This window comes from Micromonospora chokoriensis (assembly GCF_000718555.1).
Taxonomy (GTDB): Bacteria; Actinomycetota; Actinomycetes; order Mycobacteriales; family Micromonosporaceae; genus Micromonospora; species Micromonospora chokoriensis_B.
Window position 1 is genome coordinate 230,687 of record NZ_JOAN01000002.1, and the last position, 57,671, is coordinate 288,357.

At 68.8% G+C, this 57,671-nt stretch carries 33 protein-coding genes (2 of these 33 running past the window's edge); 19 read left to right on the forward strand and 14 right to left on the reverse strand.

Going from position 1 to position 57,671, the window contains the following annotated elements; all coding sequences use genetic code 11:
• Positions 1-1,340 carry the 5' portion of an alanine racemase gene (locus IF46_RS0104540; protein ID WP_030486995.1) on the reverse strand. It extends 109 nt beyond the left edge of the window, so the window shows 1,340 of its 1,449 coding nt (coding positions 1-1,340); the start codon lies at positions 1,338-1,340; its stop codon lies off the left edge, out of view.
• 496 nt (positions 1,341-1,836) lie between these two features.
• On the opposite strand from IF46_RS0104540, the gene fxsT reads away from it, so the two are divergent.
• Positions 1,837-4,179, forward strand: a complete 2,343-nt coding sequence (gene fxsT, locus IF46_RS0104545; protein ID WP_051723636.1) for an FxSxx-COOH system tetratricopeptide repeat protein — start codon at positions 1,837-1,839, stop codon at positions 4,177-4,179.
• Positions 4,180-4,222: 43 nt separating this feature from the next.
• On the opposite strand, the gene IF46_RS0104550 is transcribed toward fxsT, so the two are convergent.
• The gene (locus IF46_RS0104550; RefSeq protein WP_157562574.1) at positions 4,223-4,690 is read right to left on the reverse strand and encodes a hypothetical protein; all 468 of its coding nucleotides are present in this window, start codon (positions 4,688-4,690) and stop codon (positions 4,223-4,225) included.
• A 582-nt stretch (positions 4,691-5,272) separates the two neighbouring features.
• Here IF46_RS0104550 and IF46_RS0104555 point away from each other — a divergent pair.
• From IF46_RS0104555 to IF46_RS0104585, 7 genes are all read left to right on the forward strand, one after another.
• Positions 5,273-5,995, forward strand: a complete 723-nt coding sequence (locus tag IF46_RS0104555) for a DUF6338 family protein (protein ID WP_030486998.1) — start codon at positions 5,273-5,275, stop codon at positions 5,993-5,995.
• A complete protein-coding gene (locus IF46_RS0104560; RefSeq protein ID WP_030486999.1) occupies positions 5,992-6,996 on the forward strand; it encodes a Clp protease N-terminal domain-containing protein in 1,005 nt (334 codons plus the stop codon). The genes IF46_RS0104555 and IF46_RS0104560 overlap by 4 nt, the downstream gene beginning before the upstream one ends.
• Complete coding sequence (locus tag IF46_RS0104565; RefSeq protein WP_030487000.1) at positions 6,986-9,994, forward strand: hypothetical protein; 3,009 nt, start codon at positions 6,986-6,988, stop codon at positions 9,992-9,994. The genes IF46_RS0104560 and IF46_RS0104565 overlap by 11 nt, the downstream gene beginning before the upstream one ends.
• Entirely contained in the window at positions 9,991-12,549 is a 2,559-nt protein-coding gene (locus IF46_RS0104570) for a Clp protease N-terminal domain-containing protein (RefSeq protein ID WP_157562576.1), read from the forward strand. Before IF46_RS0104565 ends, IF46_RS0104570 begins: the two co-directional genes overlap by 4 nt.
• Positions 12,546-15,197, forward strand: a complete 2,652-nt coding sequence (locus IF46_RS0104575) for a hypothetical protein (RefSeq protein ID WP_157562578.1) — start codon at positions 12,546-12,548, stop codon at positions 15,195-15,197. The genes IF46_RS0104570 and IF46_RS0104575 overlap by 4 nt, the downstream gene beginning before the upstream one ends.
• 247 nt (positions 15,198-15,444) lie before the next feature.
• Positions 15,445-18,771: a GH92 family glycosyl hydrolase gene (locus IF46_RS0104580; RefSeq protein WP_030487003.1), complete on the forward strand. Its 3,327-nt coding sequence runs from the start codon at positions 15,445-15,447 to the stop codon at positions 18,769-18,771.
• A 133-nt stretch (positions 18,772-18,904) separates the two neighbouring features.
• Positions 18,905-20,074: a glycoside hydrolase family 3 N-terminal domain-containing protein gene (locus tag IF46_RS0104585; RefSeq protein WP_232233931.1), complete on the forward strand. Its 1,170-nt coding sequence runs from the start codon at positions 18,905-18,907 to the stop codon at positions 20,072-20,074.
• A 28-nt stretch (positions 20,075-20,102) separates the two neighbouring features.
• On the opposite strand, the gene IF46_RS0104590 is transcribed toward IF46_RS0104585, so the two are convergent.
• Entirely contained in the window at positions 20,103-20,543 is a 441-nt protein-coding gene (locus IF46_RS0104590; RefSeq protein ID WP_030487005.1) for a hypothetical protein, read from the reverse strand.
• Positions 20,544-20,699: 156 nt separating this feature from the next.
• On the opposite strand from IF46_RS0104590, the gene IF46_RS0104595 reads away from it, so the two are divergent.
• From IF46_RS0104595 to IF46_RS0104625, 7 genes are all read left to right on the forward strand, one after another.
• Positions 20,700-21,365 (forward strand): MOSC domain-containing protein, encoded by a 666-nt coding sequence (locus IF46_RS0104595; RefSeq protein ID WP_030487006.1) that lies wholly within the window; start codon positions 20,700-20,702, stop codon positions 21,363-21,365.
• 113 nt (positions 21,366-21,478) lie between these two features.
• Complete coding sequence (locus IF46_RS0104600) at positions 21,479-22,564, forward strand: hypothetical protein (protein WP_030487007.1); 1,086 nt, start codon at positions 21,479-21,481, stop codon at positions 22,562-22,564.
• A gap of 272 nt (positions 22,565-22,836) precedes the next feature.
• Positions 22,837-26,751: a Pls/PosA family non-ribosomal peptide synthetase gene (locus IF46_RS0104605; RefSeq protein ID WP_030487008.1), complete on the forward strand. Its 3,915-nt coding sequence runs from the start codon at positions 22,837-22,839 to the stop codon at positions 26,749-26,751.
• Positions 26,748-28,088 (forward strand): M1 family metallopeptidase, encoded by a 1,341-nt coding sequence (locus tag IF46_RS0104610; RefSeq protein ID WP_030487009.1) that lies wholly within the window; start codon positions 26,748-26,750, stop codon positions 28,086-28,088. Before IF46_RS0104605 ends, IF46_RS0104610 begins: the two co-directional genes overlap by 4 nt.
• A gap of 120 nt (positions 28,089-28,208) precedes the next feature.
• Positions 28,209-28,919 (forward strand): siderophore-interacting protein, encoded by a 711-nt coding sequence (locus IF46_RS0104615; RefSeq protein ID WP_030487010.1) that lies wholly within the window; start codon positions 28,209-28,211, stop codon positions 28,917-28,919.
• Between the two features lie 16 nt (positions 28,920-28,935).
• On the forward strand, positions 28,936-29,352 hold the full coding sequence (locus IF46_RS0104620; protein WP_030487011.1) for an NUDIX domain-containing protein: 417 nt from the start codon (positions 28,936-28,938) through the stop codon (positions 29,350-29,352).
• Between the two features lie 280 nt (positions 29,353-29,632).
• Positions 29,633-30,175 carry a hypothetical protein gene (locus IF46_RS0104625; RefSeq protein WP_030487012.1) on the forward strand — a complete coding sequence of 181 codons (543 nt, stop codon included), beginning with the start codon at positions 29,633-29,635 and terminating at the stop codon, positions 30,173-30,175.
• 137 nt (positions 30,176-30,312) lie between these two features.
• Here the strand turns inward: IF46_RS0104625 and IF46_RS0104630 are convergent, their stop codons facing one another.
• Complete coding sequence (locus tag IF46_RS0104630) at positions 30,313-30,726, reverse strand: Imm10 family immunity protein (RefSeq protein WP_030487013.1); 414 nt, start codon at positions 30,724-30,726, stop codon at positions 30,313-30,315.
• Positions 30,727-30,735: 9 nt separating this feature from the next.
• The gene (locus IF46_RS0104635) at positions 30,736-41,226 is read right to left on the reverse strand and encodes a LamG-like jellyroll fold domain-containing protein (RefSeq protein ID WP_198041351.1); all 10,491 of its coding nucleotides are present in this window, start codon (positions 41,224-41,226) and stop codon (positions 30,736-30,738) included.
• 534 nt (positions 41,227-41,760) lie between these two features.
• Between IF46_RS0104635 and IF46_RS34215 the strand changes: the two genes are divergently transcribed.
• From IF46_RS34215 to IF46_RS0104655, 4 genes are all read left to right on the forward strand, one after another.
• Positions 41,761-42,258, forward strand: a complete 498-nt coding sequence (locus IF46_RS34215) for a hypothetical protein (RefSeq protein ID WP_157562580.1) — start codon at positions 41,761-41,763, stop codon at positions 42,256-42,258.
• Positions 42,259-42,636: 378 nt separating this feature from the next.
• Positions 42,637-42,783 carry a hypothetical protein gene (locus tag IF46_RS34220; protein ID WP_157562582.1) on the forward strand — a complete coding sequence of 49 codons (147 nt, stop codon included), beginning with the start codon at positions 42,637-42,639 and terminating at the stop codon, positions 42,781-42,783.
• Between the two features lie 90 nt (positions 42,784-42,873).
• Positions 42,874-43,938 (forward strand): hypothetical protein, encoded by a 1,065-nt coding sequence (locus IF46_RS33065; protein ID WP_157562584.1) that lies wholly within the window; start codon positions 42,874-42,876, stop codon positions 43,936-43,938.
• A 135-nt stretch (positions 43,939-44,073) separates the two neighbouring features.
• On the forward strand, positions 44,074-44,262 hold the full coding sequence (locus IF46_RS0104655) for a thiazolylpeptide-type bacteriocin (protein WP_030487016.1): 189 nt from the start codon (positions 44,074-44,076) through the stop codon (positions 44,260-44,262).
• A gap of 233 nt (positions 44,263-44,495) precedes the next feature.
• Here IF46_RS0104655 and IF46_RS0104660 read toward each other — a convergent pair whose 3' ends face one another.
• The 9 genes in view from IF46_RS0104660 to IF46_RS0104700 are tightly spaced (at most 36 nt apart) and all read right to left on the reverse strand, a layout consistent with a single transcriptional unit that may run on beyond the window.
• Entirely contained in the window at positions 44,496-46,469 is a 1,974-nt protein-coding gene (locus IF46_RS0104660; RefSeq protein ID WP_030487017.1) for a TOMM precursor leader peptide-binding protein, read from the reverse strand.
• Positions 46,466-47,221, reverse strand: coding sequence for an ABC transporter permease (locus IF46_RS0104665; protein ID WP_030487018.1), 756 nt, complete (start codon positions 47,219-47,221; stop codon positions 46,466-46,468). Before IF46_RS0104665 ends, IF46_RS0104660 begins: the two co-directional genes overlap by 4 nt.
• Entirely contained in the window at positions 47,218-48,186 is a 969-nt protein-coding gene (locus IF46_RS0104670; RefSeq protein ID WP_030487019.1) for an ABC transporter ATP-binding protein, read from the reverse strand. Before IF46_RS0104670 ends, IF46_RS0104665 begins: the two co-directional genes overlap by 4 nt.
• On the reverse strand, positions 48,183-49,415 hold the full coding sequence (locus IF46_RS0104675) for a hypothetical protein (protein WP_051723641.1): 1,233 nt from the start codon (positions 49,413-49,415) through the stop codon (positions 48,183-48,185). Before IF46_RS0104675 ends, IF46_RS0104670 begins: the two co-directional genes overlap by 4 nt.
• On the reverse strand, positions 49,412-50,470 hold the full coding sequence (locus tag IF46_RS0104680; protein WP_030487021.1) for a lantibiotic dehydratase C-terminal domain-containing protein: 1,059 nt from the start codon (positions 50,468-50,470) through the stop codon (positions 49,412-49,414). Before IF46_RS0104680 ends, IF46_RS0104675 begins: the two co-directional genes overlap by 4 nt.
• On the reverse strand, positions 50,467-53,247 hold the full coding sequence (locus IF46_RS0104685) for a lantibiotic dehydratase (RefSeq protein ID WP_030487022.1): 2,781 nt from the start codon (positions 53,245-53,247) through the stop codon (positions 50,467-50,469). The genes IF46_RS0104680 and IF46_RS0104685 overlap by 4 nt, the downstream gene beginning before the upstream one ends.
• Positions 53,248-53,272: 25 nt before the next feature.
• A complete protein-coding gene (locus tag IF46_RS0104690; protein ID WP_030487023.1) occupies positions 53,273-54,853 on the reverse strand; it encodes a SagB family peptide dehydrogenase in 1,581 nt (526 codons plus the stop codon).
• A 36-nt stretch (positions 54,854-54,889) separates the two neighbouring features.
• On the reverse strand, positions 54,890-56,806 hold the full coding sequence (locus IF46_RS0104695; RefSeq protein WP_084597753.1) for a TOMM precursor leader peptide-binding protein: 1,917 nt from the start codon (positions 56,804-56,806) through the stop codon (positions 54,890-54,892).
• Positions 56,796-57,671: the 3' portion of a TOMM precursor leader peptide-binding protein gene (locus tag IF46_RS0104700; protein WP_030487025.1), read on the reverse strand. Its footprint extends 1,305 nt past the window's final position; only the last 876 of its 2,181 coding nucleotides appear in the window; its start codon lies beyond the right edge, outside the window; its stop codon occupies positions 56,796-56,798. The genes IF46_RS0104695 and IF46_RS0104700 overlap by 11 nt, the downstream gene beginning before the upstream one ends.

The window sequence follows — 57,671 nt, forward strand, 5'->3', positions numbered from 1 at the left end:
AGCGCCTGCGTGGCGCTGAAGTCCATCAGGTAGCCGGCGGTGTTGACGAAGGCCAGCAGGTCACCGATGCGGGGCAGGGACGGCAGGAAGACCTTGCGTCGGGTGATGAGATCCGCTTCGAGACACAGATTGCCGAACAGGTACGCCCCTGCGGGCCCCGGACCGGCCGGAGTCGTCCGGTGCACGACGACCGGGTCCATCAGGACTCCGTGCTCCTCAAGACTGACATCACGGGCGTTGCAGTCCAGGCGCACGATCGTGTCGCCGTTGGCGTCCTCGCGTACCTCGAGAACGCTGGCCAGGACCAGGCCGCACTGGTCGAGCAGGGCCCGACCCGGCTCGACGTGCAGGTCGTACATGTTGTCCAACAGCAGTGTCCCGAGTGGACGACGCTGCTCGGGCGCAGTTGTTCGCAACAGCCGATCGAGGTACGCGGGTCCGGAGATGGGCCGGTGAGCGGGGTACAGGTTCAACGAGCCCCGAACGTGACCGTTCTCGGCGCGTAACCCGTAACCGTGCCCGTTCCAGGTCAGTGGCGCCCGCCTACCGAGCACCGCCTCAGTCAGCGCGGAGGTGTACTGCTCCCACTGCGCGCCGTCAGCGAGGTAGTCGACACCGAATCCACCGCCGATGTCCACCGACCAAGGACGCAGCCCACGCCGGCGGCACTCGTCCAGGACGCCGAGGCAGCCCTCCAACGCCACAACTTTCTCCGGCAGCCCGATCGTGTCGAGGTGAAACGCCACCCCGACCAGGTCCAGGGCGTCGGCATGTTTCTCGATCACGTCGAGAACCTCACTCGCCGCAGCGACCGACACCCCGAAGCGGCTGCGCCGGCTGTTGAGCTGCACGCCCGCTGAGGTGAAACCCGACAGACGGGCCATCACCCGTACGCGCGGCAATGACCGATCCCTGACCAGAGCGGCCAGCGCCGCCAACTCAGCGACCGAATCGGCGCTGACGATGACTCCGGTGCGGGCCGCGAGCCAGAGGAACTCCTGGTTCTTCGGCCCGGTCGCCACGATCCGCTGCGGCACGAAGCCGGCACCGAGCGCGTGCTGCAGCTCGGCGAGCGACGCCACGTCGATGCCCGCGTCGGTGGCGGCGAGTTCGCGTACCAGGGCATTGGATCGGTTGGCCTTGTGCGCGTAATAGATCTGGCCGGACAGGCGATGGGCGGAAAAGACCGAGCGGAATGCGACGACGTTGCCTGTCAACTGCTGCGGAAGAACCACTCCGAGTGGCGAACCCAACGCGTCGGATAATTGCGCCAGCAGGACGGTTTCGGCGAGTGCCGACCGCAGTTCCGGACCGATTCGCGGAGACAGGTGAAGGGGCAATGCGACTCCTCACGTGAGTCGTGGTGCCACGGACGCCGCCACTCCCACCTCACCGAAAAACTCTTCGTGACGGCGGCCTGTCTCAACGTAACCGATGTTCCGACGCCCGCCAAGGGGTGGCAGATGAGCGACTGAACGCGCCACCGCCACATATACGAGTGCGCATATGTGACGGTGGCCGTCAATGCAAACGCCGACTATCCACCACACCCCGGAGCCAATGCCCACCTCCGCCCGACCGGGAGCCACCCCTTCGCCGAAAGAAACGGCTGGCGATCCTCATCAGCGCCGCCGCGGCAGCAGTCAGCGGTAAGGACCGCCCTGCAGTAGCTGTGGTCGCACCGAGCCGGTCCCTGGCCAGGTAGCGGGTCGCGCTGGCGCAGCATCCGTCCTCAGTAGTTCGAATCCTGAGCAGGACGGAGGGTGGAGTCGGTGGTCACGGTGTGGTGAGGTGAAGCCGCATGGGCGGCGAAGTCGACACCCGTGGGGAGAGCGGATGACCCAGGCGCATCGTTGGACGGCGGCCAGCCTCCTCAGTGTGCTTGCCGTAGCTCTGGTCTGGCTGGGCTGCCAGTTGGGCTTCGGGCTCGACGTGGAGACGTCGGCGACCGTGGCCGCGTTGGCGGCCGCGCTGGTCGCCGCCCCGCTCACCCAGTGGGCAAAGCAGGGGGCGGTCAAGCGTGCCCTTCCGACACCACCTGTCGACAGTGTCCGTCGGCGGCTGGAGCCGGGCGACATTCCCCGGGCCGACGGGATGGCACGGGTGTGGAACATCCCCAACCGCATCGCCGGCTTCACCGGCCGGGAACACTTGCTGACCGCGCTGCATGATCACCTTCATGCGGGTAGCCCGGTGGCGGTACTCGCCCTGCACGGCCTCGGTGGGGTCGGCAAGACCTCCCTCGCGGTGGAGTACGCCCACCGGTTCGCCGGCGACTACGCCCTGGCGTGGTGGATCAACGCCGAGCAGAGCGGCCTCATCGGCGAGCAACTCACCGCCCTCGGCCTCTCCACCGGTTGGGTCACCGCCGCACCAGACACCGCCACCACCGCCCGACAGGTCCTGCACCACCTCCGCGACAGCGACCACTGGCTGATCATCTTCGACAATGTCGAGGCGCCCGAGGACGTCGTACCGTGGCTGCCGCAAGGCTCTGGTCACACGATCATCACAAGCCGCAACCCCGGGTGGCGGCAGGTGGCCACACTTCTGGACGTGGATGTGTTCGAGCGGACAGAGTCCGTGGCGCTGCTGCGCCGACTGGCCCCCGAGCTGACCGAGGCGGCGGCCGATCGCGTCGCCGACGCTGTCGGTGACCTCCCGCTGGCAGTGGCTCAGGCAGCCGGGGTGATCGGCGAGACGGCGATGACCGCCGACGAGTACCTGCGAGAACTCGTCCAGCAGGTCGCGCAGGTCATGGCCGAGGGCAAGCCCCCGTCCTACCCGATGACACTTGCCGCAACGGTGCAGATCTCGCTGGACCGGCTGACCGCCAAGGATCCGGCCGCGGCACAGTTGCTGCGACTCTGCGCATTGCTCGCACCGGAACCCGTACCCATGGAGATCTTCACCGCCGCCCCCGTCGGTGTCCTCTCCGAGCCGCTGGCCTCCGTCGCGGCCTCCACCATGGCGATCCGTCGGTCGCTCGGCCTCCTGGTCCGGTATGGACTGGCCAAGGTCGGGCCGGTCGGGCCACAGCTGCACCGCCTGACCCTGGCCATCGTCCGGGACCTCACCAACGATGAGACGGGGGCCGTCGCCCGAAGCCAGATCGGAGCCCTCCTCGTCGCTGCGGCACCCGGCCCCAGTCACGCGCCAACCTCCTGGCCCTACTGGGCACATTTCCTACCGCATCTCCTTGCCGTCGATCCGGGCGCCAGCACGAACCCGGACCTCCGCGATGTCGCCATCCAGGCAACTTGGTACCTGCGCGGGCGCGGCGACCTGAAGACCGGCCATGATCTCGCCGAACACCTCTACCAGCAGTGGCGCAGCCGACTCGGGCCTGACGACCCGGCGACGCTACGGGCCGCGCACAGCTTGGTGGACGCTCGTTCACAGCTCGGCCACCTTCAGGCGGCCCACGAGATCGCCGAGGAGACGCTGCGCCGTCGTCGGCGGGTGCTGGGCGACGACCATCCGGACACGCTCAACTCAGCCTGCACCCTCGGGCTGTGTCTGTACCGGCTTGGGGTGTCCGCACCAGAGACCTCCCCACCGTTCGAGCAGGCGCGGGCACTGCTGGAGGACACGCTGTCGCGGTTGCGGGTGATGTTCGGCGAGGACCGAGGGTTGACCTTGGGCGCCGCCCACAACCTCGCGCTGACCCTGGGGGCGCTGGGCCGTCACGAGGAGGCGCTAGCCCTGCACCGGGACACGGTCGCCCGCCGCCGTCGTGTGCTGGGCGAGGACCATCCACACACGCTGCTCTCGGCCGGCGACCTCGCCGAGGAGCTCGCGGCGTCGGGGCATCCCGCAGAGGCGCTGGAGTTGCATCGGGACACCCTCGCCCGTCAGCGACGGACGCTCGGAGATGACCACCCGTACACAATGCTGTCGGCCACTCAAACGGCGGCCGTCCTGTACCGCCTGGGGCACACGGCGCAGGCGCTCGTCCTCGGCCAGGAAACGCTTGACCGCAGGGTACGAGTGCTCGGCCCGCACCACGTCGACACCAGGCGCTCCGCGCGGTCGGTCAGTGCACACCTGCGTGCGCTGGGACGGGCTCGCCAGGCGCGAGAGATTGACGCCCGCTTCCTCTCGGTCGGGGACGGAGAGTCAGGAGCCGGCTTGGGAGGATCGTCGTTCCGGGATACGGCGGAGAGCACCCCTGCCTGACAAGACGAGATGACGTGCCGTCGCCGACGACCCCCCACTCACCTCAGGTCGCCGCTGCGAGCCAATCATTGACATTCTTCTCGACGTCGCCGATGGGTATCACCGCCGTATCGATCACGAACTCGATCTTGCCGCCCGAGACGCCATTCCGGACACCGACCACGGCTGTCGCCAGATCGCCGGTGCCGTCGAGCACCCCGCGAACTCCACGCCGGATCGAGAAGCTGATGACGTCTGCCTTGGGGACGGACCGCACGCTTCCCAGGCCGGAGGTCCTCCCGATCGCCGCCATCAGGCCCGAGATCAGCCCGAGCTTCTTGCTGGACTTCGGCTGAACCACGAGAACGCGGTCCGGTGCGAAAACCAACACGTCGCGCGTGTCGCTGTCAAAAACCTCTCGCAGGCGGATCGGCGCCAGACTCGCACATCCTGCCAGAGTTCCGATTTTCTTGTTCCAGTCTTCGGTGCCGATCAACTGCTCGACAACAAACCAGGTTCGGCCTTTATTCACTGGTTTCCTCTCGGCTTATGATTGGCAGGCAGGCGCAAATCCGGTCGAAGACGCTGCCCGCAGTGACGCTATCTCCGCATCGATTGTCGCGGTTGCAAGAAAGATCGACATAGGACTTTCGGACAGCATCGGGAACACGACTGGACGCCCCGGGCCAGGCAAGTTCGCGGACAAGCCGACTCTCGGGCAGATCACGGCACTCGGCTTCGAGGAATGCCATCCACATGACGAACCGATGAGCGACACCGCGCCGAACCCCTCGCCAGCCAGACGTGAGCATTGCTCAGGAGTCACCCTCTCCAGCGGCCTTTCCTGGAGCGCGGAGGCGGTTCGGAGGGCTTGCTGCGCGGCGGCAGGGGCGGTGGGGCCGCGGAAGAGGTGGGCGGCCGCTGGGACGAAACCGGAGTCTGACCCAGCGAGCCGCCCAGGTCGTCGTCCTCGTCCAGAAGATCGTCGGCGGGTGTCGGAGTGTCGCTGCTGATTCGCTGATCGTCGGACATTTGCCGCCTTCGAGAGCTATGGACAGCACGGTCATTCGACCCTACTGTACGTCACATTGTGAGTCGCTGATGTGGAGTGCGGATGCCCACAACGATCGTCGGCCTGTTTCTCACCATCGTCTTCGCGCTTCCCGGTTACGTGTACCACAAACTCATGCTCCGTCGGCGGCCCGAGAGAGTGGACACCGCTGTCCAGGAATTACTCTCCATCGTGTTTGCCAGCGTCGCCATCGACCTTGTCGCCTTTGCCACCCTGGGCCTGGTGACCGTCGTGGATTCACTACGCACCCCGAACCTTTCCATGATCCTGCTCGACCCGGCGCAGTACAGCGCCGCGCATCTCGCCCTCGTCACCTGGTGGCTGCTTGCCTTCCTCGGACTGGCCATCGCTATCGCCATCTTGTTCGGGCTGGAACCATGGGAGAAGCGCCTGCCGGCCCGATGGTTGAGCCAGCGCCGCGATCGTGCGCGCCGCGTCCGCGAGCAGCAGTCAGCGTGGTGGCTGCTGTTCCACGAGCATCCTGAGTCGACGATCCACGTCGGCTGCGCACTTGACGACGGCACCTATGTGGCGGGCCGGTTACACAGTTACAGCAAGGCTCCGGTGGAGAGCGGGGATCGTGAGCTCACCCTGAGTGGTGAGATCCTGTACCGGGCGGCGGAGGATCCGGACGCCGTGGTCCTCCCGTCGGTCAACGCCGTGTCGGTGAGCGCTCGCCGCATCGTCCTACTCACGGTCACCTACGTGGTGCCCGATCCGGCAGTGCCGCCTACTACCGGACCGCCCGCAGGAGCGTCATCGTGACCGCAACGGTGCCGGAGTCGTGGGGCGCCTACCAGGTGAACCATGTGGTGTCGGGCGCACTCGCCGTCGCGCGCAGCCGCGCGGCTTGTCGCGGAGAGCTCGCACCCCGGCTCTCCGACGTCGCAATCGCGGTCCTGTCGGCGCCGGGCAGCCTGGCGAGTGCGGCACTGGCAGCCGTCGGCATCCTGCCGCGCGGCCTACTCGACGCGTGGTCCTCGCCTGATGAAGCACAGTTCGGCCCGGAGGCCCGCAACGAGCGGATGAAGACCCTCCTTGCCCGCGCCGACGGGGAGCGCCGACGCGCCGGAGACGACGTCATCGGTTCGGTACACCTCACCGCAGCGCTCGCGGGCTTGGACGACGTCGAACTGGCACCGCTGCGCCGCGCAAGGATCGATCTTGACACTTTGCGTACGGGGGTCGCGCGCGCCAGCCGGAACATGACGTCAGAGGACCGTGCGTTCGCGCCGTCACCGGTGCAGCAGGTGTTTCTCGCACCGGAGACACCCGAGATCACCGAGTTGCAGACCAGAACGAATCGCAGCCGGTCGGCCGTGGTCAAACGGCTCCTGGACACCCGGATGCCGGCGGGCTCCAACGCCACATCGTCTCCGTACGGCATGGTCCGGTCCAGGCGCTGGGCCCGGTTCCATTTGGCCCACCAAGCGTTGGTGATCGCCACTCTGCTCGTCGCGCTGCGTTACGGCATGGATTGGTGGCTATACCTGGTTCTGGCACCCGTGTTCGGCACGCCGACAAATCTGCGGACGACGATATGGTTGGCGTTTACCGCAGTCGCGCTGGTCCTGTGCCCCACGCCGGTGGCGATCGCTCTCGTCCTGACGGTCGCCGCCGGAGCTGTCAGCTCGTGGTACGAGCTCTGCATGAAGCGGGTCGACCTCGGCAAGCCCGAGACCACCCTGCGTGACATCCGCCGCGCGACCAGGAGTGCCGGGGAGAGCATGCTTCGGCGCAGGCTGGGGGTTGACGATGGGGACTGACCGGCGGGCAGCTCTTCCCGACGCCGAGACGGAGGCAGCGGATTGGCTGCGGCAGTACGCCGCCCGGGGACGCGAGCTCGACGACTTGTCCACGTACGTCGATGTCGTGATCGCCGCACGCTCGTCGGGGCTCCTGCACGCGGTGGAAACCCTGTTGCAGGCGCTGAGCGCCCGTCGCACGATCCGGGCAGCGCGAACCGGCCGGCGTGTTCTCGGCTGGTTCCAGTCCGACTGGGTGCGGCCTCTGCTCGGCACCCTCGCAGCGCCAGCGCTGTACCGGATCGGCACCGCGCTGGGCGTATTGGCGGGCCTGGTTCTGCTCCTACGGCCGATCGATGACCGTGCTGCGGTCCAGTTGGCGATTCTTGCGGTGGCGCTCCTCTTCGTCGGCCGGCGCGACCGGCCATCGGTCGTCCTCGTCGTTCTGACGGTGGCCGGTGCGGTTTCTGTCGACCCCGGCGGGTGGTGGTATTGCCTACTGGCCGTCTCGCTCCAGTGGCTTCTGTTCCTCTACCGCGACGTGGCACGGATGCTCAGACAGCCATGGTGGGCTCGGGGGCCGATCCTCGGCATGGTCCCGCTGCCGATTCGGATCCGCTTGCTGGTCACCGGACGCTCCACCCGGCTGGCCAACGCCGTCGACCTCGCCACCTCTGCCCGGGCCGGTGTGGCAGAGCCGTTCGTGGCGCGCTGCGACGATCTGCCGGCAGCCGTTGAGCCGATGGTGGAGATCTGCCGATCCCTGCTCGCACTCGACAAGGGCGACATCGAGGACGCTCTCGCCCTCGCCGCGCGGGCGACCGCTCGGGAGCGCCCGATGCCGGACACGGTCCGCGGGTGGTGTCTCGCCCAGCTCGCGAGTCTGCTGGCCGTCACCGGCAACCCGGAGGCCGGGCGGTGGCGGCGGGAGGCGATCGAGTTGCTGACGCCGCGATCGTGTCGCCGGTACTCCCGTGAGCTGCTGCTTGCCGAGGCGCAGCAGTACGTCGTGGCGGCGCCGTTCGAGGAGGCCATCCGCCTGATACACCACTACCGCCTGATGGCCGTCCGACGTCGCCAGTTCGATCTGCTGCATCTCACCGAGATGTGGCTGGTCCGGCTGATGATTACGCACGGCTTGCTGGAGGAAGCCGCCGTCAGCTTGGAACAGCTGGTCGGTGGCGAGGACGGGCGAACCGCGATGTTCAGCAGTCGAGACGAGACCGCGAACGACCTGTTGCTGCGGGCCAGTGTGCAACTCCAACGCCAGGACCGTGCCCGGCTCGACCCGCGCCGAGACGTGGTCACCGCGCTGGCGATGCTCGACGCCGGCACGCGGCCGCTCGCGGCGACGACCGGGCGGCTGTTGCTGGCCAAGCTGGACGATGCGGCCGGGGAGGGCACGACCGCCCTGATCCAGGCCGGATCGGCCCTGACCGCCGCGCAGCACGGGCGGTACATGCTGCCGTCGGCAGCCTGGCGTGACTCATGGAGCCGGACTCAACTCGACGCGCACAGCACGACCCTGGCGATGGCCAGCGCGGGCGGTGACAGCGCCCTGGTTGCGGAGATCATCGAGCTGACGCGGGGAGAGGTCCTGCCCGCGGTGGCCGACGCGCGTACCCTCTCGGCTCTTGCCGCTCTGGACGCTACCGCAGACGACGTCGAGCATGTCGGCGGCGCGGATAGCGCCGAGGTCGCCGAGGAAGTCGCCACAGTGGCCGCGTTGCAGGGGTTGAGCCCGGTACGGCAGCCGCCGCGGGTGCGCATCGGGTCCAACCTGCGGCTGCCCAGCCTGGACCCGAAGATCGCCGAGATCGGCTTGGACCGCGAGCTCAGCGCCATTGGACCGCGGACGTGGTACTGGAGCGCCGTCACCGTCCTCGACGACTGCTACTGGGCCGTGCGTGACCCGGCCGGTCGGTGGAGCCACGGTCGCATCCCCCTCTCGGAGGGCACGCCGGCGGCGGCCGCGTACGGTGATCTGCTCGACGCCCTGCCGTTCAGCCGTCCCGGCGAAGATGCCGAACAGGTCCGCGACCGCGTCGTGGCCGGCGCGTTGGGTCGCTCGGCCGGACCGCAGGCGGAACTCGATCTACTCGCCCGGGTCGCGGCTGCCTTCCTGCCCCGGCCGCTGGCCGAGGGCCTGCACCGCACGGCGGGCGACGCCACGCTTGTCGTTTCGCTGCCGACCGCGCTCGGGCATCTGCCCGTCGCAGGGCTACCGCTGGCACCTCACCGCGACCTGCGAGTCATCGAACGCGCGGCCGTTGTGCACATGCCGTCCTGGGGTGTCGTACACGCGGCGCGCAGATCGCGCACCGGCCCGACGCCGGGCGGGTGGCCAGCCCGGCTGGCGATTGTCGCCCCGCACGGCGACGACGACATGCGGGTCCTCGAACGTCCGGAGGGTGTCGACCGAATCGTCCGTGGCCCGCTGACCAAACAGCAGTGCCGCGACCTGCTACACGCCATGAACGAGGACCGTGCCTGGCTGCTGACCCTGATCGGCCACGTCGACGCGGTGCCCGGCAACACGGCGGCTGGCGGGCTGCGTCTCACCGCTGCCGAGCCGGGCCCGGTAGACCGGCTCACCATGAGCGATCTGGTCGGCACCGGGGCCGGCAACGAGGGCGGTGGCTCCGGAGATGCGGCCAACCGGGCCTTCGATATGCCGGAGCGGGTCGTACTGATCGGCTGCGGCAGCATCGGCATCGGGCCTCCGCCGAGCTTGATCGCGGGACAGACTCCGGCGAGCGAGTGGCTCGGCCTCGGATCGGCGGTCGTCCTGGCCGGCGCCTCCCACGTGTGCTGCGCCCTGTACACCGTCTACGCCAGCACGCACCTCAAGCGGATGACCGACGGGCTCATCGCGGGCCTCTCGTCCGGCACGGCGCCAGTGAGCGAGCTGCGCCGGGTGCAGTTGGCCGAACTCGCCCGCTGGCGCGACGGGCAGCGCACCTACCCCGTGCTGTGGCTGGCGCTGGCGTACGTGGGAACAGGGTGGGTCACGCCGTGATCATCCTGTCGTACCTGGTGCGGTGGCTGCCGCTGCCCTTGCTCGCCGCCGCGTGTCTCCAGAACCTGGGCTGGTGGCGCGCTGGCGTCGTCGTGCTGGTCTATGCGAGCGTTCCCCGGCACTGGATCGTCGGCCTGCTGGTGACTGCCGCCAGTCTGATGTGGCTGGAGATTCCCTATCGGTACCTACTCTGGGCCGCCGCCTGCCGCCTGGGGTGGGACCTCGGGTTCAAGGCCGTCTTCGCGCGGTGGGCACGCGCACGCAAACGGCGCATCACGCTACCGCCCGCGGCACCTCGCCTGCGCTGCGGACACGGCCTGGCTGAGCGCATCGAAGCCGCCGACCGGCTAGCCGGCATCGGGCTCGCCGACGGGGCGACCGACGGCTATCTCGCGATCATCGCTGACCATCCAGCCGAATCGTCGTGCGATCGAACTCTCCTGCTCCGGACGGCCGAGGCGGCCCGGTCCGCTGGTGACTGCACGCTCGCGGCCGAGCTAGGCGCGGCCGTGCTGCGCGGAGTGCCCCGCGATCCGACCGGCCGGCTAGCGGTCATCGCCGTACGCGCCCACGCCACCCGGGCGGCCGCGTACGCCGAGCTTGGCGACCTCGACCAGGCAGCCCGTAGCCTCCGCCAAGCCCAGCGCCTCACGCAGGCGAACCGGGCCACCGAGCGGTACGTGCGGTGGACAGCGGCGCAGATACGTCTGGCAGGCCGCCGGATCAGAACCCCGGACGAGCTCACCAGAGAGCTCGCCGATGCCCTCAGCGAGCAACAACTGACCCTACGGGAAGCCCTCGAACGGCATCGGCTGACGCTCTCCGCGGCCTGGCGGCTGCTGGCGGCCGGTGACGGGGAGGGCGCCGAGCGTGCCTTCTTCTCGGTACGCCATGAGCTGGAGCTCGACGCGGCGGAATTCCGGCGTTCGGACGGCGCCGTTCGGGTTCCGCCCCAGCACCAGTACGCCTGGCGATTGTTCACCCTCGCCGTCGCCGGGGAGGTCGCAGCGGTGCTGGCCAGAGACGAGGAGCTCTCCGCCGAAGACAGTGCGGCGGCCGACCTCGCCACCAACCTGGCCTGGTACCTCGACGAGAACCTGACCGGCGCACGGATGCTGCTGATCCGGGCGCAGTTCGAGCACCGCCACGGCAGGGACGCCAAGGCCGCGGAGAGGCTCCAGCGGGCCCGGCGCTTCGCCGATCTCGGGCTGCACACCTTCACCGACCATCGCCGGCAGGTGGAATGGCTGCGCCTGCGCCGGCAGATCGCGGCCACGTCACAGAGCATCTCCGGCAGCACGGAGCCGCCGATCAGCTCGCCGTGGCCGGTCACCGCGACAGAGCGCGAGCAGGCTGCGGGTGCCCACGCCCGAGCCGAGGCGCTGTTCGACAGATTGGCCGCCAAAGACCCGGAGACGTTCCGCGCGGCCAGGCATCGGCTCGTGCCCGGGCTCGACATCGAACCCGACGTCGAGCTGCACGATGCGGCACCGGCCGCCCGGACGGGACCGCCCGTGGCAGTGGCCGCGGACCCGCCCGCCCCGCCGAAACCGATGCCAGAGGTGGAGGCCGTCGAGCCGCCTCCGGCGGACCCGCCGTGGATGGCGTCCTTGATGGCGGCGGCCGGCGGCCGCTGCTGGACCCTGCTCCTCGCGCTCGACAAGGCCCGCGAACTTGGCCACGGTCACGTCGGGGCGGAACACCTGGTGCTCGCAGTCACGCGCGACGGCGACTGCGCCGAGATCCTCGCCGGCGTCGGCCTGGCCGCCGAGGACCTGTGGACGCTGGTCGGCTCGTGGTACCACCGATCCGAAACCACCTCACAAGCTCTCGATCCGGCACTAGCCGTCCTCGTCCGCGACGCAGCATCGATCGCGATCAGGCTCGGCGCCACCCGCGTCCGCGCCACCCACCTACTCATGGCGGTGGTCGCGAATCCGTGCGGCGCCGGCGCCGCCGTCATGCGGGCCGGCGGCGCCGACCTGGAGGAGGTCCGCGTGCGCGCCGACGCCGCATTTGCCGGGCCGGTCCTGCAGGACCGCACCGGTCCACTGTTCACCGCCGGTGAGATCGTTCACCAGCACCGGCTCACCCTGCCGGCCTGGCTCGCGATCGGTCACGCGCTGGACCTCGCGCAGGCCGGGCCGGGCCGGGTCCTCGACGTGGAACACCTCGCCGCCGGAGCCGACGCGTACCAGGGAAAGGTCCTGCTCTCCCCCGTACCCGGCAGTCGCGGCACCGTGCGGGTCAGCCGCGCGGCTCGTGCGACGCTCGCCGACGCTCGGCGCAGGGCCGATGCCGCCGGCGAATGGGGTGTCGACCTGGAGCATCTATGCCGGGCCGTGGGAGGCGAGGAACCGGCCGCCGATCCGGCGCGCGGGCCGGGCACGCGAGCAGCGTGCGAACGGGCAGCACGGCGTGGCGAGCGTTTCGTCACGCCCGAGGACGTCCGCGAGGCGTCGTCGCTCGATCGGCACGGCCTGCTGCTGCCGCCGGTGCCGGTGCTGACGCCGGCCGCCCGTCGGGCCCGAGATGTCGAGCGGAGCACACCTTGACACGATGCCGGCACGCAGGCGAGCCCCTCGAACGCGCTCGGAGTCTGCGTGCGCAGGGAAACTTCGCGGCCGCCCTGGACGAATACCTCAGTGTCCTGGCCGACCATCCGGCCGAGACGACGATGTGCCGCCGGCCGATCCTGATGGAAGCCGCCTGGCTGGCGTACGCGCTCAGCTGTTCGAAGCTGGCCCGGGTGTGCGCTCACGCCGCCTTCGAGGAGGCCGTCCTCGGCCGGGCTGAGGTGCCGCCCCTGCTGCTCATTGCCCTGGTGGATGCCTCGGACGGCGAGTGGGAGGAGGCGCAGCGTAACCTCGGCGAGGCCCGCGCACGTGCCCGGTGGAGCCCGTCGCTGCGGCGCCGCACCCACCTCGCCGCGGCGGTCATCGCTGCCTTCGCCGGCGACGAGGGCCTGGCGCTGCGCGGTGGCGACCGCCGCGAGCGCGCTTTCGCCCGGCTCGCGTGCGCCGAAGCCCTGCAGACCTGCGGCCAGGCACAGAAGGCGGCGGAGCAGTTCGCCCTCGCTCGCGCCGACTTCGAACGGCTCCGGCCGGTCCGCCGGCTACGCCGGCGAGGGCGGCCGGCCGCGCGCCGATATCCAGATGCCCTCATGGAGCTCGGCTGGGCCAGGACCGTGTCCGGTCAGGGCCCCTCGGCACCGGACGCCGCGCTCGCGGCCACGACGCTCGCGGCAAGGGGCGCCACCGACCGGGCGATGCTCCTGAAGACCGATCTCCCGGCTGCCAACCGACGTAACCCGGGTCTCTACTGGTATTCCGACAGATCCCTGGTGAAGCGCTGGAGTGACCTCGTCGGTAGTGATCCCGGCCGGAGCTGGCTGACGTCGGAAGACGCCGAGGCGCTGGTCTCACGACTGGTCGACGTATTCGGACGACTACGCGCCACCGACCCGGTCCGGTTCACCCCCGGCGACCGGCTCACGGTAGGCACACTGGCCCTCTACGGCGATCGCATGGGGTATCCCCAGCTAGCGCTGGAGGCGTCGCGGGCCGAACTGCGGATCGTCCGGTCCGAGGCCGGTACCGACGACGCGCTCGGCTGGGAGGACATGGCATGGGTGCTGCGCCGGCAGGCGATCTGCCTGCGCGACGTCGGCGTGACCCACGGCCGGATCCCCCTGCTGGTCGAGGCGGCCGAGCTGTACCGGGACAATGACACCACCGAGGCTGGCCGCGACACTGTGCGGCGGCTGGGCGAGGACGTCACCGCCATCCACCTCGCCCATGGCGACTGGGCGAGCGCGACCGCCGCGACCGTGGACTCTCAGTTCCGGCTCGCAGCCATGTCCGGCGAGGACCCGCTGCCCGCAATCGCGAGCGCCCTCGAGATGCTGCACGCCAGGTCTCTGCATGATGCGCCGCCCCGCATTACCTACGACATCAACGACGAACGCACCGAAGTGCTCAGGGTTCTGGCCGAACGTGATCCCGCGCGCTTCGCCAGCGCGTACGGCGAACAGCTGTTGACCTCGATGCACGCGCAGCCTTCGGCGACCGGCGCTGCCCGAGAGGCGCTTTCCCTTGCTCGCGGCCTCCGCAGCGACGCTGCTCTTCGCTTCCGGATCTACCGTGAGATAGCTCAACGTACGCTGCCGGAGCGGCCGGCGACGGCACTGTCCATGCTGGACGAAGCGCTCGCCGCAGGCCCACTCCCCCCGGCGGACGCCGCCGACGAGGCTGAGACACACCGACTGCGGGCCGGATGCCTTCGACTACTGGACCGCGAGGCGGAACGTATCGACGCGCTGCAGCGCGAGGCCCAGATCAAGCTTGGGTACCCCGTTAGCGCCTTCCCGCACCGACGGCTACTCGCCATCGAGGACGTGCTCTGGGATGCCGGCCGGACCGATGCCGCGCTGGCGTTGATAGACAAGGCCGTCGACGTGGTAGCCGAGGGCACCGACGCCGCCGCGATGCTCCGGCTCCGGTGGGCCGAGCGTGCCTCCGAGCTGCTGCGCGACGAGGACGCCCTCGCGGAGCTGGCAGCCGTGGCCGAGCGATACCCGCCGCTGGCGGCACGCTGCCTGGCCGCGTACGGACTGGTGCACTGGCGGGCGCAGCGGCGCGACGAGGCTATCGCCGCGTTGGACGAGTCGCTGGCGCTCGATCCCGGGCAGCACCACGCGCGTCATGTACGCGGCGTTCTCCGAACCCGGCTGGGCCACCTATTGGCCGCACACGAGGACCTGGAAGGGGCGGCACGGATTCAGCCGGAGTATTGGACGACGCGAGCCGAGCTGTCCGAAACGTCGCTGCTCCTACTCCTCGGCGACGGCGCAGTCCGTGAGGGTCATCTCGCCGTGGACCTGGGTCCGGACGAAGGGGGCGCACACGCGGCATACGGGCTGGCGCTATTGGCGACCGGCCACCGCCAGGAAGCCGTTGCCGAACTAGACGCCGCCATGGCGCTGCGCGCGACACTGCACCCCCTCGACCTGCCCCGGTTGCTGGTGGCGCGCGGCGAACCGGACGCGGCGATTCGGGCGATGCACGAAGCAACCGCATCGTCGCCGGCGCCCTACCTGGTCCGAGATGCGGCCACCCAGCTACGACAGATGGCGGCCGCCCTGCCGGAGACCGCCAACGGGTGCGAGGTCGTGCTGGAGGTACTCACCCCGGCGGGCGACTGACGCCCTGTCTGGCCTATCCCCGCCCACGCCGCTGAACATCGCCACACCTCCCGCCACCCGATCTCGCGATCGGGATCTTGACAGGACTTCGATGAGAGACGAGCATCCCTGATGGACTAGACAACGTTGTCAAAGCCGTGTGCGGCTCCGGCACGCATGGAGTGGAGCGTGATGGGCGACCCCCGTCGCGCTTCCCGCACACGGTGTCAATCGAAGGGCAGACACTGTGTCAGACACATCGGCGCGCGTGACGCATACCGCGAAACGCCGAGCCTTCGCCGCTGTCACGGCCGTGGCCGTGGCGGCGCTGTCGGCGGTCTCCGCGGGCACGCCGGCCTCGGCCGCCTCGGCTCCGCAGTTGGTCACCGACCCCGCCGCGTACGTCAACCCGCTGATCGGCTCCACGAACCTCGGCAACACCTACCCCGGAGCGGTACGCCCCTTCGGCATGCTGGCCTGGAGCCCGCAGACCAGCACCGGCAAGCAGACCTCGACCCCGGCGCCCGGTGGCTACGAGTACGGCGCGTCTCGGATCCGCGGTTTCAGCCTCACCCATCTCAACGGGGTCGGCTGCAACGGCGGCGCCGGCGACATTCCGATCATGCCGCACGTGGGTGACGTCACCTCCTCACCCTCCGTCGACACCTCCGACGCGACGTACGCGAGCAGCTTCTCCCACCAGAACGAGACGGCGCGCGCCGGGTACTACCGGGTGGGCCTCGACAGTGGCGCATCGGCGGAGCTGACCAGCACCGCGCGCACCGGCTCGGGCCGGTTCGGCTTCCCGGCCAACCAGCCCGCCAGCATGCTGTTCCGCACCTCAAACTCGGAGACCGGCAGCACCGACGCCACCGTACGGGTGGACGCCGCGGCACGGACCGTCACCGGTTCGGTCACCGCGGGCAACTTCTGCGGCCCGCACAGCGAGAACAACCGCAAGGCCCTGTACACGCTGCACTTCACCGCCCACTTCGACCAGCCCTTCGCCAAGGTCGGCACGTGGCAGGACGGCACCCTGACGCCGGGCGCCTCGACGGCTGCGGGCGGCACCGGCCTCGACGCGGGCAACCCCGTGCCGGGCAAGGGCTCCGGCGCCTACGTCACCTTCGCCAAGGGCACCACCCAGGTCGGCGTGAAGGTTGCCATCTCCTACCTCAGCTCGGACAACGCCGAGGCCAACCTGCGGGCGGAGAACCCGCAGAAGAAGACCTTCGACGCGGTCCGCGCGGAGGCGACGGCGGACTGGCAGCGCGCACTGGGCAAGATCAAGGTTGGTGGCGGCACCGCCGACCAGCTCAGCACCTTCTACACCGCGCTGTACCACTCGATGCTCGAACCCACGCTCACCAGTGACGTGGACGGCCGCTACCTCGGCGCCGACGGCAAGCCCCACCGGCTGACCAAGGGCCAGGAGGCGCAGTACGGCACCTTCTCCGGCTGGGACCAGTACCGCGCTCAGGTGCAGCTGATGACGCTGATCAACCCGAAGGCGGGCAGCGACTATGCGCAGTCGCTGTTCAACTACGCCACCCAGCGTGGCGGCGAGTGGGACCGCTGGCTGCTCCAGCACGGCAAGACGAGCGTCATGTCCGGTGACCCGTCGGCCCCCGCGGTCGCCGGCATCCACGCCTTCGGCGGGCGGGACTTCGACGTCAAGGGCGCCCTCCGTTCGCTGATCACCGCGGCGACGGTGCCGAACGCCAACGACTCCGACAGCGCTGGCTGCAACGTGGCGTGCGTCGGTCAGCGTCCCGCGCTCGACAAGTACCTGGAGCTGGGCTACGTACCGGCCGACGGCTGCTCCTGCTGGGGTGGCGCGGCCGAGACGATGGAGGACGCGGTCGCCGACTTCGCGCTCGCCGAGCTCGCCGGGCAGGTCGGCGACCGGGCGAACCAGCGGACCTTCCTCAAGCGGTCGGGCACCTGGAGCAACGTATTCGACGTGACCGCGACCCCGCAGGGTGGCTACATGCGCTCCCGCAAGGCCGACGGCACGTGGGCGGACCGCACCTTCCACCCGGCGACCGAGAGCGGCTTCGTCGAGGGCAGCAGCGCCCGTTACACCTGGATGGTCTATTCCGACGTCGCCGGCCTGGCCCGCGCCATGGGCGGCAACAAGGCGGCCGAGCAGCGGCTCGACGACTTCTTCCGGACCCCGGACGGCAGCTTCGACTTCTCGGCCCGCGACCTCACCCGGTACGACCCCACCAACGAACCGGACATGAACGCGCCGTATCTCTACAACTACTTCGGCGTGCCGTACAAGACCCAGGAGACGGTCCGGGCCGTGTTGGACCAGCTCTGGAGCAACGCCCCCGGCGGCATCCCGGGCAACGACGACGCCGGCACCATGTCGTCGTGGTACGTCTTCTCGGCGCTGGGCATGTACCCGCAGAACCCGAGCCGGGCCGACCTGGTGCTCTCCGCACCGCTCTTCCCGCGCGCCGTGATCGAGGCCGGGCACGGCCGCAAGATCACGATCAACGCGCCGGACGCCTCGGCCAAGAACAAGTACATCCAGTCGGTCAAGGTGAACGGCAAGAAGTCGAACCGGAGCTGGGTCTCCGACACCCTCGTCAACAAGGGTGGCACCGTCGACTTCGCGCTCGGCGCCAAGCCCAACAAGTCGTGGGGCAGCTCCCCCGATGACGCCCCGCCCTCGTACGGCGACGGTCGGCGGCCGTACCTGACCGGTGCGAGCCTGCAGATGCTCAAGGTCGAGCCGGGCACCGCCTCGGGTACGACGTACAAGGTTCAGGCGCTCACCGACACTCCCACCGCCGTGCGGTGGAAGGTCAGCGCGCCGGCCGGGCTGACCGTCACTCCCGCGCAGGGTGAGTTCAAGCTGACCGGCGACGGTCAGGGCAGCAGGGAGCTCTCCGTTTCGGCGGCGGCCAACCTCAAGCCGGGCGCCTACGCCGTCACGGTGACCGCCACCACCACCTCCGGTACGGCGCTGCCCACCGTGCAGATCCCGGTGACGGTCGCCGTGCGCGACAGCGTGCTGTGGAACCTCAACAACAACGGCATCTCGGCCGACGACACCAACCCGCAGGCCAACTTCGACACCGGAGGGTGGAGCTACTCCGCCAAGGCGCTCGAAGCCGCCGGGGTGAAGCCGGGGTCCACCGTGTCGGTCGACGGGTTCGACTTCACCTGGCCGAACGTGGCGCCGGGCGACCCGGACAACATCCTGGTCGGCGGCGGGGGCCAGGTGCTCAGCGTCCAAGCGGCCGAGGGCGACACCAAGCTGAGCCTGCTGGGCAGCGCCGCGTTCGGTGCCACCAGCGGCACGGTGACGCTTACCTACACCGACGGCACGACGCAGGAGGCTGCCATCGGCTTCAGCGACTGGACGCTGGGCGGCGGGGGCGACCAGCCGTCGTTCGGCAACGTGACGGCGGTGCACACCACGTACCGCGATGTGCTGGGTAGCGGCATCGACCCGGTGGCCACGTACGTCTTCGCGACGGCCCCGATCGACCTGCAACCGGGCAAGCGGCTCGCCAGCCTCACGCTGCCCACCACCGCCGAGGGCGGCGTCATCCACCTCTTCGGGGTGGCGACGGCCTAACCCTGGTCCGGACCGCCGAATGACGTGCGGGCCTGCTCTGCCGCGAGGCGGAGCAGGCCCGCACTGGCATCGGATGGGTGAGGGGCTCGCGTTTCGCGGGTCGGCGACGAACGGCGGAGCATAGCGTTCGGACGTGAACGGATCACGTCTGCCTCGTCGGTTGCTGCTCACCGGGGCCGGCTCGGCCGCCGTGGCCGCGCTCACCGCCTGCCAGGCGGCCCGGTCCACCGTACCCACGCCGCAGCCGACCCGCGCGACGACGAGCGCTACGCCGGACGCGGCAGCGCTGCGGCGCAAGATCGCGAGTCTGCTCGTGGTGGGCTTCCGCGGTGACCGGGTGAACCGCGACGACTGGATCGTCAAGGCGATCAGAGACGGTCTCGGCGGGGTGATCCTCTTCGACCGCGACCTGGAGACCGACACCGCCCGCAACGTCCGCTCACCGCAGCAGGTCACCACGCTGATCCGGGACCTGAAGAGCGCCGCGTCGGGCCGACTCATCGTCTCGATCGACCAGGAAGGCGGGCGGACCGCGCGTCTCAACCCGAGCAACGGTTTCCCCGCCACCAGATCCGAAGCCGAGATCGGCGCCGAGAACTCCGCGCCGGCGACCCGCCAGTGGGCACGGGGACTCGTCGACAGCCTCACCCGGGTCGGGGTCAACCTCAACTACGCGCCGGTCGTCGATCTGAACATCAACCCCGAGAGCCGGGCGATCGGGGCGCTCGACCGCAGCTTCTCCGCCGACCCTGACGTGGTCGTCAGCAACGCCACCGAGGAGATCAAGGCGCACCGGGCCGCGAACGTCAAGACCTCACTCAAGCACTTCCCGGGCATCGGAAGCGCCGCGGGCAACACCGACTTCGAGGTCGTCGACGTCAGCTCCACCTGGCACCGCACCGAGCTGGAGCCGTTCCGACGACTGATCCGGGCTGGTCTGGCGGACTCGGTGTTGGCGGCGCACGTGCTCAACAAACAACTGGATCCGAACCGGCCCGCCTCGCTGTCGCCGAAGGTCATCACGGACCTGCTCCGCGGCGAACTCGGCTGGCAGGGCCCGGTGGTCAGCGACGACATGCAGGCGGTCGCCATCACCCGTCAGTACGGCACCGCCGAGGCCGTCCACCTGGCGTTGCAGGCCGGCGTCGACCTGCTCGTCTTCGCCAACCAACAGGTGTACGAACCGAATATCTTCACGAAGACGCTGGACGTGGTGGTCGGGCTGGTCCGCAGCGGGAAGCTGACCGAGGCGCGCATCGACCAATCGGTCGCCCGGGTCGACACCCTCCGCCCGAAGCGCTGATCCCCGGCGCCTGTGGGCAGGGCCTCCGTCAGCGGCGGCCGGCGGCTAGGGCGACAAGATACTGTCCGCCTCCAGCGTCGACGCTTGCGGTCACCGGCAGTCCAGGCACCAGCCGCGAGAACCGGTCGACCAACCAGTCCGCCGCCTCCTGGGCGTCCTTCCTGCTCGGACAGCGGGCGACCAACTCGCGGCCACCCTTGCGTTCGAGTCGCTCGGCGACGGTGATCAGTGGCGCGGGTTCCACCACGTGCAGCCGGTCCGGCCAGGCGATGACCACCTTGACCGCGCCCTTGCGGGTGTTGCAGGCGCGGTGCGCCAGTCGCTCGGTGACCTTGGCCTTCTTGTCGGCGGTGCGGCTGTCGACGCTGGGACCACGCGGGTCGTTCACCGACATGTCGGCGTCGACCGCCTCATCGCACACCCAGCATCGCCAACTGTCACGCCTCGCGACGTCATCGAGGAGACTCATCCGAGCAAATTAGCCCGTCGGGCCCCGACCAACGACATCCCCACCCCCGGCGAGCACCGCCAACCGCCAACGCCTACCCCTGGCCGGGACCTGCTCCACGACCGGATGGCGGAAAATCGCTCGGCGTACGGTCGTCAGGGCGTTTAGGTTGCGGGCGTGAGCAGAATTGTCTCGGTCAATCTGGCGGTGCCCGAGCCCAACCCGGCCAAGGACGTTGGTGTCACGGGTATCAACAAACAGCCGGTCGATCGCCTGGTGGCCGTACGGGCGCCGGGGCCCAAGACGACCGGGCTGCACAGCGGCCTGGTCGGTGACCAGATCTTCGACATCGAGCACCACGGCGGTGACGACCAGGCCGTCTACGCGTACGCGCGAGAGGACTACGACTGGTGGCAGGCGCGATTGAGCCGCCGGTTGTCCAACGGGCTCTTCGGCGAGAATCTGACGACCGAAGGAGTTGACGTCAACGGCGCGGTCATCGGCGAACGGTGGCGCATCGGTCCACGGTTGGTCCTCCAGCCGACCTTCGGGCGCATCCCGTGCGTCACGTTCCAGGTCAAGATGGGCGAGCCGCGCTGGGTGAAGACCTTCGGCCGGGCGAGCCGCCCGGGCGCGTACCTGCGCGTGCTGGAGCCGGGTGAGGTGTGTGCCGGCGATCCGGTCACCGTGGAGGACCGCCCGGAGCACGGGGTAACGATCGCGCGGGCGTTCCGGGCGTACCTGACCGAACCGGGTCTGCTGCCCGAGCTGGTCGAGATTGACGGACTGCCCGACGATCTGCGCGAGACCCTCACGGAGCGGCTTCCCCAGCGACGGCGGTAGCTCGGTTGCGACTGGCGCACACCCGACACCGGAGCACGGGGTAGCCGACTGTGACCACGGCGTCACCACCGGCACACTCCTTCCCGACACGTCCCTGTCGAATGGAGGACCACGTGCGTCTCCGATCGTTCGTCACCGCGGCACTGGCCGCGGTTCTGGCCGCCAGCGCACTCGCGCCGCCGGCACCCGCCTCGGCGGCCACCGCCGACCGCTGGGGTTTCGCGTACGTCAAGGACCCCACCGTGTCGGTCTGGACCGTGCTGGACACCAGCCGGCAGTGGGGTAGCTGGAAGACCGCGTTCCCGGCCGCCTGGGCCGACGGCATCAAGCTCGCACCGGGCCGGTTCCAGGTTCGGTTCCCGCAGGTGGGCGCCAGCTCACGAGGCGTGCCGCACGTGACCCCGGTGAACCGGACCGGGCACTACTGCGAGGTGGTTCGCTGGTTCCAGTCCGGCGTCGACGAGATCGTCGACGTGCAGTGCCACAAGCCCGGTGGCACCCGCGACGACACCCCGTTCACCGTTCTCTGGACGACCAGTTCGGGCGTGCTGCCCGCCGGCACCTCCCACGCGTACGCGCAGTGGGGTGGTGGCGCGGTGGTGCAGTCGTACAACTCCACAGGCGCGGTCAACACGGTCGGACCGGTCGGCGTCGGGCAATACCTGGTGCAGCTGCCCGCGGTGGGGCTGGCCGGCGTGCTCGCCGGCAACGTGCAGGTCACCGCCGTGCAGCCGAACGCCGGTCCCCGCCGGTGCAAGGTCTACTCCTGGAACGTGGTCGGCAGCGACGTGCGGGTGTACGTCTTCTGCTACGACCAGGCCGGCGCGTTCATCAACACCGACTTCGCCCTCTCGTACCACCGTCGGCGGCCGGTGATCGGCTCCCTCGGCCCGCCGTCGTACTTCGGTTACCTGGGTACCGCAGTCGGCGGGCCGACGAACGACAACTCGGTGCTCGGCGTCGGGGCGAACACGGTGGTGCCGATCGCCCCCGCCGGCCGCTATCTGGCGACCTTCCCGCAGATCGGTCTCAAGGAGACGCACGCCCAGGTGGTGGCGCAGGGCTCCGGCAGCAACTACTGCCACCTCACCCAATCCTGGACATACACCACCGACGCCGACGTCGACGTGATCTGCTTCGACAACGCCGGCGTGGTCACCCCGCACCGCTTCCTGGCCACCTTCACCTCCCGGCTCTGACCCCCTCGCTGCGCCGGCGGTGACAGCGCAAACGCTGTCACCGCCGGCACTTTCGCATCACGCGGCTACGAGTGACCCGGATGGCACGCAGCGCCCGATACCGGACAATCAGTCGTCGGCCCTGAGCGATTCGCTGTGGTGGTGGACACGAATCCGGTGCTATGTCGGCAGTTTGCGATGTCGCGACGTAGCGTCGAGGGTTGCCCAGGGCGGGTCCGCATGCCGCACGCCTGGATGACGCCGACCCGCGAGGTGAAGATGGTGCACGCCCGGTGACCGTGACGACTGATCTGCGGCTGGGCACGCTCCCGCCGGTAGCCACCGCACCGACAGCCCCGGCGGTGTTCCGTTCCTCCGCTGCCCCGATCCGCCGCACGCTCGTCGACATTCTCGACGAGACCGTACGCGCACACCCCGGGGCCTCCGCTCTCGACAACGGTGCCACGGCGCTGACGTACCGCGAGCTGGCCGACGAGGTGCAGGCCGTCCGGGCGTCGCTCGCCGCCAACGGGATCGGTGTCGGCGACCGGGTGGGCGTCCGGATCTCATCCGGCACGGCCGAGCTGTACCTGGCGATCCTCGGCGTGCTCGCGGCCGGCGCGGCCTACGTGCCGGTCGACGCCGACGATCCCGAGGAACGCGCCGAGCTCGTCTTCGCCGAGGCGGGCGTCGCCGCGGTGCTCGGTGACGGGCTGACGGTGTCGCTGCGGCGTACCCCCGGGGGTCAGCACGGCCGGCCCGGCCCGGACGACGACGCCTGGATCATCTTCACCTCTGGCTCGACGGGCACCCCGAAGGGTGTCGCGGTAAGCCACGGCGCGGCGGCGGCATTCGTCGACGCCGAGGCGCAGTTGTTCCTGGTCGGCGAGGCCAATGAGGCGATCGGCCCGCACGACCGGGTCCTGGCCGGATTGTCGGTGGCCTTCGACGCGTCGTGCGAGGAGATGTGGCTGGCGTGGCGGCACGGCGCCTGTCTGGTGCCGGCCGCGCGGTCGCTGGTCCGCAGCGGCGTCGACCTCGGGCCGTGGCTGGCGCAGCAGCGCATCTCCGTGGTCTCGACCGTGCCGACGCTCGCTGCCCTGTGGCCGGTCGAGGCGTTGGACGAGGTCCGGCTGCTGATCTTCGGTGGGGAGGCCTGCCCACCGGAGCTCGCGCAGCGCCTGGCGGTGGAGGGCCGCGAGGTCTGGAACACCTACGGGCCGACCGAGGCCACTGTGGTCGCCTGCGCCGCGCGGATGACCGGTGAGGGGCCGGTACGCATCGGACTGCCGCTGGCCGGGTGGGATCTCGCGGTCGTCGACGGGTCCGGCGCCCCGGTCGAGATGGGCCAGGCCGGCGAGCTGGTGATCGGCGGGGTGGGCCTCGCCCGCTACCTGGATCCGGTGAAGGACGCCGAGAAGTTCGCGATGCTGCCGGCGCTCGGCTGGCAGCGGGCCTACCGCAGCGGGGACATCGTCCGGGCCGAGCCCGAGGGACTGCTGTTCGTCGGACGCGGCGACGAACAGGTCAAGCTCGGCGGACGCCGGATCGAGCTGGGTGAGATCGACGCGGCACTACAGGCACTTCCGGGAGTCGCCGGTGCCGCCGCCGCCGTGCAGCGGACCGCCGCGGGCAACCAACTGCTGGTGGGGTACGTGGTCCCCCACGACGGCGTCGCATTCGACGCCGCGACGGCGGCGCTGCGCATTCGTGAGCAACTGCCGGCCGCGCTCGTTCCGCTGCTGGCCGTGATCGACGCGCTGCCCACCCGAACGTCCGGCAAGGTGGACCGGGCCGCGCTGCCCTGGCCACTGGCCACCGCCGCGGACGCCGAGGGTGAGCTGACCCCGACCGAGGAGTGGCTCGCCGGCGGCTGGGCCGAGATTCTGGGCGTACGCCCCAGCGAGGCGGACGCGGACTTCTTCACCCACGGCGGCGGCAGCCTGAACGCCGCGCAACTGGTGGCGTGGATCCGACGTCGGCACCCCCAGGTCTCGGTCGCCGACATCTACCTGCACCCGAAGTTGTCGAAGCTCGCGGCCGTGCTCGACGCGCTCGACACCACTGTGGCAGCTCGCCGGGAGGTCCGGCCGACGCCACGACGCGCTGGCCTGATCCAGGCCGTGCTGATGGTGCCGATGCTCGCGCTGGTCGGGCTGCGCTGGATGACCGTCCTGGCCGCCCTCGGCAACGTCCTCACTCTGCTCGCTCCGGCGCCCTGGGCGCCGACCGTGTCCTGGTGGTGGGTTGCGCTGGGCTGGGCGTTGCTGTTCAGCCCGCCCGGGCGGATCGCCCTGGCCGCCGGAGGAGCACGGCTGTTGCTTCGCGGCGTACGCCCGGGTAGTTATCCGCGCGGGGGCAGCGTGCACCTGCGGCTGTGGGCAGCCGAACGGCTCGCCGAGTTGACCGGCGCCACAAGCGTCGCCGGCGCATCCTGGATGATCACGTACGCGAAGGCGCTCGGCGCGCAGATCGGCGCCGACGTCGACCTGCACTCCGCCCCGCCGGTCACCGGCCTGCTGAAGCTCGGCCGCGGCGCGGCCATCGAGCCGGAGGTCGATCTGGCTGGCCACTGGGTGGACGGCGATGTCGTCCACATCGGCAAGGTGCGCGTCGGCGCGGGGGCCCGGGTCGGGTCCCGCAGCACCCTCATGCCGGGCGCACGGGTCGGCAAGGGGACGCGCATCGCCGCCGGCTCGACCGTGACCGGCGCCGTACCGGCGAACCAACTCTGGGCGGGTTCACCGGCCGCCCCCGCTGCCAAGGATCCGGCCGAGTGGCCCGAGCAGCGTCCCCCGCGTACGCGGATGGGGGCACGCCTCTGGCCGATGACGTACGGGTTGACCGCGCAGTTGCTGGGGCTGGTGCCGATCGTCGCCGCGCTGCCGTCGCTCGCCCTGCTCGGCTGGACGCTCACGACCCGACCGACGGTCGGCGCGGTCCTGGCCGCCGTCGCGGTGGCGACCGTCGCCTACGTCGTGGGCTACGCGCTGCTGGTGCTCGGGGCCATCCGGGCGCTCAGCATCGGCCTGCGCGCCGGCTACCACCGGGTGCAGGGGCGGGTGGCGTGGCAGGTGTGGACGACCGAGCGGCTGATGGGAATGGCCCGGGTCGGGCTGTTCCCGCTCTACGCCAGCCTCTTCACGCCGGTGTGGTTGCGGCTGCTGGGCGCCAAGGTGGGTCGCGGGGTGGAGGCCTCCACGGTGCTCGCGCTGCCCACGATGACCACGGTCGCCGACGGGGCGTTCCTGGCCGACGACACAATGGTCGCGACCTACGAGTTGAGCCACGGGTGGCTGCGCGTCGCCCCGGCGCGCATCGGCAAGCAGGCGTTCCTCGGTAACTCCGGGATGGCGGCGCCCGGCCGATCGGTGCCCAAGCGCGGGCTCGTCGGCGTGCTGTCGTCGGCGCCGCGTAAGGCGAAGAAGGACTCGTCGTGGCTCGGCGCGCCGCCAATGCCGCTGCGCCGCACGGTGGAAGCCGCCGACACCAGCCGCACCTTCGAGCCGCCGCTTCGGCTGAAGCTGGCCCGGTCCGCGATCGAGCTGTGCCGGATCGTCCCGGTGATTGTCGCCGCCGCCCTGGCGGTCGGTGTCCTGGCCGTGCTCGCGTACGTCTGGCAGACCGCAGGGTGGGGCGTGGCCGCGCTCGCCTCTGGGCCGGTGCTGTTGGGTGCGGCGATCGCCGCCGCCGCCATCGCGACGGCCGCCAAGTGGCTGCTGGTCGGGCGGTTCCGGGTCACCGAGCGCGCGCTGTGGACCTCCTTCGTGTGGCGCAACGAGCTTGCCGACACGTTCGTCGAGGTCCTCGCCGCACCGTGGTTGGTCCGCTTCGCGACCGGCACGCCGCTGCTCGCGGCGTGGCTGCGCACGCTCGGCGCGAAGATCGGCCGGGGCGTCTGGCTGGAGACCTACTGGCTTCCCGAGTACGACCTGGTGCGCCTCGGTGACGGCGCCACGGTGAACCGCGGTTGTGTGGTGCAGACCCACCTGTTCCATGATCGTGTCATGAGCATGGACACGGTGGAGTTGGGCGCGGGAGCCGCGCTGGGCCCGCACGGCATCGTTCTCCCGGGCGCGAGCATCGGCGCGCGGACCACAGTCGGCCCCGGTTCGCTGGTGACCCGCGGCGACGCCGTGCCCTGCGACAGCCGGTGGCTGGGCAACCCGATCGCGACCTGGCCCGCACCGACCGCGCGGGCCAGATGAGCCCGAACGCATCGGCGTCGGGCGGTGCCACGCCCGGCGCTGAGCGCTCGGGCGACTCGTACCTGCCCGAGCACGGCAACGGCGGCTACCGGGTGCTGCACTACGACCTCGACCTCGACTACCGGGTCGTGTCCAACCGGCTCGCCGGCCGGGCCGACATCACCGCGACGGCCACGCAGCCGCTGTCGCGGTTCACCCTCGACCTCGGCCGGCTCCGCGTCCAGGATGTCCGCGTGGACGGGCGCCCAACGAAGTACGTCCACCGGCCGGACAAGCTGCAGATCAAGCCCGAGCGGCCGATCGGCGTCGGAGACACCTTCCGGGTGGAGATCCGGTACGCGGGCAAGCCGGTGCCGATCGCCGGCCGGTGGGGCGAGCTGGGGTGGGAGGAGCTGACCGACGGGGCGCTGGTGGCCAGCCAGCCGAACGGTGCCCCGTCGTGGTTTCCCTGCGACGACCAGCCCGGCGCCAAGGCGACCTTCCGGGTGGCGATCACGGCCCCCGCCCCGTACACCGTGCTGGTGACCGGCGATCCGGTGCAGCGGCGGCGTGGCGCGGGCAGCACCACCTGGGTGTACGAGCGGCAGGAGCCCACCCCGCCGTACCTGATGAGCGTCCAGATCGGACGCTACGAGCTGGTGGACCTGGCGGTTGGCGGAGTGGTGCAGCGCGCCGCGATTCCCCCCGCGCTGCGCAGGAACGTCGCCCACGACTTCGGCCGACACGGCCAGATCATGACGACGTTGCAGCGGCTCTTCGGGCCGTACCCGTTCCGGGAGTACGTCGTCGTGGTCGCCGACGACGACCTCGACGACCCGGTCGAGGCGCAGGGCATGGCCGTCTTCGGCAAGAACCACGTCGACGGTCTGCGCACGCACGAGCGGCTCGTCGTGCACGAGCTGGCCCACCAGTGGTTCGGCAACAGCCTCACCGTGGCCGACTGGCGGCACATCTGGCTCAACGAGGGCTTCGCCACGTACGCCGAGTGGTTGTGGTCCGGCGTCTGCGGCGACCTGCCGGCGGACGCCCTGGCCGCGCAGTGGTACGCGCGGGTCGCGGCCCTCCCCCGGGACGTCATCGTCGCCGACCCCGGCGTCGCCCGGATGTTCGACCCGCTTGTCTACAAGCGTGGCGCGCTCACCGTGCACGCGCTGCGCAAGAAGGTCGGCGACGAGTCGTTCTTCGCGCTGCTGCGGGCCTGGGTCGCCGAGCACCAGCACGCCACGGTGACGACCGAGCAGTTCCGGTCACACGCCCAGCGCTTCACCCACGAACCCCTGGACGGTCTCTTCGCCGCCTGGCTCGACAGCCCGGCGCTGCCCCCGCTACCGCGCTGACCACCCGATGGGAACGATTGCCCGGCGATCACCTGACCGGCGGCCAGATGGATTAGCCTGCCCTGGCTATGCCGGTGCACGACCTGCGACCGTTCGAGAGAGAACGTGGGGTGAGCGACGATGACCGGACTCGCCGAACGCCTGGCAGACCTTGCCAGCGGAGCAATGCTCCACGACGCCCACGTCACCGGCTGCAGCCGCCTCTCGGCTGAGTTCGTGCGGTTGGAGTTGTCGGCCGAGGCGTTCCGGAAGTCGACGTGGGTGCCCGGGGCGAAACTGCAGTTCCGGCCCCGGCGCGGCTCGATGAGCCTGCGCACGTACACCCCGATCAGCTGGGATGCGGACCGGGGTGTGACCGAGCTGATCGCGTACGCACACGGGAACGGACCGGCGGCGCAGTGGTTGCGGCGGGTGACGGAAGGTCAGACGGCTGAGGTCTTCGGGCCACGACGCTCGATCGACCTGCGCGCGGCGGCCGGTCCCGTACTCTTCGTCGGGGACGAGACCAGCGTGGCGCTCGCCTGCGCGTTGCGTACCGTTGCGGCCGACGCGTCGTACGTCTTCGAGGCACGCGATCCCACCCAGCTCACCGACGTTCTCGCCCAGCTCGGGTTCACCGAACGAGTGGCGCTTGTCGCCACGGCTGCCGACCGTGTCGATCTCCTCCGTCGGGCACGCGACGCTGCCCCTGAGACGCCGTACACGCTGGTGGTCACTGGAGATGCGGCGACGGTGCACGCGATGCGTCGAGACAGCCGTGAGTGGGAGCGGAAACCCCGACAGGTCAAGGGCAAGGCGTACTGGGCCGAGGGCCGCAGCGGCCTCGACTGATCGTTACGGTGGGCGGATGACCAATAGCGATCAGGACCAGGGTGCGGTTGCCCTGATCTTCGATGACTCCGGCGATCTCCTGCTGCACCTGCGCGACGACATTTCGGGAATCTCCTGGCCCGGCTACTGGAGCGTGCTGGGCGGCGGCTGCGACCCCGGCGAGAGCCCGCGTCAGGCCGTCGAGCGGGAACTGTTGGAAGAAGCGGGCCTGGTGCTAGACGAGATCACCGAGCTGTTTCAGGTGCAGGACGAGTTCGGGTCCGGCCAGCTGATCACCTTCTTCTTCGGCCGCTGGAACGGTCAACCGCACCTGCTGCCTCTCACCGAGGGCGTCGAGCTTCGCTTCTTTGCGCCGCAACGGCTCTCGGAGCTACGGATCCCGCCGTACATCTCGGCGGCGATCCAACGAGTACTCGCCCACCACGGCCAGTAGGAAAGGCCGACTGGTCGTGCGGATGCCGAACCCGGACAGGCAGACGACGCCGGACAGCCAACTCCCACCGCACTTCCCGACTTCGCGGTACTGATCAATCCTGAGCCCCAGCCCACACCGCAGTACCGGACCAGCGTGCAGACGTTCGACCGCTAGTCACCCCGCCAGGATCGCGCGCTGGTTCGGATGAGCGAATACCCGCCGGTGGCCGGGAACCGCATCGCAGCTGACATCGTCCCAGAGATGTACGAATTAGGCACTTCCGTCATCTAGGGGCGATATGCGAACGATCGTCGGAGGGTTCGTCGTGGTGATGATCCTGACCGGACTGGCTGCGTGCGGGCGTGCGCCAACGGTGGCCGAGGCACCGACCGACGAGCGGGAGGCGCAGCCATCCCCTGCCGTGACCGGCACGCCGGCGATCCGATCCAGGTGGGTCTCCTGCGCGGTCAACGCTCCGATCGGCGACGACGGGCGTCCGCCCAATGCCCTCACCCTGCCGCGCCTTGGCACCGAATTCGCGGTCGCGTACGCGGTTCACTGCCAGCGCGAGCCAAAGCGACGCGCCGACGGCGGTGAGGACCTGGTCCTCACCGAGGGCCGGGCCACCGATGTGACGGCGCTTCTTGCCGCGCTGCGCCTGCCCAATGACACGACCCCCGTCGAGGCCTGCACCCTGGAGATGCCCTGGGAACCGAACCTGCTGCTGTTCGGCGCGCAAGGCCAATGGATCCGGCCGGGACTGCCGGTGGACACCTGCGGCAAACCGCTCGCCGCAGTGCAGGAGGCGGTGCGGGCGCTGCGCTTGACCACCGTCACGTAGGCGGTCGTACGGAAACTCGTGCTCAGCCGAAGCCGCGGCCTCCGGCTGCAACCAGGACTGGTCAGACATGGTGGCCACCGACATCAGGGACCGGGAACTCCATCCACGGCCGCCGTCGCAAACCACCATCGCGCGCATCAATCTTCGATGTCCAGGACCTGGGGACGGAATTCTGGGCGACCGCACGTGAGAATACGACTCAACTGACGACGAATCTCAGCGATGTCAACTCGGAGATCAGCAACCGTCACGTTCCACTCGGCCCCAGGAAGCTGCAATGCCGCAACAGTCTCCTCATCGAACACCAATCGCAACTGGTGGCCATGGAACGTCGCCTCCTTGACGCCGCCGAACCTTGTGCGACCGACCGAGTCCACTACACAGTAGGTCTCCCCCTGCGGCCAGTTGCTTCTGGGCGGGTAATCGTTATTCCTCAGGTCGCACTGGAAGATCAGGTCACGGCCCGCCTCATGGTCAGACTCACCGAATCCGACCATGAGCAGGTGCTGCTCCGCCTCCAAGCCGACCTCGTTCGCAATCAGCGTGTTCATCGATTCATCCTAGCTGTTCGGCCCGCGCCACCAGAACTGCTGAAATCCCTCTTCCTGCCAGGTGTAAACCCAGTTCGCACCAGTGTGTTCAGCCGCTTGCTCCATGGCGGTCTGGCACCAGCTACACGGCGGCAACTCTCCTTCAAGGAGGATGGTGTCCCCGGGCTCGACGGGGTTTCGTCCCAGTGCCGCGTCATCGCCTCGCACCCAGTACGGCCATGGCGAGCCGGCCTCTCGGGTGGCCCTGGCCTCGGTGTGCGAGGCCATGGCACCCTTCCATTTACCTTGTGCCTGCTCCTCAGCGGTCTGACGACCGGCGAAGTATGTCTGCTCCTGCCCAGACCGAACACTTCCACTCGAATCGAGCCTGGTGTGTCCTGCAATATGGTTCGGCCGGGGGCATTCCTGGTTGTTGTTGTGAACCAGGACCGAAGAACTGCCGGCGATCACATAGTACGTGTGGGTGTTGTCGACGGTGAGGTCGCGCATGGTCTTGCTGCCGTCGACGTCGTCGACCTTGACAACGGTGACGGTACGTCCTGGTCCTCCGCCACCCATACCGGCGCCGGTGCTGTCGCCCTCGATCCGCTTGTCGTCGTGGACCAGCAGTCGGTGTCCCGGCGTCAACTGCCCGGCGTCGACCCATCGACCGTCCGTGGCATCCCAGAACGGGTGATGCTCGGTCGTCTTCAACACCGACGTCTCACCGGATTCACCATCCCGGACGGTCACATCGGTCAGGTCGTCATCGATGTTGACGTGCAGGTACGTGACCTTCTCCGATGCGCTCTCACCGGTAACGGGATCCGTCGCGACCACCTCGTCGCCGAGATCGACGTCCTCGATCGGCTTGGTGCTTCCGTCCGCCATCAACACCCGCGTTGCCGGGTCGAAACTGTGCTCACCGGTCAAACACCCCGAGCCTGACGAAGGCCGCTCCTCCGAGCGAGACCGCTGCGACGCGGACGACGGCGACCCACCCCCACCTGCGGCGCGGCTCGAGACGCCGGGCGCCCGGCCACCAGACCCACCACGAAGCTTGGCACCAAGACCGCCAGTGAGCCTGCTCGCCCCGGCCGACCAGGCGCCATCCAAGCCGCCTTCGATCATGTTGCCGGCCAGCCCGCTCCAGGAGAAGTCCTCATCTCCCTGGGCGACATCGGTCATGTAACCCGCACCGGCCGACATCGCGCCCGCGACCGCACCGGCCAGGATCAAACAACCAACACCCGTGGCACATAGCGCCCCGACCGCGACCGCCGCGACCAAGCCGACAGCAGCCGAAGCGAAGAACTTCCACGGATCTTGTTTGATGGCATCGACCGTGGACTTAACACTCTCCACGGCGGACTTGACCGCCTTCTTCGCGGTCGCCTTGACGCACTTTCCTACCCCACTGGAGAGGCACTTGTTAGCCGAATGGTAGGCATCCTTGACGGTATTGATCTTCTTCTTCGCCCAGCGGACAGTGGTTTCCTTGACAACGTTAAGAGCCTTTTTGCCCTTACTGATCGCCTTCTTTGCCGTGGTCTTCGCAACGGTCTTGACGTAGTTGTAGGCCTTGGCCACGGTCTTGACCGCCGCCTTGTACGTCGCAACCGGGTTGCTCACCACCTTCACCGCGGCCTTGAAGAGGCTCTTGAGGCCCCAGTGCCCGGTCGGGTCGGTGGTGGTGAGCGGATTGGCGTCGCCGTACTGAAAACGGTTGGCGGTGACCGAATCCGGCAGAGGACTGTTGGCGACCGTGTCGCGGGAGTCGAACTGGGCGGTGTCCGGGTTGTACCAGCGGGCGAGCATGTTCACCCGCCCAGTCGTCTTGTCGGTCCACTCTGACTGGTAGCCGAGGCTTCCTGCCATACCGGACGTCGCGGTGACCACACCCAGAGGGTTGTAAGTAGTCGATGCCGACAAAGTGGCGCCGGTGGCGGTCAGCAAGCCAACCAGGTCAGTGTGCTGATCGGTCCAGGCGTACAGAGAACCCGCGCCAGCACCGGAGCCGACGCCGAGCAGGTCCCCTTCCGGGCCACGTGTGTAGGTTGCGGTGTTGTCCTGCGCAAGAGTGTTGCCCAGGCCCGAGTACTTGAATCCGGGTCGCACCGCTCGACCCAACGCGTCGTAGAGGTAGGTGCTGGTGACGCCACCAGTCCCCTGCTGGGACAGCACCTCGCCGAAGGCGTTCGACGAGGTGGCGTAGTTGACCGTACCGACGGTCGTCTGACGCAGCGTGCCCCGAGCTGTGTACGAGTACGTGCCCGCTCCGGTCTGGGCCGTCAACTGGTTGCGGGCGTCGTAGGTGAAAACCTTCGCGCCGGCCTTGGTCCGGTTACCGGAGTCGTCGTAGGTGTAGTTGGTCGTGGTGGAGCCGCTGGTCCAGGTCTCCAACCGGTCGGCTAGGTCGTAGGTGTAGGTGTTCGATCCCGCGCCGGAAAAACCGGTCGTGACCTTCGACGTCTCATTGCCATTGTTGTCGTAGCCGTAGGTGATTGATCCGAGGGTCTGTGCCCCGCTCGACGTCTTGACGGTGTCGGTCTTCAGCCGGTGCAGTGCGTCATACGTCAGTGTACGGACGTTGTTGTTCGTGCCATAGGTGACCGTCGCCGGCAGCGACACCTTGTTGTAACCGACGGTTAGATTGATCCCCGTGGTGGGGTTGGTCGCCGTCTTGAAACGACCTGCTGTGTCGTAGGTGTAGTTGGTCGTGCCAGCAGCATCACTGCGCGATGCCATGCGGCCATCTCTGGTGTACGAGAACGAGGCGTTGTCATTCGGCCCGGTGATCGTGAGAGGCAGACCGCGGTCATCGTAGGACAGCGTGTTTGTCCCGGAAGGTACAGACAGCGAGGTAAGGCGGCCGGCATCGTCGTAGTCGAACGTCCGATCGGCGGTGGCTACCTCGGCGCCCGCGCCGGAGATCTGCTTGATTCTGCCCAGGTCGTCGTAGGTGTTGGTGACGTTGACCCCGCCCGGCATCGCCTGCTTCTTCGGCCGTCCCGCCGCGTCATAGCTGGTGGTAAATGTACGGTCTGCGAGGCTCGGGAAGGCCGTCGTCGACGGCTCAATCTGCGATTCCGGCAGTCCCCACGAGTTGTATGTCGTCCAGAACGGGTTGCCGCGACCGTCGGTGAAGCGAGTGCGTTTGCCCGCCAGGTCATATCCGAACGAGGTGCCGATTGATTTCGTGGCGGTGACCGGCTGGACCTCGCCGGTGACTCGACCCAGCGCGTCGTAGCTGAACGTGGTGGTCGTGTTTCGGGCGTCCCTCACCGAGGTGACGTTGCCGTTGTCGTCGTATCCCATTGACTGGGTGGTCAGCACAGCGTTGGAAGCGTCGAGGTTCTGGGTCTGCAGTACTCGGCCAGCGCCGTCGTACGAAAGCGTCTGCTTGGTGTCGTCCGCCAGGGTCGTCTTGACAGGGCGCCCCAGGCCGTCATATTCGGTAGTCGTGACGTTGCTGGCACCGTCTTTTACCGTTACCGGTTCACCGAGCCAGTTGTACGTCGAAGACGTGACGACCCCGTCGGGCGAGGTGACCTTCTGCAGCCACGGGCCAGCGGCAGGCGTCGTCCCGTACGCGCCCGAGCCGTAGTCATAGCTGGTGGTGTTCGTGGTCGGGGTGGGCTGTCGGACCACCTGGCTCGACGTGAGCTTTCGACCCAGGAAGTCGTACGTCGCCGTCGTCTTGGCGCCGGTTGGATCGACGGACTCGATCTGGTCGCCAACCTTGTCGTAGGCCGCCGTCGACACCTTGCCGAGCGGATCGGTAGCCCTCACCGTGTTGCCCAGCGAGTCATATCCGTAGGTCGTGGTCTTGCCCAACGGGTCGGTGGTTGACGCGACCTGGCTCAGCTTGTCGTAGACGGTGATGGTTTTCGCGTCGGTGATCGGGGTGCCACCAGGCGGGGTGTAGCCGGGCAGCAGCGTTTCGACCGGGCGGCCTACCGCGTCGTAACGGGTGGTGACGGTGTTGGTCAGCGGGTCTTGGGTCTCCGTCGCCTCACCGAAGGTGTTGTAGCCGGTCCGTGACACCGGCACCGCCGGCACCGGTCCGGACCCTCCGAAGGTCTCCGTCGACACCGACGGCGCGACGACCTTGGCCAGTTGCCCGGCACTGTCGTACTCGTAGCTCGTCAGGTTGCCCATCGGGTCGGTCATCGCGGTGGCCAGGCCCCGCTTGTCAACCGTGTACTTCGTGGTCAATCTCTGGCCGGTAACCGTCGTGTCGGTGCTACGGCCGTTGCCTGCGCCATACAGCGTTGAGGCCTCCGCCGCCGACAACGCGCGCTGGAAGATCTGCACATTGTCTATGGCTCCGTCGACGTAATCGCCCTCGTTGGGGCCCATCATGATTCCACCGACACCCAATGGCGTGATCGCGTTGAACGGCGTGGGGTTGGTGCCCGTGCCTCCCTGGGCGCCATTGACGTACAACGTCATGGCCTTGGTCCCCGAATCGAAGACACCGACCAGGTGCACCCAGGTGTTAGTAGTTAGTGAAGCTGCGGAGCTGGCCGAGTAGTAGGCCGAAGGTGAGGCCGAATCGCTGTTGGGCGAGATGAACGCCCACTTGTTCAAGCCCTTGCTGTACTGAAGGAAGAAGGCACCGTGCTTCGATCCGCCTTCACCAACGAACGTCTGATAAGTGTTGAAGTTGTTCAGCTTTACCCAGGCCGAGACCGAGTACGACTGGGTGGTGTTGAGGACCGGCTGCTGCGTCCGGTACAGCGTCGTCCGGTTGAAGACCGCAGCACCGCCGGAACGCGGGATAGCACCGTTCCAGGAAGCCAGGGTTTGCTGGGACGGCGATGAGTCGAAGGCCTCCCACGCTGGTCCAGGCTCCTCCATCTTCCACCAGCCCGACGGTCCGGAACTGTGGTTCACACTGACGCTCTTCGAGGTCACGTTCCCCATCGGGTCGTACGTGTTGTCGACGGTTTGGAGCGGCGTCTCGAGTTGACCGACGGAGTTACGGGTGCTGATCGGATGATCGTCCGCGTCGTACTGGTAGCTGGTGACGCGGTGCAGATCGTATGGCTGAAGAACGGATTTACGCAGGCGGTTCGCCTCGTCGTACTCGAAGGTCGCCCAGTTCGCCCCATTGTCCGACCGACGCGAGACTGGATTCCCGACCGCGTCGTAAGAGTTCTCCTCCTGAACGTGAGTCTTGACGCCGTCAGTTCGGGTGACCCTGGTGACGTTGTCGTTCAGGTCATACTCGTACCGGGTGACCCAGTTCATCGCGTCGGTGTCCGAGGCGAGGTTGCCGTTGGCGTAGTACGACTTCGACGACACCTTCGTGGCGGTGCCGTCCTGCCCCGTCACCGTCGTGGTGAGCTGCTGACCTACGGCGTCGTAGACCTCCTCCACGGTGCGGAGCCGATCGCCGGCGGGGCAGGAGGTCGACGGACTCGGACTGCTGTCGCAGGTGACCGTCTTGGTGTTGTTGCCGTATAGGTCGTACTCGAACAGGGTGACTGTGCCGACCGCGTCGACAGTCTTCACTACCTGGCCAAGGCTGTTGTAGAAGCTACTGGCGTCGCGGTACGCGTCACCGCCGGTCGTGTCTTCGACCTTCCGGTAGGTCACGTTGCCGTCGGAGTCGTACGTGGTGGTCGACTTCGCCGTGTGCGTGGCACCCGTGACCTGGTTGAGCACCGGTGGTTCGACCTGCTGGATGACCTGGCCGTCCGAGTCGTAGACGAAGGTAGTGGTCAGGTCGCCCGTCGGTGCACCGGCTTTGACGGTCTTGGTCAGCGTGCGCCCGAGCCCGTCATAGCCGAACTCGGTGGCCAGGCCAGCGGCGTCGGTCACCCGCACCACGTCACCGGCGGCGTTGTACTCGGTGCTCTGCTGGGCGTTGCCCGGAGACTTCGTGGTCAACGGCAGACCGGCTGGAGTCGTACCACCGCCCACGGCCGCTGTGGTCGCGGTCGTGTACGTCATGGCGGTGGTACGCCCGCTCGGATAACCGGGGATGGGCGGCGTGGTCATGCTCAACCGGTTGCCGGACGTGTCGTACGAGAACTTGGTGAGGTACTTGTTGTCCGCCTCGGACTGCGACCTGGCGTCCCGAATCTCGATCAATTGATCGTTTCGCGGGTCTGGGGTCAGGTTCACCGTTGTGGCGTCGGGCCAGTACTTGTAGTAGGTGGTGTCGCACCACTCCTGATCACGGCATACAGTGGATCGGATGGTGTTGCCCCGTACGTCTCGGCCGGTCACCGACTTCATGCCGAGCGGGTCGTACACGACCGACTCGTACCCGCCGATGTCGTAGCCGAACGACGTGGTCTGTCCCAACACGTCGGTCGAGGCGACCATCCGGCCGCCGTTCAGCAGGTCGAAAACCTGCTTCGACGTTTTTCCAGTCGGGTCAGTGATCGCCACGCTCGACACCGGGGTCAACGTCGGTGTTGATCCGACGGCCAGGCTGCTCTTCGACGCCTTGAAGTGCGAGTCAACCTCGAACGGTGACAGCGTTCGGTTGTAGTAAGCAAACTCGGCGATGTTGCCCTTGAAGTAGCTCACGTCGCCAGACGAACCGGGCCACGACCTGGTGGTGCCGGCACCAATGTAGGAGTGCGCGGCGTTAGTAGCGACCATCGCCGCGGTTCCGCCCACGATGGTGTTGTCTAGGTAGAGCAACTGAAGGGTGTTCGACGCCGACAGGACGACGTGGTGCCACTGTCCGTCGTTGACCTTCTTCGTCGAAGTCACCGGTGCCGCGCTGCCAGTCCAGAAACCCCCGCGAAGGTACCCGTCGGCGCCGACGTACAGCGCTGGCGTCCAGCTAGCGGCGATCGTCGCGCCTAGTTGCGCAAACTGGTACGAGTAGAGCACGCCGCTGGCGGCGTGGTTCGCCGGGACCTTGAACCACATCTCGACCGTGGCCGCCTCAGACTCCGGGTAAGCCGTACCCGGGTAAGCCGAATTCATGGGGTCGTAAGGCTTTACGTACGAGGAGGTGCCGTTGAAGACAGCGCCGTAGGTGTCCGGGAACGGACTGGTGCTATTCGGCTGCGCGGTGTTAAACGAGACGTTGTTGTAACGAGCCTCGTGGCTGTGAACCACGTTGACGGCGTCTACCGGTGCCCCAATATCACCCAAACGCCAGTAGTCAGTCGGCTGGGAGCCGAGCACTGAGGAAACATAGACCTGACTAGAGCCGTACGCGGTTGGGGCACCGATCTTCCACACGCCGCCGTGCTCGTCGGTGACCGTGCTGGTCCGACCACTGACCGAGTCGTAGGAGACCTGCGCCTGCACGCGGCCCGCCTCGCTCGTCACCTTGGACAGCTGAGCGGTGCCGGTCTTGCCCGACGCATGCATCGCCGAGACCATCGGCACGGTCAGAGCCTTGTTGAAGAAGGCGACATCAGCGATCGAGCCGGTGAAGTAGGTGGCTTTGGCAGTGGTGTGCGGCTGGTCCGGCCAGGCGCCACCGAGGAAACCGGCGCCGACAATACTCTTTGTCGCATCGAGCGCGCTGAGCCTGATGGTGCCGGTCAGCGTTGCAACCTGCGCACCGTCCAGGTAGAGCTGCTGATTACCACCGTTGCCGGCCAACGCGACATGATGCCACTGGCCATCGGTCACCGTGTTCGGCGACGACATGGCCGCGCCGTCGGTTCCCGTGGGGAACGCGCCGTGCAACTTGCCGTCCGAGCCGACGTACAGAGCCGGGTTGTACTTACCAGTCGTGGTCGCGCCCGGCGCAACCGTGTCCCGTTGATAGCTGAACAGGACGCCAGTGGGCGTGCTGGTCCGGAACCACATGCTGATCGACTGGTAGGACGTCTCGGCGACGGGCTTAGACGGGAGTGCGACAAGCGAGTTCGTGCCGTTGAACTCCGCAGAGGTTGACGTCGAGTCGGCCAGCGGCGACGAGCCACCCAGGGTGACATTGTTGTACGTCGCGTTGTCAGTGCCGTCGTTGGACAGCACGGAGCTGGCCGCTGCTGCCGTACCGGCAGCCTCGTTCAACCGCCAGAACGAGTACGGGGCCGTGTTCAGCACGGTGGTGGCGTGCTGGGAGACCCGGGTGTACTCATAGTTGGCGCAGGCGGTGGTTGTTCCCGGCGGGCAGACCTTGGTCAACAAGTCGTTGTCGTACGTGTAATTCCAGGTCAGTGCCGTGCTCGCGGAGCCCACCACCACCGGATCCGTGGTGACGGACGAGACGTGCGGGTACACCGAATTCGGCGGCGTGGACCAAGCGATGGACAGCGTCCGGTTCGACGTTGATTTCATCTGATCGGCGCGGCCGCTCGCGTCGTAGCGGAACGTAACGGCTCTTCCAGACGAGTCGGTGACCTTGGTAATGGCGTAGACACCGGTGCCGGCGGACCGCGTGAACTCGTACGCGGTGGCATCCTTGTCGGTGAGTGAATACCCACCAGTGATGGATTTGAAGACCGAGAAGCGGCCCGACGGTGCCATGAAGGTGCCGTCGTTGTTGCGACCGAACGCGACCTCCTGCCCGTTCGGATAACGCACGTTCACGGTTTGCAGGACACCCGCGCCGTCGACGACGTCCCGGGCCCGCATGTCCAAGACAGAAGACCAGCCGCTAGCGAAGGCACCATCAACCCTGGTGTCGAGGCTGTTGTAGTCACGCGTGATGGATAGGGCCGGGCCTGCAGCGGCTACCTGAGCGTCCGTATCCGACGAGGTGTAGTTACCGATGTTCGCCTCGTAACCCTTTCCACCGTTCTGTGCCAACGTCGACGTCACCATCGGTTGCGGCACTTGGGTGGTGAAGGCCGACTTTGTCGTCGGCGTAGGGTTCTTGGACGAGAAATCATCAACCTCGACCGCGTACGTGTAGGTCTTCCCCCAGGAGAGAACGCCCGCGGGGACCTTCCACACGCCGGGAACCCAACCGGATGAGGTGACCTGCGTACCTTGGTCGTTGTAGACGAGGAAGTTGAAGCGAAAACCCTTGTTGGGCCAACTGTCCGGGTCGTGGCCACCAGCCGCCAACTCCGGAGTCAGCGTACCGACCACGTAGTTGTTCGAGGGGTACTGCGAATCGACCTGCGGCGGCACGTTGTCGCTGTAAGTGATATCAATGAACGGATCACACCGGATACTGCCTCGCGTTGGATGCGCGCAAAAAACATTCGCGTCCACCGAAGTGAACCGTTTCCACGCGACCGTGTCCGTCTCCGACGCGGTCAACGCCAGGCCGAAGTTGCCACCCCCGGTTACCCATTCGTTGACGCCCGCAGTATCGAGAGGCACCGCGACCCAGGTACCGACATTTCGGGGCGGTGGATAGGTGGTGTTATTGCAGGCAGCCGTGCTGCTCGGCGAGGCCTTACCGATCGATTCGGAATAGGCGGGGAAAGTGTCATACTTCACCGAAGATGACCAGTTGGCGGTGACTCGGCGGACATCGAATTCCCGAGGTTCACAAGGGCCGCCCGTGCCCTGGTAGGTCATGAACAGGTTAAGCGTGGCCGCGCTGAGTCGCTTCCCAGCATATGAGGTAGCAAACGTCGGGAACGGCAGCAGCGCCTTCGCCTTGCCAGGAACACCGTTGTCCAATCCGAACGTTCCGACCGCGACGTTATTTTCTTCCTTCCGATCCGACTCTGAAACCCCCGACTGAACGTACGTATCGCCGCTTGTCGTAGAGATCGTCGGATCCAGAACTACTGGAAACTTTCGCGCCTTATCCTGGAGCCATGCGACGTCAACTGACATCTTGAGGATAGGCACTTCGCCGACGGTGTCGATTGAATAGCGGATGTCGTGCGACATCGCACCCGCTCCTGATACGTCAACCGCCGCATCCTCCATGTAGCCGATCGGCATGGTGGCGACAATGGTGCTCTCGTCATCGACGAACTCGACCGCGCCGCCCTCGCCGACCCGGGCCGTCAAACCCTTGAGGCGCAGCGGAAACTCGTACGTCGTCGGCACGTCGGCCGACCGGAAGACCAAGGTCTCCTTGACCCCGTCGGCCATGGCGGCCAGTTCCAAGTCCACATTCCGGTAGACGCCGGCGTACCGCGCGATCTCCCGATCCACCGAGGGCAGACCGATCGAGGCTCCAGATAGCGAATAGGCCAACTCATGACCGGTGTCGAACGTCAGCCGAACGAGGTCGTCTGCGGCGACTGAGTCTGCGATCGATCCGCCGGATCGGCTTGTCGAGCCGATGTCGGATCGCGTCAGCCCATCGGCGAAACTCAGTCCGAACGAGTTCGCGGTCACCTGCGGACGCCCCTGCGACCCCAGCGCCAGAGTGCTGTCGATTGTCCGCCAGGACCCATCGGCAGCCTTGAAGTTGACCGGGTGTTCGTGGACCCAGCGCGTGTATGAGCCATCTGCGTTCTGGAGGAGGTCCCCGTTCTGCGAGGCCGCAGAAGACACCGGCTTGCTCATCGACGCACTAAAACCGGCCCCGGCCGCAGCGGTGGTCACCGTCTTCGCATCGGCCCGATGCGGCTCATAGCGCTTCAGTTCGCCCCTGGCTCTGTCTTTTCCTTCGCCCAAGTCGTTTACCCGCTTGGCAGGAACGTAATGCCCGCTATCCGGGGAGACTCCACGCTTTTGCTGAGGAGTTGGCGGATCTGCAAAAGCCCAGGACGGGCGAGTAGACAATAGATTCCACAGCGACGTCAGGGGGTTACCCCCATGACCTGGGGGAACCGCGTCCACCGGAACCGCCACGGTTAGCGTCAGCGTCACGAAGACGGCAATGCGCCGAGTCAGATGCCCAACCGCGCGTCTCGGCCAGACACGCTCGTTGAACGCGCCGGCGGGCGCAGACCAACCACGCATGACAGTTCTCCCCCATTGAGCCAGACTGCGCGGAAGCTTCCTGTAAACAAGCTGAAAACACAAGAGCGATTCGACGAAAGCGGCGCCACATCCCATTCGACCAGCCATGATCACCTTCGGTTATCTCACCAGATGGGCACACATTTGGGACGGATGCGCTGCACGCTCAACGCGCGCGGTCTAGCCGCATGGCCTTTAACTGCCTGCAGTACGATCCCCCAAACAGCACCGAACAGGAGACCACCGATGCATGCCTGGCGGCGTCCGAAATGGGCAGTATCTGCCCTCTGCTTGGCGGCAGTTCTGGCCGCCATCGCGTCGTGGGCGCTCTGGCCATCTTCTTCACCCCCGCCACGGGAACGCCAGTACCGCGCCACCACCGCCTGCCTGCTCACGGACGACAAGGGACTCGTTGGCGAGCAGGCCCAAGCGACGTGGAAGGGAATGCAAGCGGCGTCAGTCGCCACACTCGTCAAGGTGCAGTACCTGTCCGTACCTGGACCGCAGACCCCGGCAAACGCGGCGGCCTACTTCAACAGTCTGGCGCTTCAAAAATGCGCTCTCATCTTCGCCACTGGTGAAGCTCCCATCGCCGCGATGCTCGATGGCTATTCTCGTTTCCCCGAGCTGCGATACGTGGCCGTTGGTGGCGCTAATGAGGACCCGCAGGTAACGGTTGTTCCAGCTACACCACTGGACACGGTTCCAACGACCGTGCAAAGGATCATCAGCGAGGCCGCTTAACACTACGGACCGTTTCAGGGCTCGGGATCAACTCGGGCCCTTGCATCTCTCGATAGTCGAGCCCACGGGCGGCCACCCCGCTGCGCGGCACCGCCCGACCTACCCCACCGCTGAAGGTCCCCGCGCCACCGCCACCAAGCCCGCCCACGTTGAATCCAGCCAACGCACCCGGCTCAGCCACGCATATGCCCTGGTCAACGGTCGCGGGCCCCACCTCGCGGAGACGCACGCCGGGGTCCAGGCCCAAACGCCCAAACGTCCGGGAACTACGTGCCAGGCAGCTTCTTCCGTCTATTCACCCTCAGTGACCCGACCGCACAGTTAAGGCGTTCCGAACGGAGCAGCCGGACGGACGAAGCAAGGGAACTGGGGATCACGATGAAGAAGAACGCCCTGTTCGCAAGCACCCTGGCCGCCATGATCGTGCTTCTCTTCCCGGCCGCCGCGAACGCCGACGACTCGACCGCCCCCACCACTCCCCCGGTCGTTGTCGAGGACAGCAACAACTCGACCGCCTGGGACTGAGCGCACGATCAATACTCGCCCTGCCGGCCTTGGCGGTCCGCAGTTGTGGGATCGACCCGCCGATGAACGCCAGTGGAAGGCAGAGGACCGATGACTGAAGCTGTGCCGGTCACCCCCATCGCGGGTTTGATAGTCGTCGGACCACGTTCAGAAAACCCGCAACTGCACGAGCTGCTGACCGAGCGCACCGCGCTCTGGCGGCAGGCGCGGATCACGACCGGTTCGGTGAGCGGTAAGCCGTGGACCGCCGGATCGGTCGAGGCTGCCGTGCGCGACGCCGTCCGATGCGTGGACGGGTCGGACGAGAGCACCGCGGCGATCGTGGACCCGGAGCATCGGGTCACCACACTGCTCGTACTGCTCGGTGAGGGCCGGACCCGTTGGACCGGGATTCGGAGCCTGACGGACCTCGAGTTGATGCCGACGGCTGCCCACGTACCGGGTGACGCCTTGGCGATTTTGGCACCGTGGGCCGGTTTGCTTGCTCCGGAGCCGCTCGCGGCACACGATTCGACACGATTCTCCGCAGCTGCGGTGCGGACGTCCGACCCCGCCCAGCCCCACCGCGGGCTCGGCTGGGCGACTCGGACGGACCTGGCGCTGCGGCACGCGATACTGGACAGCCTACGGTCGATGTCGTCGAACGCGGTTCCGACGGCTGGCCGCGCGGTGGCCGGCGCCTCGGGTGCGACGGAGTGGACGTGGCTTCTCGACGGCTCGCTCACCCTGCTGTCCGGGTACAGCCGGGACAGCCGGCGGCACTCCCTGCCGGACACCGGCTTCGACGTCGTCACCCGCCATATCCCGCAGTTCAGCGGGGCGCTGCGGCTCGCCGCCATCGTACGTCGGTCGTCCAGTGCCGTCGTGGCGGCAGCCTGGGGCCGGCAGAGCGAGGAGGCGATCGACTACGCCCTCACTGCGGCCCGGACCCGAGACCTGCTGCTCCCCACTACGTCCCAGGCAGCCGTCCCGAGCCCGCCGGAGACCGCTCCCCTGATCAGCGCCCTGTCCCCGGGCGACGTCCAGCGCCTGCTGCACGACATCCACGCCACCGTCTTCGGCACCTCCGGCCGGCGGGTGCTGGGGATCCGGGTCGCCGCCGACGCGCTGCTCGGCCCGCAGGACCTGGCCTGGGGGCCGGTCTGGCTCGGCTGAGCCGGTGACCAGTGATGTCAGTGCAGTGACAGCGAGACGTAGGTCGATCGGATATCGGCACCCGATGGAATGGTCTTAGTCAACACGGCGGGCCGATCCGGAGACGGAAAGCCCAGACATCACTGAGGAGCAGCGATGAACATCGACGACAAGACCAACCTGGCCGACCTGGCGAACGAGATCCTCGAGCTCGAGTCGGAGACCTTCGAGATCTCGGACTACGCGGACGCGAGCGGCGTCCTGCTGGCGGTGGCGGCCTCGTGCAGCACCAGCTCCACCAGCACCTGCTCCAGCACCACCAGCACCACCTCCTGCTCCGCCTGATCGTTCCTCGACCAACCACCCGAGGGCCTTGCCCTCTCCCGAACAGCCCTCTCGGACGATGACCGTCCAAGAGGGCTTTTCGGCGTGCCGCCACGGAAGCAACAGGCACGACGGCAGCAAGCGCGGCGTCAACAGGCACGACTGCACCAAGCACAGCGGCCGCAGGACCGACACGAACAGCGTGGCGCCCCACCGGAAAGTGACCGGCGGGGCGCCACGCGTCGTACGGCAGCTCAGGGGAACGGGTGCGGGACTTTCCGAATGTCATCATCGGCCAGGTCGCTGGTGCTAAGGCCGGCCCGCCGAGGCGCGGTGCGCAGCCGGGGCATCTGCAGGGCCCGTTGCCTGGTCCAGCCGAAGTCGATCGGCAGCAGGCCGGGGACGATCGTGGACACCGTGTGCAGGCCCATCCGGCGCTGTTCCGGGGTGGTCTGGTCGACCACGATCACGTCGTGGCCGGCCCGTTCCAGCTCGCGCTGGCAGGCACGGAGGTCGAGCAGGAGGTCTCGGGAGTCCGGGTCGCCGGGGGGACGGATGTCCTGGATCGCGCAGTGGCCGGCCGGTTCGAGGTAGTTGCGGGCGTGCTGGGTCATCCGTGGCAGGCCGAACAGTTGGGGGTGGTCGCCCAGGTTGGCGCAGCGGGTGTAGTCGTCCGCCATGGCGTCGAGTTCGTCCCAGCGCTCGTTCACCTGCCGGGACAGGTGGGGAATGTAGGTGAGCACCTCCGACAGCGCACCCTCGACGGCCGTCTCCGGGTTGAGGCTGGCGCCGGCGGCGAAGGAGAGGGCGCCCGCGCCGCCGTCGCGGCGGACCGCGAGGCCGGTGACGACGGGTACGGCCAGGTCGACGCGGCTGTCGAAGGCGTGTACGTCGTACCCGCGGAAGGCCGCCCGGTCCACCATGGCGCGGATGGCGGGGCTGCGGCACGAGTCGAGGTCGATCTCGGTGAGCGCCAGGTTGCCGTACCAGCCGAGCAGGAACGCGTCGCGTTCGATGAGTTCGAGCAGACCGAAGAGGATCGCCTCCTCCAGGCAGCTGCCGATCGCGCAGCCGTTGGAGGACTCGTAGACGAAGTTGTCGTCGGCCTGCCCGGAGGCGTAGTACGTGAGGCGGGCTGGCACGAGCACGGGCCGGTCGTCGCGAAGGGAGTAACCCCACACCCACGGGATCGGTCGGTCCGGGGCGAACGGATCGACCATCGGGTCGGTCCGGTACGTCTGCGCCGAGTACTCCCCGCAGCTGCGCGGGTCGAGCGCGGTGTCCCCGAGGTCGGTGTACGCGGCGACGATCGGCTCGGCCCGGCGTCGCTGGTGGGTGCCGGCGTACCGTTCGAGCCCTTCCAGATACGCGAGGTCCTTGCTGGTGCGGAAGGAATTGGCCTGCCCGCTCCAGCTGAAGTTGACAAGCCCCGCGTACCCGCGGATGAAGACGCTGCCGGTGACCGCGGAGGTGGTGGGCGAGGTGACGTCGAGCCAGGTGCCGGCGCCCAGGCTGCCGCAGACCGGGTTGGCCATCGCCCCGGTGGCCAGCGGGTACGACGTTGTCGAGGTGAGCCGGTAGCTGCCCGGGTCTGGCTTGGGGCGGGAGACCAGGTCGAGGGTGGCAAGTTGCGGGGTGGCCTCTTCCAGCGGCGCGCAGTTGGGGCAGAGCGGATCGGTGAGCAGCGAGAAGGTCAGTACGTGCAGCGTCGCCAGGTCGATCCGGGTGACCTGCGGCAGGCTGAGGTCGGCGGTGGCGTGCCAGCCGCCGGCGGTCCGCCGGCCGACGACCCCGGACCGGCCGAGGACGGCCGCCTGGTACACCGACCAGACGGCGTCCACGACGTAGTCCGGGACGACCGGCCAGGTGCCGGCCGGGATCACGGTCCGGCCGTGTTCGAGGGCCTCCCGCTCCGATCTGGTCCGCAACCGCTGCCACCGCATCGCGAGGCACTGGCCGCAGGCCTGGGCGTCCGAGACGCCGCCCCACGGGCCGATGAGCACGGCCTGGGCGCTGAGATGCACGTCGGCGACGCCGCGTACGGGTGCGAGGCGGGTGGCGGGCGCACCGAACACGTCGATCGCGCCGACGGTCTGCACCGCCGGGCCGGGGCCGTAGGAGGCGTCCCCGACGTCGCGCCGGTACCGGTCGGTGAGCGCTTGCTGCAGGGTCAGCCGGGCTAGCTCCATCGGGATGGGGCGGGTGTCGGCTCGCGTCGTCGTGCTCATGAGTTGTTGCTCCAGCGAAAGGTCCGCACCGCGAGGACGCCGAAGACGACTGTGAACCCGGCCAGGGCCGCGCTGCTCAGGCCGATTGTCGCGAGGTCGCCGCTGCCGGTGAGGGCGGTCGAGATGCCGTCGTTCATGTAGCGCAGCGGCAGGGCTCGGGAGATGTTCTGCAGCCAGGCGGGCATGAGATCGATCGGCAGGAACGAGCCGGACAGGAACGCCATCGGCACCATGATCGAGTTGGCGATGGCGGCGACGGCCTCGGGGGTGTTGGCGCGGGATCCGACGACGACGCCCATGGACAGGAACGCGGTGACGCCGAGCAGCAGCACGGGCAGGGCGAGCGGCCAACTGCCGGCGAGGCTGAGGCCGAACGCCGGCAGCAGGGCCACGCCGACGAAGAGCACGGCCTGCACCAGGCCGATCACCAGCGCGCCGGTGTAGCGGGAGGCGAGCACCGTGGTCAGCGGTGTGGGCGTCATCCGGATCAGGCGCAGGATGTCGTCGTTGCGCCACTGCATGAGCGTGAAGGCGATGCCGAAGAGGGCGGCGTTGCCGACGCCCCAGGAGAGCACGCCGGGTGCGATGTAGTCGATGTAGTTACGCCCGGAGCCCTCCACCTCCTGCCCCGCGAAGATCAGGCCGAAGACCACCAGGAAGAGCAGCGGGAAGGCGAAGGTGAAGAACACGGTGGTCTTGTCGCGTACGGATGCCTTGTAGTTGGCCGTGCTCAGCGCGGCGAATGCGGTCATGAGCGCGTCTCCGATCCAGTGAGTTCCAGGTAGACGTCCTCGAGGGTGGCGGTGCGGGTCTGCACCTCGTCGAGGCCGATGAGGTCGCCGACGGCGGCCAGGGTGGCGCCGGCCGTGGTGGTCTCCAGCACGACGGAGCCCCCCTCGACGGTGACCCGGATGACGCCGGGAAGAGCCCCGGCCTGGTCGGTGGAGAGCTGACCGACCGGCACCATGACGCGGGTGGGTACGTGCGCCGCGCCGACGAGCCGGTGCGGGGTGTCGAGCGCGATGACGGCGCCGGTGACGACGATGGCGACGCGGTCGCAGAGCGCCTCGGCCTCGTCGAGGTGGTGGGTGGTGTAGACGATCGTGCGGCCCTGCGCCTTCAGCTCGCGCAGCACCTGCCACAGGTCGCGGCGAGCCTGCGTGTCGAGTGCCGCGGTGGGCTCGTCGAGGAAGACCAGCTCCGGCTCGTGGATGAGGGCGCCGGCGATGGCGAGCCGCTGCCGCTGACCGCCGGAGAGATCCCCGACCCGCTTGTCCGCCTCCCCGGTCAGCCCGACCAGCTTCAGGGCGGGGCCGGCCGCCGTGGCCGGCAGCCCGTACAGGGCGGCCACCGTGGCAAGGTGCTCGCGGGCCGTCAGCCGGGCGAAGAACGCGCTCTTCTGGGTCTGCAACCCGAGGCGGGGGAGCAGTGCCACGTTGCGAGGCCAGGGCGACATCCCGAGCACCTGGATGGTGCCGGCGTCCGCCTGGCGCAGGCCCTCCATGATCTCGATCAGCGTCGTCTTGCCGGCGCCGTTGGGGCCGAGGATGCCGAAGAACTCTCCGCGTCGGATGGTCAGCGAGATGCCGTCGACGGCCTGCACGTCGCCGTAGCGCTTCCGGACGCCGTCCAACACGACGGCCGACTCCGTGCCTGCCTCCACGATGGGTTCCTCACTGCTCGGTGTCGACGATTCGATGGCGTGCGTCGTGGTCATTTCTGGACCTCTCCTCTGCGGCCGTCGGCCGGCTTGCGGGTCCCCGTGAACGAGGTGCGGGGCACCACGAAACACATCCCGATCAGTACGGCCAGCCCGGCCGAGACGGCCCCGGCGACCGGCCCGAAGTGGGCGGTGGCAACACGGTGCGCGACCAGCGCGACGACCGTCACGATGCTCACGACCAGAGCCGCCCCGCCCAGGGCGTACGCGGCATAGGCGATCCGGGCGGCCCGGGGGTATCCCGCCAGGCCCGGTCCGCGGCCGACCAGGCCGGCCAGCGCCCGACCGGCGAAGCGCCGGCTGCCACTGGCGTAGCGCAGCATGCCCAGCGAGTGGGCGAGCATCTTGTAGCCGTCCATCGGTGGCAGCGGCAGCAGGAACAGCGCGGCCTGGGCGAGCCCCAGCAGCAGGAACGCGCCGAGCAGCGCCCGGGCCGGCTCCCCCGCCGGCAGCAACAGCCAGGCCGGCAGCACCGGCAGCAGCAACAGCAGGTTCACCAGGATGCCGGCCGACGCGGTCGTCACCTGCTGCCGGCGGGTTCGCAGGAACAGGTAGTCGTCGACTCGGCAGTACATGACGACCATGGGCAGCTGCCAGCGGATCCCGATCTCGCCGACCGTGCCGCCGAAGTGGTGCGCCACCACCCCGTGCCCCAGCTCGTGCAGGCCCATGGTGACCCACAGCGCGGTGGCGACCGCCATCAGCGCGAACGGGTCGTCGAGCACCCGGGCGGTGTCGGCGACCAGGGCCGGCCCCTGCCACACCACAGCGGCCAGCATCAGCAGGATCGCCGCGCACGCCGGGACGAGGAATCCGCCCCGGAAGGTGAACCCGAAGAAGCGGTGCAGGCTGGCCGTGGTGGCCGTGGCGTCACTGACCAACCGCAGCGAGCCGCCGAGGAGTTTGCGCCGGGCCGGCAGCGGGTCGACCGTCGGCGCCGGGCACCCCTGGATGAGGCCCCGGGCGGCCAGCAGCCCGAGGAGCTGCTGCCAGGCGGCCGGGCCGAGCGAACGACCAAACTGCCGGCCGTACGCCTGCGCGATCTCCTCGCGCGACGTGACCCCGTCGAGCCGAACGAGGACGAAGTGCTCCTTCACCCCGATCTCGAACGTCTTGTCCGCAGCGGGATCCCGGACCAGGTACACCGACGTGGCGTCACGCAGGTAGCGCCCGCTGATCTGGATGTCGGCGCGCACCGCCGGCCCGGCGGCGACGGCGGTGCTCATGCCCCCTCGCCATACTCGCGCAGCGCCCGGCCCAGCATGTACGACAGGTACGCCTCATCGGTGATCGTGACGTGCAGCCGGTTGTTGGTCATGTGCATGTACGGCGACAGCAGCAACGGCAGCGAGGTCTGCGGATCGGTGGGGATCTCGTCGCGGGTGTCGTCCCAGGAGCGGAACACGAGCTGCCCGCGCTCGGTCAGCTCGGCGGCCCGGCGGCGCAACTCAAGGCAGTGTTCGGCCCAGCCGCGCAGCAGCCCGGGCAGGTCCTGACCCCCGGTGGTCCGCAGCGAATGCCGGATCTCGGCGAAACGTCGGCCGATCTCGGCACCCGTCGCGGCGTACTGCTGCTGGTATTCGTCGTCGCCCGCGTAGTTGGTGTCTGGGAACGCGCTGCGCCAGAACTTGTGGTACCGGTCCAGATAGTCGACCAGGTCGTCGGTCTCTGGCAGGAAGCACGCCGACATCACCATCATCAGCTGCGCCGACGTGCCGAGCAGCACGGTGCGCAGGTGCAGGTTCTTCGTGCGGATGGCGTCGACGACCATCTCGCTGGAGTGCGCGAAGTGCCACTCGGCGAGCTCGATCCCGGCCGCGCCGCCGTACTTGCCGTACTCCGGCTCGTACGGCTCGTAGCTGTAGGTGTTGTTCTCGCGCAGGTTCATCCGGCCGTCGCCACGCAGGTAGCTGGACTTCTGGTCGGCGGAGAACTCCATGTCGAACAGGGAGTTGTAGAAGTCCTCCAGGAACCCGGCGTCGACCTGGTACAGCGCTGGCCGGACCCGCAGGTACTCGGTGATGGCCGCCTCCGCGCGCCGCTTCACCTCGGCGGTCGCCGCCACGGTCACTGGCTTGAGCCGCAGCCGGACGTGCGGCCCCTCGAGCCAGTAGTTGATGAAGAAGTGGCCCGCGATCAACCCATCGGCCTGGAGCCCGCCGATCAGCGGACGCACGCACTGCACGAGCAGCGGCTGCGGGTTGGCCGCGTAGAAGATGTGGATGGCCTGCCACTCGCCGGCTGCCACGTCCGTCACGGGGTCGATGAGGGTCTGCGTCATGGCTGCCCGTCCTGTCGCGTCGCGGGGGGAAGGATCGAAGGGGAACGGAGGGTCTCGACGGCCAACTCGGCGACGTGTTCGCCGCGGCTGGACCGCACGTGCAGCGCGTCCTCGTCGGGGAGCATCTCCCGGAACACCACCCGCGCTCCGGGGCTCTGCAGCAGTCCGTCGAGGGCGTACAGGGAGAGGTAACTGGCGAAGTCCACGTACTGCGGCTTGCCGCTGCGCGATCGGCCGTCCCCGGCGGTCTCGGTGACGGTGGCGAACGTGCGGTCCGGCAGGCCGTGCGTCCGCCGCCAGCGCTGCCAGGCCAGGAACCAGTCCTCGTCGGCGACCTGCGGCGACAGCCGAGGCAGGTCCGCACCGGCGACGGTCCAGGCCCGGCGGCTCAACACCAGGTTGCGATGGCGCACCCGGGGCCGGCACCGCACCCCGTCGCGCGGCTCCGCTTCGGGCACCCCGCCCCACAGGTTCACCGGGGCCAGCGCCGTCGGCGACAGCAGCAGCAGGGTCCGGGGGATCTCCGGAAGTGCCAGCGGCACCAGGTAGCCGAGGTAGACCGGGATGACCTCACGGCCCAGCCGGTGTGACCGCAGCACCAGGCGCTCCTCGGCCACGTCGTGCTCCAGGTAGAGATCGTCGAGGTGGAGTTGGTTCTCGGCCGGCACGGAGCTGGTCTCGCCCGGGCAGACGATCTGGTAGCGGGTCAGCCGCCCGTGCAGGTTGAGGTTGGTGACCACCGCGCCGCCGGTGATCTCCGCGAGGACGGCCCCGTCCGGTTCGATCTCCCCCGTCTGGCGCAGTAGCTGTTGCGCCAGCCCGTCCGGCTCCAGTTCGTCCGCCGGCGCGTCGAAGCAGTGCGTGAAGCGGCTGAACGGGAAGGACAACCCACCGTAGGACTGGTTCAGGACCGCGACCGGGTCACCGGGACGGTCCGCGAGCTGGACGAAGTGGCTCTGCGGGGCGAACCGGGTGGTCACCGGGGTCAGGTGCGCGGCGACGGCGTCGACCGTCTCCTCGTCGAGCCACACCTCCCCCGCGTCCGCGGCCCCGGCCCAGACCTCGCGCATCCGGACGACCAGCTCGCGGCGGGCATCGTCGAGGGCAGTGATGCTGGGCAACCGCAGCCAGTTCACCTCCGGGACGTACTCGCCGTCCACGAACGACTTCGGACGCCCGTTGAACGACAGGTACTGGTCGAAGAAGTCCTCGTGGAAGTCGTGCACCAACTTCAACAGGTCATCGCAGCGCCCGCCGCGGCCGTACCGGGCCAGGAAGTACCCGTTGAACGTGATGCGCTGGGGCAGGGTCACGTCGAAGGCCGGCAGGATCCGCTCCACCGACCGCAGCGAGTCCGCGAGCAGCCCGGACCACGCCTGCCGGTCGAGCACGAGGGCCTCGGCACCGGCTCGGACGTCCTCGTAGAGCAGGGTCCGCGGCAGCGTCGCGGCCTCGTCACCGAGGCTGATCTGCACCTCGTGCAGACTGGCGCGCAGCCGCCCGAGCAGCTCCCGGCGTTCGGTGTGACCCGCCAGCGCGTACCTGTCGACGCACGAGATGGGCTCGGTCAGCCCGTCGGCCAGCTCGTCCGCCCAGGGGCGCTCGATCGCCCGCAGGGCCTCCTGGAAGGCGCGCAGCGGGTCGCGGCTGTGCACGTCGGTCAGCAGCACCGGGAACTGGATCATGCCGAGGTGCAGGAGCGCGGCGAGGTACCTGTCGCACTCGTCGGCGCTCGCCCGCTCGGTGGCCCCGAGCCACTCGGCGAGCTGCCCGAACCGGACGCCCGGGGTGCTCTCCATCATCCGCAGCATGCGTTCGAGAACGCCCGTACGCTGCAGGAAGTAGAGCCGGTCGGAGGCCGCGTCGAAGGTCACCGCGGCGTTGTCGTCGCCCGTGGTGACCCAGCGGCGGACGAACCGGACCCGGTCTTCGTCGTTGCGCCATCCGGTGGCCGCCTGGACCGGCAGGTCGGCGCGACGCTGTGGGTCGGCCAGGACGAGTTCGGCGAGCCGACCGAGCACGACCACGTTCAGCCGGGGATGGCTGGACCAGTCGTCGGCCACGGCCACCCGGTGCCCGGCGTCGGCGGCCTCGGCGAGCTGACCCACCCCGACCGCGGTGAGCGTGCTGAACGGGCTCGGCTTGCACGCGGTCCGGTACAGGTAGGACAGCACCGAACGGGTGATCCGCCGCTCCTTCTTGCCGGGTCGGTCGGCGCGGCCATCGATGAACGCGTCGAGCTGCGAATCCAGCGACGGCGAGGCGAGCAGCACACCTCGGCGCAGCCGGTCCTCGGCGGCCAGCTGGCGCAGCCGTGCTGTCGTGTCGGTCACCTCCGTGCCGACGACCCGTCCGCCTTCGGCGCGCAGGTCGTCGAGCCTGCGCCGGGCCGTCAACCAGCTGGTGAGCTGCTCGGCGGCAGGGGCGTTGCGCCCTGCCAGCAGGCTGACGGCGGCAGCCACGTCCTGGGGCAGCCGGTTGTTGAACACCTCGCGGCGCAGCCGCAGCAGTTGCCGGCGGACCAGGTCGTCATCGTTGTCGTTGACCATGCCGTGGAGCAGGTCGCTGAGGTGGCTCGCCGACTCGGCCAGCGACTCCTCCTCCTGCAACATCTCCTCGGCCCAGCGGCAACTGTCCGGGCAGCGAAGCGCCCCGACGGTGGCCAGGGGCAGGCCCGCGACCCGGGCCATCAGGCGGTTTTGCAGGCTCCAGCGGGTCTGCGCCGGTCTGCCGGCGACAAGTGCCGGTTGCAGGTCGGGTTCGGTGGTCAGGGTCATCACGGACTCCGTTCGACTCGATTGATCAGGCGATGTCATAGCGAAAGTCCGCGGGACGGGCCCGTTCGTGGCCGAGCAGCATGATCAGCAGGGGCGCCTCGCCGATGGCTTCGAGGTCGAGCTCCTCGATGAAGGAGATGTTGTCGAAGCCGAGGGCCACACCGCCGCCGACGTCCAGCGCCGACGCGGCGGTGTAGAAGTTTTGTGCGACGGCGCCGATCGTGGCGTTGACCAGGCGGTAGCCGCGATCCCCGACGGCGTCGAGCACCGCTGTCGTACGCACGGTCGGCACGATCACCACGCCGGCCTGCTCCAGGTTGTAGTTGGACAGGAAGTAGTTGCGCTGCAGGAACGGCCCGGGCCGGCCCGCCTTGACCAGGTACAGGGCGTGTCCGTCCGGGTCGTACTCGTACGCCCCCGGTGGCACGCCGTCGACGTGGTTGACGAAGGCGTAGAGCTTCGCCAGTCGGGCTGCTCCGGCGCCACTCGCCGCGTCGGTGAACGGCGTGCGAGCGCTCGCGGCCAGCCCGGTGCCGAGCTGCGCGGCGGTCAGTGGCACCTTCGCGTCGAAGCGGCCGAAGCTGCTGCGCCGACGGCGCAGCGCGGTGCGTACCGGAACATCGAGCGCGAGTGGGGGTGGCAGCTCGACGCGCGCGCGGCCCGGCTGCGGCGGATGGGCCGCCGCGGCCACCAGTTGCCCGGGTGCGGGCGACTCGGTCGCACCCTGCACCGTCCCGGCGTGAATCTTGGTCATCGTGTCGAAGGTCAGGACGGTCCGGGACCGCTCCTGGTCGCGGTGGCGCACCGACACCCGCGCCGGCGCGCTGCCGGGCCGGCGCGCCGAGTCCCAGGCCAGCGGTACGACGGCGAAGATGCCCTCCTCCTCGTTCGCCACGCCCAGCAGCTCGGCGATCCGCGGCTCGTCGAACCACAGCTCCGGCTCCACCACACGACCCCGGGCACCGGCCCACAGCCGCCAGGTCTGCACGATCGTGCCGACGTCCATGGTGACCGCGTGGAACGAGAAGCTGTTGTACTTGAAGGCGTTCTGCCAGTACTTGACGCTGAGCAGGAGGAACTGGTCGTCGCCCTGGCCCGCGCGGGCACCGAGCGCCTCCCGGACGACAGGTGTCACGTCTCCGGTGAGCAGGCGCTGCATCGCGTGGTGCTTCGTCGAATAGTGGTAGACGCCCGGCGGCATCGGGCCGCTCGGCCCGCAGACCCAGTAGACGCTCACCGGGTAGAGGCCACCGCCCGACGCGGTGCCACGGTTCCAGTTCGCCGTGGTGTACGTCGGCAGCGCACGCAGGTCGGTGTTGGCCTGGACGCCGAGGCGACGGCCGACCAACCCGTACGAATCCTGCAGCATCGCGCCGAGCAACGGCAGGTCGAAGGGGCGTGCGGTGTCCCGCTGCGCGCCGTCGAGCCCGTCCTGGACGGTGGCGTCCCCGGGTGGGCTCCCGTCGTGCAGGGGGAAGGTCTCGACGCCGGGGAAATACTTCCCCTTGCGCGGCTGGTCGGGCCAGTTCGGCACGAAATCCTTCGGCTCCATCAGGACACGACCGCGGTGCATGATGGCGGTCGCGTATTCATATGCGTAACCCATGTCGGTCCTTGTCTCCTCGCGTGGTGGTTCGCGCACTCACGGGAACGGATGCGGGACGAGGTGCAGGTCCGCGACCTCAAGGTCGTGATCCCGCAGGCCGGCGGCGGCCAGTGCGGCGCGCATACGCGGCAGGTGCGGCGCCCGCTGCCGGTCCCAGCCGAAGTCGATCGGCAGCAGCCCCGGCGCCAGGACGCTCACCGTGTGCAGGCCCAGGTCCCGCTGCTCGGGCAGCGTCTGGTCGACCACCACCACGTCGAAACCATGCGCGGCGACGTCGGCCACGCAGCGCCGCAGGTCCACGGCGAGGTCGTCGGAGAGCAACTCGGCACGGTCGGCGGCCGGGTAGACCTCGGTCATGGCCCGGGACTCCCGAGGGGCCACGAAGAACGCCGCGTGCTCGGCCATCTCGGGTAGGCCGTACACGAGCGGGTGGTCGTGCAGCGCCTGGACGTTGGCGAAGTCGGCGACCATCGTCCGGTAGCGCGCCTCCTCCCGCTCGGTGCGGCTGCGCAGGTTGACCGAATCGGTGGCGATCTCGCAGAGGGCCGCCGCCATCGCCGTCTCCGGGTCGAGGCTCGCGCCGGCCCCGAAGCAGATGGCGCCCAGGCCACCGCCGATGCGGGTCGCCACCCCGACGACGACCGGGATGCCGAAGGTGATCCGGGCGTCGAAGAACCGGGCCCGGTATCCGCACATCTCCAGTCGGTCGACCATCCACCGGGTCTCGGTGCGGGCACTCGTGCGCGGGTCGATCTCCGGCAGGGTGACCCGGCCGTACCAGGAGAGCAGGAACGCGTCGCGCTCGACGACCTCCATCAGGCCGTGGTAGATCGCCTCCGCGGCGCTGCCGCCCGACGCGCAGCCGTTGGAACTCTCCTGCACGAACCGGTTCTCCAGCCCCGGCGCGTGGTAGTAGGCCAGGATCTCCGGCACCAGCACCGGCCGGTCGTCGCGCAGCGAGTGACCCCAGACCCACGGGATCGGCCGATCCGGCGCGAACGGTGTCACCCGTGGGTTCGCCGCGTAGAACGCGTCCGAGTAGAGCCCGCAGACCCGCGGGTCGACCGCCGCGTCGCCGAGTTCGTCGTACGACGCCGACACCACGGTCCGTTTGGCCTTGGCGCGCATGCCGGCGATCCGTTCGAGCCCTTCCAGGACGCCGATCCGGGCGCTGCGGGCGTAGCTGTCGGCGTGCCCACCCCAGTAGGTCTCCCGCAGGTAGCTGCCCGAACGCAGCAGGAATCCACCGCTGACCGCCGACGTGGAGGGCGACACCGGGTCGTAGGCGACCATGGGACCGACCGGCCCACACAGCGGGTTCGCGAACGCCTCCACCGTGAACGGGTAGTCGTCGACCGACCGCAGCCGAAACGATTCGGGCGCTGACTTACGGGTGCTCCCGATCCTCGGGCGCGCAGCCTCCGGGGTGTCCGGCAGGCTGCGGCCGCAGGACGGGCACTCGGCGTCCGGCACCACCGGGTAGCGGCGCACCGCCAGCACGGTGAGGTCGACCACGTACACCGAGGCGTACGCGTCCCGGGCCGTCGTCGGGCCGTCCGCGCGATCGAGATGCGCGTCGACGAGCGCCGCGATGGCCTCGCCGCTGAAGGCCAACCGGAATGGTGACGGCCCGGCCTGCCGGGTCGGGCCGCCCAACTCCAGGGCGTCCCGCAGGGAGCGCTGCCGAACCGCCTGCCACCGCCGGGCCAGGCACCGCGGGCACGCCGGGTGGGCGGCGTTGCCCGGGAACGGCCCGACGAGGGCGTACTGGCCGTACAGGTGCACGGTCACCGACGCCGCTTGCGGGCCGTCCGACACGGCCAGTTCATCGCGTACGCCGAGCGGCGCGACCGAGACCGTCAGGTCCCCGCCGAGTCGCCTGCGCAGCCACTTCTCGAGCTCGGCGCAGTCGAGCGCCCAGTGCTCCGGGGAGCCGACGAGGTCAGGCCGCATGGACCGAACCGCCCGTCAACACGATCCGAGCCGTGTGGAGGCCGCCGGCGAGCAGGTCCGGCGGGGTGGTGCGGATCAGCAGCACGTCACCGCCCGCGTTGCGGACCCCGTCGAGCAGGTCGTCCCAGGTCACGTCCGCTACGTCGGCCGGGACGCCGGTCACCGCGAGCACGGCCGGGTCGAAGTCGGCGACCAGGTCGTCGCCCGGGTCGACGTCGGCGTCGCGTTCCCGGCCAAGCTGCACCCGCCCGAGCAGGTCTCGCACGGCGGTCATCACGGCGGCGTTCCAGGTCAGCTCACTCCCGGCTGCCCAGAGGACGTCCCCGGTGCGGGGGTCGGTGGCGTGGGCGATCGCCACCGGCGAGGTGCCGAACCGTCCGCCGCGCAAATTCAGCACCGTGACATCCACCCCGGCGTTCGCCGCGGACCGGCGCAGGAAGACGATCTCCGGGTTGTCGATGTCGGAGAGCCGCGCGGGAGCCACCTCGGCGCGGCCACGGAGCGCGTCGATGATCCGGGTGTACGCGACGGCCGACAGCAGGCCCCGCGCGGCGGCCTCGGCAGGGGATGTCCCCGCCCCGGCACCCGCCGAGGTGGCGATGACCGGGCGGTGGGCGTTGTGCTCGCCGAACGGCCGGACAGCGGCGGCCGGCACTCCGATCTCCTCCTTGGTGAGCAGCGACGTCGCCGTCACGACCGGGCCGGTCGCGGGGGCGGTGCCGCTGCACGTGACGATCTCGGCGACCGGCACCGTCCGCTCCGGCGCGGCCTGTTCGGCGGGCAGGGGGACACCGTGGTCCACGTAGCTGACCGCGGCCGTGCGTAGGGCCGCGAGCCGGGCGCCGGCCAGGGTGTGCAGGTCGAA

Coding starts and splice junctions, on each gene's coding strand:
- fxsT (WP_051723636.1), top strand. CDS start 1,837: ATGACCCAGGCGCATCGTTGGACGGCGGCCAGCCTCCTCAGTGTGCTT.
- IF46_RS0104555 (WP_030486998.1), top strand. CDS start 5,273: ATGCCCACAACGATCGTCGGCCTGTTTCTCACCATCGTCTTCGCGCTT.
- IF46_RS0104565 (WP_030487000.1), top strand. CDS start 6,986: ATGGGGACTGACCGGCGGGCAGCTCTTCCCGACGCCGAGACGGAGGCA.
- IF46_RS0104590 (WP_030487005.1), bottom strand. CDS start 20,543: ATGAGTCTCCTCGATGACGTCGCGAGGCGTGACAGTTGGCGATGCTGG.
- IF46_RS0104610 (WP_030487009.1), top strand. CDS start 26,748: ATGAGCCCGAACGCATCGGCGTCGGGCGGTGCCACGCCCGGCGCTGAG.
- IF46_RS0104615 (WP_030487010.1), top strand. CDS start 28,209: ATGACCGGACTCGCCGAACGCCTGGCAGACCTTGCCAGCGGAGCAATG.
- IF46_RS0104620 (WP_030487011.1), top strand. CDS start 28,936: ATGACCAATAGCGATCAGGACCAGGGTGCGGTTGCCCTGATCTTCGAT.
- IF46_RS0104625 (WP_030487012.1), top strand. CDS start 29,633: ATGCGAACGATCGTCGGAGGGTTCGTCGTGGTGATGATCCTGACCGGA.
- IF46_RS0104630 (WP_030487013.1), bottom strand. CDS start 30,726: ATGAACACGCTGATTGCGAACGAGGTCGGCTTGGAGGCGGAGCAGCAC.
- IF46_RS34215 (WP_157562580.1), top strand. CDS start 41,761: ATGCATGCCTGGCGGCGTCCGAAATGGGCAGTATCTGCCCTCTGCTTG.
- IF46_RS34220 (WP_157562582.1), top strand. CDS start 42,637: ATGAAGAAGAACGCCCTGTTCGCAAGCACCCTGGCCGCCATGATCGTG.
- IF46_RS33065 (WP_157562584.1), top strand. CDS start 42,874: ATGACTGAAGCTGTGCCGGTCACCCCCATCGCGGGTTTGATAGTCGTC.
- IF46_RS0104655 (WP_030487016.1), top strand. CDS start 44,074: ATGAACATCGACGACAAGACCAACCTGGCCGACCTGGCGAACGAGATC.
- IF46_RS0104660 (WP_030487017.1), bottom strand. CDS start 46,469: ATGAGCACGACGACGCGAGCCGACACCCGCCCCATCCCGATGGAGCTA.
- IF46_RS0104665 (WP_030487018.1), bottom strand. CDS start 47,221: ATGACCGCATTCGCCGCGCTGAGCACGGCCAACTACAAGGCATCCGTA.
- IF46_RS0104670 (WP_030487019.1), bottom strand. CDS start 48,186: ATGACCACGACGCACGCCATCGAATCGTCGACACCGAGCAGTGAGGAA.
- IF46_RS0104675 (WP_051723641.1), bottom strand. CDS start 49,415: ATGAGCACCGCCGTCGCCGCCGGGCCGGCGGTGCGCGCCGACATCCAG.
- IF46_RS0104680 (WP_030487021.1), bottom strand. CDS start 50,470: ATGACGCAGACCCTCATCGACCCCGTGACGGACGTGGCAGCCGGCGAG.
- IF46_RS0104685 (WP_030487022.1), bottom strand. CDS start 53,247: ATGACCCTGACCACCGAACCCGACCTGCAACCGGCACTTGTCGCCGGC.
- IF46_RS0104690 (WP_030487023.1), bottom strand. CDS start 54,853: ATGGGTTACGCATATGAATACGCGACCGCCATCATGCACCGCGGTCGT.
- IF46_RS0104695 (WP_084597753.1), bottom strand. CDS start 56,806: ATGCGGCCTGACCTCGTCGGCTCCCCGGAGCACTGGGCGCTCGACTGC.